The sequence below is a fragment of the Streptomyces sp. NPDC102467 genome (assembly GCF_044765445.1).
Classification (GTDB): domain Bacteria; phylum Actinomycetota; class Actinomycetes; order Streptomycetales; family Streptomycetaceae; genus Streptomyces.
The window spans coordinates 264,895-310,127 of sequence record NZ_JBIWKA010000007.1 but is presented as its reverse complement, the minus strand read 5'-3'; the positions used below and the strand labels follow the sequence as shown (position 1 = coordinate 310,127).

46 protein-coding genes (1 of these 46 running past the window's edge) are annotated in these 45,233 nt (G+C 71.3%); 20 read left to right on the top strand and 26 right to left on the bottom strand.

The window, feature by feature from the left end; genetic code table 11:
* Positions 1-197: 197 nt before the first annotated feature.
* The 5 genes from ACIREE_RS16760 to ACIREE_RS16740 form a co-directional block, all read right to left on the bottom strand.
* Positions 198-1,187, bottom strand: coding sequence for a TerC family protein (locus tag ACIREE_RS16760; protein ID WP_404151860.1), 990 nt, complete (start codon positions 1,185-1,187; stop codon positions 198-200).
* Between the two features lie 260 nt (positions 1,188-1,447).
* The gene (locus ACIREE_RS16755; protein ID WP_404151857.1) at positions 1,448-3,343 is read right to left on the bottom strand and encodes a TerD family protein; all 1,896 of its coding nucleotides are present in this window, start codon (positions 3,341-3,343) and stop codon (positions 1,448-1,450) included.
* 10 nt (positions 3,344-3,353) lie between these two features.
* Positions 3,354-3,920 (bottom strand): TerD family protein, encoded by a 567-nt coding sequence (locus ACIREE_RS16750; RefSeq protein ID WP_363194063.1) that lies wholly within the window; start codon positions 3,918-3,920, stop codon positions 3,354-3,356.
* A 217-nt stretch (positions 3,921-4,137) separates the two neighbouring features.
* The gene (gene uvrB, locus ACIREE_RS16745; protein ID WP_404151854.1) at positions 4,138-6,273 is read right to left on the bottom strand and encodes an excinuclease ABC subunit UvrB; all 2,136 of its coding nucleotides are present in this window, start codon (positions 6,271-6,273) and stop codon (positions 4,138-4,140) included.
* 62 nt (positions 6,274-6,335) lie between these two features.
* Positions 6,336-7,181, bottom strand: coding sequence for an MHYT domain-containing protein (locus ACIREE_RS16740; RefSeq protein WP_404151852.1), 846 nt, complete (start codon positions 7,179-7,181; stop codon positions 6,336-6,338).
* Between the two features lie 272 nt (positions 7,182-7,453).
* Between ACIREE_RS16740 and ACIREE_RS16735 the strand changes: the two genes are divergently transcribed.
* Together ACIREE_RS16735 and ACIREE_RS16730 are read left to right on the top strand one after the other, a co-directional pair.
* Entirely contained in the window at positions 7,454-8,329 is an 876-nt protein-coding gene (locus ACIREE_RS16735) for a glycerophosphodiester phosphodiesterase (RefSeq protein ID WP_404151849.1), read from the top strand.
* Positions 8,330-8,446: 117 nt separating this feature from the next.
* Positions 8,447-8,968, top strand: a complete 522-nt coding sequence (locus tag ACIREE_RS16730; protein ID WP_404151846.1) for a methylated-DNA--[protein]-cysteine S-methyltransferase — start codon at positions 8,447-8,449, stop codon at positions 8,966-8,968.
* An 86-nt stretch (positions 8,969-9,054) separates the two neighbouring features.
* Here ACIREE_RS16730 and ACIREE_RS16725 read toward each other — a convergent pair whose 3' ends face one another.
* Positions 9,055-9,441, bottom strand: coding sequence for a cupin domain-containing protein (locus ACIREE_RS16725; protein WP_404151843.1), 387 nt, complete (start codon positions 9,439-9,441; stop codon positions 9,055-9,057).
* Between the two features lie 133 nt (positions 9,442-9,574).
* Here ACIREE_RS16725 and ACIREE_RS16720 point away from each other — a divergent pair, with 133 nt between their 5' ends.
* On the top strand, positions 9,575-9,838 hold the full coding sequence (locus ACIREE_RS16720; protein WP_404151840.1) for a GlsB/YeaQ/YmgE family stress response membrane protein: 264 nt from the start codon (positions 9,575-9,577) through the stop codon (positions 9,836-9,838).
* A 206-nt stretch (positions 9,839-10,044) separates the two neighbouring features.
* Positions 10,045-11,271 (top strand): formaldehyde dehydrogenase, glutathione-independent, encoded by a 1,227-nt coding sequence (gene fdhA / locus ACIREE_RS16715; RefSeq protein WP_404151837.1) that lies wholly within the window; start codon positions 10,045-10,047, stop codon positions 11,269-11,271.
* A gap of 123 nt (positions 11,272-11,394) precedes the next feature.
* Here the strand turns inward: fdhA and ACIREE_RS16710 are convergent, their stop codons facing one another.
* On the bottom strand, positions 11,395-12,195 hold the full coding sequence (locus ACIREE_RS16710) for a methyltransferase domain-containing protein (RefSeq protein ID WP_404151835.1): 801 nt from the start codon (positions 12,193-12,195) through the stop codon (positions 11,395-11,397).
* A gap of 173 nt (positions 12,196-12,368) precedes the next feature.
* Between ACIREE_RS16710 and ACIREE_RS16705 the strand changes: the two genes are divergently transcribed.
* Entirely contained in the window at positions 12,369-13,496 is a 1,128-nt protein-coding gene (locus ACIREE_RS16705; protein WP_404151833.1) for a magnesium and cobalt transport protein CorA, read from the top strand.
* 16 nt (positions 13,497-13,512) lie between these two features.
* Here ACIREE_RS16705 and ACIREE_RS16700 read toward each other — a convergent pair whose 3' ends face one another.
* Positions 13,513-14,157 carry a uridine kinase gene (locus ACIREE_RS16700; RefSeq protein ID WP_404151831.1) on the bottom strand — a complete coding sequence of 215 codons (645 nt, stop codon included), beginning with the start codon at positions 14,155-14,157 and terminating at the stop codon, positions 13,513-13,515.
* Between the two features lie 45 nt (positions 14,158-14,202).
* On the opposite strand from ACIREE_RS16700, the gene ACIREE_RS16695 reads away from it, so the two are divergent.
* From ACIREE_RS16695 to ACIREE_RS16685, 3 genes are all read left to right on the top strand, one after another.
* Positions 14,203-14,895 carry a DUF2293 domain-containing protein gene (locus ACIREE_RS16695; RefSeq protein WP_404151828.1) on the top strand — a complete coding sequence of 231 codons (693 nt, stop codon included), beginning with the start codon at positions 14,203-14,205 and terminating at the stop codon, positions 14,893-14,895.
* A 114-nt stretch (positions 14,896-15,009) separates the two neighbouring features.
* Complete coding sequence (locus ACIREE_RS16690) at positions 15,010-15,495, top strand: DUF1772 domain-containing protein (RefSeq protein WP_404151825.1); 486 nt, start codon at positions 15,010-15,012, stop codon at positions 15,493-15,495.
* 152 nt (positions 15,496-15,647) lie between these two features.
* Entirely contained in the window at positions 15,648-17,138 is a 1,491-nt protein-coding gene (locus ACIREE_RS16685) for a glutamate synthase subunit beta (RefSeq protein WP_404151822.1), read from the top strand.
* An 18-nt stretch (positions 17,139-17,156) separates the two neighbouring features.
* Here the strand turns inward: ACIREE_RS16685 and ACIREE_RS16680 are convergent, their stop codons facing one another.
* Complete coding sequence (locus tag ACIREE_RS16680; RefSeq protein WP_404151819.1) at positions 17,157-17,660, bottom strand: carboxymuconolactone decarboxylase family protein; 504 nt, start codon at positions 17,658-17,660, stop codon at positions 17,157-17,159.
* On the opposite strand from ACIREE_RS16680, the gene ACIREE_RS16675 reads away from it, so the two are divergent.
* Together ACIREE_RS16675 and ACIREE_RS16670 are read left to right on the top strand one after the other, a co-directional pair.
* Complete coding sequence (locus ACIREE_RS16675; protein ID WP_404151816.1) at positions 17,638-17,811, top strand: hypothetical protein; 174 nt, start codon at positions 17,638-17,640, stop codon at positions 17,809-17,811. The two genes, ACIREE_RS16680 and ACIREE_RS16675, sit on opposite strands and share 23 nt — an antisense overlap.
* A 22-nt stretch (positions 17,812-17,833) precedes the next feature.
* Positions 17,834-19,246 carry a PLP-dependent aminotransferase family protein gene (locus ACIREE_RS16670; protein ID WP_404151813.1) on the top strand — a complete coding sequence of 471 codons (1,413 nt, stop codon included), beginning with the start codon at positions 17,834-17,836 and terminating at the stop codon, positions 19,244-19,246.
* A 111-nt stretch (positions 19,247-19,357) separates the two neighbouring features.
* On the opposite strand, the gene ACIREE_RS16665 is transcribed toward ACIREE_RS16670, so the two are convergent.
* Entirely contained in the window at positions 19,358-19,630 is a 273-nt protein-coding gene (locus tag ACIREE_RS16665) for a DUF397 domain-containing protein (RefSeq protein WP_404151811.1), read from the bottom strand.
* Positions 19,631-20,500, bottom strand: coding sequence for a helix-turn-helix domain-containing protein (locus ACIREE_RS16660; RefSeq protein WP_404151808.1), 870 nt, complete (start codon positions 20,498-20,500; stop codon positions 19,631-19,633).
* Positions 20,501-20,873: 373 nt separating this feature from the next.
* Here ACIREE_RS16660 and ACIREE_RS16655 point away from each other — a divergent pair, with 373 nt between their 5' ends.
* From ACIREE_RS16655 to ACIREE_RS16645, 3 genes are all read left to right on the top strand, one after another.
* A complete protein-coding gene (locus ACIREE_RS16655; protein ID WP_404151806.1) occupies positions 20,874-21,275 on the top strand; it encodes an ATP-binding protein in 402 nt (133 codons plus the stop codon).
* A 60-nt stretch (positions 21,276-21,335) separates the two neighbouring features.
* The gene (locus ACIREE_RS16650) at positions 21,336-21,776 is read left to right on the top strand and encodes a hypothetical protein (RefSeq protein ID WP_404151803.1); all 441 of its coding nucleotides are present in this window, start codon (positions 21,336-21,338) and stop codon (positions 21,774-21,776) included.
* A 97-nt stretch (positions 21,777-21,873) separates the two neighbouring features.
* On the top strand, positions 21,874-23,865 hold the full coding sequence (locus ACIREE_RS16645; RefSeq protein WP_404151800.1) for an ABC transporter ATP-binding protein: 1,992 nt from the start codon (positions 21,874-21,876) through the stop codon (positions 23,863-23,865).
* Here ACIREE_RS16645 and ACIREE_RS16640 read toward each other — a convergent pair.
* The gene (locus ACIREE_RS16640; protein WP_404151797.1) at positions 23,798-23,980 is read right to left on the bottom strand and encodes a hypothetical protein; all 183 of its coding nucleotides are present in this window, start codon (positions 23,978-23,980) and stop codon (positions 23,798-23,800) included. The genes ACIREE_RS16645 and ACIREE_RS16640 overlap by 68 nt on opposite strands.
* A gap of 181 nt (positions 23,981-24,161) precedes the next feature.
* On the bottom strand, positions 24,162-24,851 hold the full coding sequence (locus ACIREE_RS16635) for a DUF899 domain-containing protein (protein WP_404151795.1): 690 nt from the start codon (positions 24,849-24,851) through the stop codon (positions 24,162-24,164).
* A 237-nt stretch (positions 24,852-25,088) separates the two neighbouring features.
* On the opposite strand from ACIREE_RS16635, the gene ACIREE_RS16630 reads away from it, so the two are divergent.
* Positions 25,089-25,931 carry a serine protease gene (locus tag ACIREE_RS16630; RefSeq protein ID WP_404151792.1) on the top strand — a complete coding sequence of 281 codons (843 nt, stop codon included), beginning with the start codon at positions 25,089-25,091 and terminating at the stop codon, positions 25,929-25,931.
* A gap of 133 nt (positions 25,932-26,064) precedes the next feature.
* On the opposite strand, the gene ACIREE_RS16625 is transcribed toward ACIREE_RS16630, so the two are convergent.
* A complete protein-coding gene (locus ACIREE_RS16625; RefSeq protein ID WP_404151789.1) occupies positions 26,065-27,828 on the bottom strand; it encodes an FUSC family protein in 1,764 nt (587 codons plus the stop codon).
* A gap of 153 nt (positions 27,829-27,981) precedes the next feature.
* On the opposite strand from ACIREE_RS16625, the gene ACIREE_RS16620 reads away from it, so the two are divergent.
* On the top strand, positions 27,982-28,548 hold the full coding sequence (locus tag ACIREE_RS16620) for a 2'-5' RNA ligase family protein (RefSeq protein ID WP_404151786.1): 567 nt from the start codon (positions 27,982-27,984) through the stop codon (positions 28,546-28,548).
* 23 nt (positions 28,549-28,571) lie between these two features.
* Here ACIREE_RS16620 and ACIREE_RS16615 read toward each other — a convergent pair whose 3' ends face one another.
* Positions 28,572-29,522: a glycoside hydrolase family 6 protein gene (locus ACIREE_RS16615; RefSeq protein ID WP_404151783.1), complete on the bottom strand. Its 951-nt coding sequence runs from the start codon at positions 29,520-29,522 to the stop codon at positions 28,572-28,574.
* 139 nt (positions 29,523-29,661) lie between these two features.
* On the opposite strand from ACIREE_RS16615, the gene ACIREE_RS16610 reads away from it, so the two are divergent.
* Positions 29,662-30,330 (top strand): GntR family transcriptional regulator, encoded by a 669-nt coding sequence (locus ACIREE_RS16610; RefSeq protein WP_404151780.1) that lies wholly within the window; start codon positions 29,662-29,664, stop codon positions 30,328-30,330.
* 37 nt (positions 30,331-30,367) lie between these two features.
* On the opposite strand, the gene ACIREE_RS16605 is transcribed toward ACIREE_RS16610, so the two are convergent.
* Genes ACIREE_RS16605 through ACIREE_RS16590 form a run of 4 tightly spaced genes read right to left on the bottom strand, consistent with a single transcriptional unit; the run spans position 30,368 to position 35,290 of the window.
* A complete protein-coding gene (locus tag ACIREE_RS16605) occupies positions 30,368-31,594 on the bottom strand; it encodes a nitrate/nitrite transporter (RefSeq protein WP_404151777.1) in 1,227 nt (408 codons plus the stop codon).
* A 9-nt stretch (positions 31,595-31,603) separates the two neighbouring features.
* Positions 31,604-32,395, bottom strand: coding sequence for a uracil-DNA glycosylase (locus ACIREE_RS16600; RefSeq protein WP_404151775.1), 792 nt, complete (start codon positions 32,393-32,395; stop codon positions 31,604-31,606).
* A 16-nt stretch (positions 32,396-32,411) separates the two neighbouring features.
* Positions 32,412-33,950, bottom strand: coding sequence for a YfcC family protein (locus tag ACIREE_RS16595; protein ID WP_404151772.1), 1,539 nt, complete (start codon positions 33,948-33,950; stop codon positions 32,412-32,414).
* Entirely contained in the window at positions 33,947-35,290 is a 1,344-nt protein-coding gene (locus ACIREE_RS16590; RefSeq protein WP_404152321.1) for a M20/M25/M40 family metallo-hydrolase, read from the bottom strand. Before ACIREE_RS16590 ends, ACIREE_RS16595 begins: the two co-directional genes overlap by 4 nt.
* Before the next feature lie 283 nt (positions 35,291-35,573).
* Between ACIREE_RS16590 and ACIREE_RS16585 the strand changes: the two genes are divergently transcribed.
* On the top strand, positions 35,574-36,062 hold the full coding sequence (locus tag ACIREE_RS16585; protein ID WP_404151769.1) for an RNA-binding S4 domain-containing protein: 489 nt from the start codon (positions 35,574-35,576) through the stop codon (positions 36,060-36,062).
* A gap of 304 nt (positions 36,063-36,366) precedes the next feature.
* On the opposite strand, the gene ACIREE_RS16580 is transcribed toward ACIREE_RS16585, so the two are convergent.
* The 3 genes from ACIREE_RS16580 to ACIREE_RS16570 form a co-directional block, all read right to left on the bottom strand.
* The gene (locus ACIREE_RS16580) at positions 36,367-36,810 is read right to left on the bottom strand and encodes a DoxX family protein (RefSeq protein ID WP_404151767.1); all 444 of its coding nucleotides are present in this window, start codon (positions 36,808-36,810) and stop codon (positions 36,367-36,369) included.
* Between the two features lie 96 nt (positions 36,811-36,906).
* Positions 36,907-37,599, bottom strand: a complete 693-nt coding sequence (locus ACIREE_RS16575) for a class I SAM-dependent methyltransferase (RefSeq protein WP_404151765.1) — start codon at positions 37,597-37,599, stop codon at positions 36,907-36,909.
* A gap of 95 nt (positions 37,600-37,694) precedes the next feature.
* Entirely contained in the window at positions 37,695-38,684 is a 990-nt protein-coding gene (locus tag ACIREE_RS16570; protein ID WP_404151763.1) for an acyltransferase domain-containing protein, read from the bottom strand.
* A gap of 62 nt (positions 38,685-38,746) precedes the next feature.
* Here ACIREE_RS16570 and ACIREE_RS16565 point away from each other — a divergent pair, with 62 nt between their 5' ends.
* Positions 38,747-39,019, top strand: a complete 273-nt coding sequence (locus tag ACIREE_RS16565) for a DUF6343 family protein (protein ID WP_404151761.1) — start codon at positions 38,747-38,749, stop codon at positions 39,017-39,019.
* A 112-nt stretch (positions 39,020-39,131) separates the two neighbouring features.
* On the opposite strand, the gene ACIREE_RS16560 is transcribed toward ACIREE_RS16565, so the two are convergent.
* From ACIREE_RS16560 to rpsA, 4 genes are all read right to left on the bottom strand, one after another.
* Positions 39,132-39,494, bottom strand: coding sequence for a tetratricopeptide repeat protein (locus tag ACIREE_RS16560; RefSeq protein ID WP_404151760.1), 363 nt, complete (start codon positions 39,492-39,494; stop codon positions 39,132-39,134).
* A 169-nt stretch (positions 39,495-39,663) separates the two neighbouring features.
* Entirely contained in the window at positions 39,664-40,272 is a 609-nt protein-coding gene (gene coaE, locus ACIREE_RS16555) for a dephospho-CoA kinase (RefSeq protein WP_404151757.1), read from the bottom strand.
* Between the two features lie 39 nt (positions 40,273-40,311).
* Positions 40,312-41,250 (bottom strand): PAC2 family protein, encoded by a 939-nt coding sequence (locus tag ACIREE_RS16550; RefSeq protein WP_404151754.1) that lies wholly within the window; start codon positions 41,248-41,250, stop codon positions 40,312-40,314.
* A gap of 232 nt (positions 41,251-41,482) precedes the next feature.
* The gene (gene rpsA / locus ACIREE_RS16545; protein WP_404151752.1) at positions 41,483-43,009 is read right to left on the bottom strand and encodes a 30S ribosomal protein S1; all 1,527 of its coding nucleotides are present in this window, start codon (positions 43,007-43,009) and stop codon (positions 41,483-41,485) included.
* A gap of 395 nt (positions 43,010-43,404) precedes the next feature.
* On the opposite strand from rpsA, the gene ACIREE_RS16540 reads away from it, so the two are divergent.
* On the top strand, positions 43,405-44,259 hold the full coding sequence (locus ACIREE_RS16540; RefSeq protein ID WP_404151749.1) for a class I SAM-dependent methyltransferase: 855 nt from the start codon (positions 43,405-43,407) through the stop codon (positions 44,257-44,259).
* A gap of 34 nt (positions 44,260-44,293) precedes the next feature.
* A protein-coding gene (gene hrpB / locus ACIREE_RS16535; RefSeq protein WP_404151746.1) for an ATP-dependent helicase HrpB crosses the window boundary here: on the top strand, positions 44,294-45,233 show its 5' portion. The gene runs 1,643 nt beyond the window's last position; only the first 940 of its 2,583 coding nucleotides appear in the window; the start codon lies at positions 44,294-44,296; the stop codon falls past the right edge of the window.

Genomic DNA, 45,233 nt, shown 5'->3' with positions numbered 1-45,233 from the left:
TTTGACGGTTTTGGTGGGTTTCGGGGTCGGCCACCAGCGGTGGGGGGGGGCGTCATGTGTGTTTTTCGTACCCAACACCCCCCCCCCCCCCCCCCCCCCCCCCCCCCCCGCCGGGGCCCCCCCCCCCCCCCCCCCCCCCCCCCCCCCCCCGGTGGTGGTATTTCCTACGCCGATGCCGTCAGGCCTCGATGCTGTCCTTAGGCCTCGATGCTGTCCTTGCGAGCCGCTTCGGCCGCTTCCCGCTCGGCCTGCTTCTTGGAGGCGATGAGGCTGGTGATCGTCGTGATGATCAGGACGCCGCAGATCACGGCGAGCGAGACCGGGATGGAGATCTCCGGCACGTGCACACCGTTCTCGTGCAGCGCGTGCAGGACCAGCTTCACGCCGATGAATCCGAGGATCACCGACAGGCCGTAGCTGAGGTGGACCAGCTTCTTGAGCAGGCCACCGATGAGGAAGTACAGCTGGCGCAGGCCCATCAGGGCGAACGCGTTGGCCGTGAAGACGATGTACGGGTCCTGGGTCAGGCCGAAGATCGCGGGGATCGAGTCCATCGCGAACAGCACATCGGTCATGCCGATGGCGAGCATGACGACCAGGAGCGGCGTCATGATCTTCTTGCCGTGCTCCCGGATGAAGAGCTTCGTGCCGTGGTACCGGTCGGCGACGCCGAACTTCTTCTCGATGGACTTCAGGACACGGTTCTCCTCGAAGTCCTCCTCCTCGTCGTCCGCCATCGCCTCCTTGACGAGCTTCCAGGCGGTGTAGATGAGGAACGCGCCGAAGATGTAGAAGACCCAGGAGAAGTTGGCGATCACCGCGGCGCCCGCCGCGATGAAGATCGCCCGCAGCACCAGGGCGATGAGTACGCCGAACAGCAGCACGCGCTGCTGGAGCTGGGTGGGCACCGAGAACTTCGCCATGATCAGGATGAAGACGAAGAGGTTGTCGACACTGAGCGACTTCTCGGTGATGAAGCCCGCGAAGAACTCGCCGCCGGCCTGGCTGCTGCCCCAGATCGTCACGCCGACGCCGAAGAGCGCGGCGAGCGCGATCCAGACGACGGTCCAGATCCCGGCTTCCTTGATGGATACGTCGTGGGGCTTTCGCCCGATGAAGAAGTCGACCGCGATCAGGGCACACAGACCAAGAATGGTCAGTGCCCACAGGGTCATCGATACGTCCACTGCGCCTCCGGCGTCGTACGGCTACTGATCAGCGTCGTCGCTGCCGGAGGTCTCTTCCACCCGGGCGCCTGCCGCGCCCCGGGCCGGCGCCCCGGGATCGACGGCCATCGGGCCGGTCGTCCGTATTGACGGGAACGCCGCGTATGGGAGTACTCCCCTCCGCGTCAAGAAGAGTACCCGAATGACCCATGAAAGGTAAAGGGTTAGGTAAAGGTTGCCTCAAGTGCGCAGTTCAGGGGCGTGTATGGGGTCCGGGTAGGTCAGAGGCCTCTCTCCCGCCTGGCCCTTGACACTTCCGCCAGCACCTGATGCAGGACCGCGCTGCCGGGCGGGATCATCGGCGGGTCGTACGTCCACGCGTGGCCCACCCACGGGTCGGCCAGGTGGTCGTCGGGCATCGGCGTCAGACGCAGCAACGCCCGCCACAGGGGGTCGAGGAGCGGCCCGAACCCGGCGGCGTCCTCCCGGTCGGCCACCAGCATCAGGTGCACTCCGACCGGCGGGCCCTCGTCGGCGAGATAGCGCAGCCGGGTGATGGCGCGGTCGTCGAACCCGTGCGGGAAGTCGTGCACGATCAGCAGCTGCTCGGCGACGTCCAGATCATCCGGCAGAGAGTCGGCCACACCGTTCCTGACCGCCATCTGGACGAGGTCGACCCGCTCGGTGAGCCGGGTCAGCGTGTCGGTGACGCCCGCCGCGCCCCGGGCCACGGGACCGGCGAGCACCCCGGCGTCGACGAGCGGGGCGAGCGCGCCCGCCGCCGTGCCCCCCGGGTCGACGACATGCACGCTGAACTCGCCCGCCGGATAGGCCGCGAGCAGCCGCGCCGCGAGCACGACCGCGGTGTGCGCCGCCCGCGCCCGCAGTTCGTCGGCGTCCGGGAGCGCGTCGACGTCACCGGCCCCCGCGTCGATCCACAGGCCGCGCTCCAGCGGCAGCCGTACGAGCATCGGGATGTCCAGGCCGGCGCTCTCGCTCTCGGGCAGCCGCAGGTCGCCCAGCCGGACGGCCATGGGGAGCTCCATGGGGCTGCGGTAGGCGTGCCAGCACGGGTTGTCCCAGCCCGCGTACGCCGCCGGGAGCGCCGGTTCGACGACCTCGGACTCGGCGACGAGCTGGGCCAGGTCCCGGTCCAGTGCCTCTCGTGCCCGGTCGACCAGGGCACTGCGCTTGGCTCCGGCGGCCTCGCGCGCGGCGTCCGCCTGGCCGCTGATGCGGCTGCGCGGGTCGGAGAGCACCTGATCGAGCTCCTGCTCCATGCGGGAGTCGGCGAAGTCGACGGCACTGCGGTACGCGGCCGCCGTGCGGGCCAGGTCCTCGAACATGCCCCACACCTGGTTGTACAGCCGCTCGTCCATGCTCCAGCCGGTCGCGTCACCCGCTACCGGGGCCGCGGGCCGGGCCGGCTCGGCGGGACGCGCCGTGCCGGGAGGCGGGGACGCCTGGCGGCCCGGGTGCGTGTAGTCGATCGGGTCGTCGGAGCCGCCGCCGGGTGCGGTCGACACGGCAGGCGGCGGCAGGGCGCCCGAGGCGTGCACGGTCGTGGCCGCCGCGCGGACCTGGGCCTCGTCGGCCGGTCGCGGCGGGGGCGCCACCGTGCGAGCGAGGCCCTGGGCGACGGCGTCGTGGATGGCGCCGGCCAGCGCGGGCGCGTCGGACAGGCCCTGGTCGGCGAAGAGTGCGGCGAGCCCGTCGGCGTACCCCTGGCCGATGGCACGGACCTTCCAGGCGTCTCCTCTGCGGTACAGCTCGAGGGCGGTGACGGCCGACTCCGTGTCGAGGTCGGTGATGGTGTAGCTGGCCTCTTCGGTGCCGTCGAGGCCGGTGACCGCGAGGAACGGGGCCGCCACCGCGCCGAACCGGGTGGGCCCGCCGCCGCCGACGGGCAGGGCGAGCAGCACGGTGACGCGGTGCACGTCCTGCGGCATCGCGTCCAGATCGACGGCGAGGCGGTGGTCGGCCGCGGCCTGGCGCGGGACTTCGAGGCCGGGCAGCGCGGGCGCGCCGGGGTGTGCGACGCGCTCGGGGCCGCGGACGGTGCCCCGGTCGTCGGCGAGCGTGGCGCCCGCGACGACCGGCCGGCCGGCCGACACCCGGATCTCCAGACGGGTCCGGGCGAGGGGGTGATTCTGGCCCCTCACCAGTTCGGGGGCCATCACGGCCCCGCTACAGGCCGGGCAGGATCGCGGGCATCAGGTCCTGGAAGGTCCGGCCGTTGGCCGCAGCGCCCAGGGCCGTCATCTTCCAGCCCGCGCCGTCCCGGTGCACCTTCGCCATGATCTGCGCCGTGTACTGGCCGCCGCCGTCGAGCGTGTAGCGCGCGAGCTCCTGGCCGGTCGTCTCGTCGACCAGGCGACAGAACGCGTTCTGCACTTCCTGGAAGGTCTGTCCCGTGAAGGAGTTGACCGTGAAGACGATCTGGTCGATGTGCACCGGGACGCGCGCGAGGTCGACGAGGATCGCCTCGTCGTCTCCGCCCTGGCCGACACCGCCGACCAGGTTGTCACCGGTGTGCCGCACCGAGCCGTCGTCGCTGACGAGGTGGCGGAAGAAGACCACGTCCACGGGCTGCTTGTCGGCGAAGAGGACCGCGGACGCGTCGAGGTCGATCTCGCGCGTACGGGTACCGAACAGGCCGCGCCGTGGGGCGGCCTGCCAGCCGAGGCCCATACGCACGGCGGTGAGGGTGCCTCCGCCCTGCTTCTCCAGACTGATGGCCTGACCCTTGGTCAAGCTGATGCCGGGGCCCTTCGAAAAATTGGCGGAACCGGCGGAATCGGCCGTCACGTGCTGTCCCCTCTCGAACTGTCCCCTGTTACCGCGGCTTGCGCGCGGCTGGTCCAAACCCTAGAGGGCGGCACCGACAACGCTGCCACCGCGGGCGGGGTTTTGTGGCGGTCTTGCAACACACCGCTCGCACCCCGCCCGTCACGGCAGGTCAGGTGGCAGGTCAGGCGATGCCTGCCTCCTTCATCTGGCGCAGCTCCTTCTTCATTTCGGACACCTCGTCGCGCAGCCGGGCCGCGATCTCGAACTGCAGGCCCGCCGCGGCGGTCCGCATCCGCTCGGTCAACTCCTCGATCTGCGCGGAGAGTTCGGCCGCGGGGCGGTCGGTGGGGACGGTCTGCTCCGCCTTGCCGCGCTTCTTCGCGCCGGTGTCCGCCTTGCCGAGCGAGGGGACGGGGGCCTTGGCACCCTTTCCGTCCTTGCCGCCCTTGCGGTAGCCGCTGCCGAGCAGTTCCTCCGTGTCGACGTCCTCGCGCGCGATGGACGCCACGATGTCGTTGATCTTCTTACGGAGGGGCTGCGGGTCGATGCCGTTCGCCTCGTTGTACGCGACCTGCTTCTCGCGGCGGCGATTGGTCTCGTCGATGGCCTTCTCCATCGACGGGGTGATCCTGTCGGCGTACATGTGGACCTGCCCCGACACGTTACGAGCCGCACGGCCGATGGTCTGGATCAGCGACGTGCCGGAGCGCAGGAAGCCCTCCTTGTCGGCGTCGAGGATCGCCACCAGGGAGACCTCGGGCAGGTCGAGTCCCTCACGCAGCAGGTTGATGCCGACCAGGACGTCGTACTCGCCCGCGCGCAGCTCGCGCAGCAGCTCGACGCGGCGCAGGGTGTCGACGTCGCTGTGCAGATAGCGCACGTGGATGCCGAGCTCCAGGAAGTAGTCCGTGAGGTCCTCGGCCATCTTCTTGGTGAGCGTGGTGACCAGGACGCGCTCGTCCTTCTCGGTGCGCGTACGGATCTCGTGCACCAGGTCGTCGATCTGCCCCTCGGTGGGCTTGACGACGACCTCCGGGTCGATGAGGCCGGTGGGGCGGATGATCTGCTCGACGAAGCCGTCCCCGCGCGAGAGCTCGTAGTTCCCGGGTGTCGCCGACAGGTAGACGGTCTGGCCGATGCGCTCCTGGAACTCTTCCCACTTCAGGGGGCGGTTGTCGAGCGCGGACGGCAGCCGGAAGCCGTGGTCGACGAGTGTGCGCTTACGGGAGGCGTCGCCCTCGTACATGGCGCCGATCTGCGGCACGGTGACGTGCGACTCGTCGATGACCAGGAGGAAGTCGTCCGGGAAGTAGTCGAGCAGCGTGTTCGGCGGGGAGCCGGGCTCGCGGCCGTCGAAGTGCATCGAGTAGTTCTCCACGCCGGAGCAGGAGCCGATCTGGCGGAGCATCTCGATGTCGTACGTGGTGCGCATGCGCAGGCGCTGGGCCTCCAGCATCTTGCCCTGCTTCTCCAGGGTGGTCAGGCGCTCGGCCAGCTCCTTCTCGATGTCGTTCACCGCGCGCTCCAGGCGCTCGGGGCCCGCCACGTAGTGCGAGGCGGGGAAGATGTACAGCGACTCGTCGTCGCTGATGACCTCGCCGGTGAGCGGGTGCAGCGTGGAGAGCCGCTCGATCTCGTCGCCGAACATCTCGATGCGGACCGCGAGCTCTTCGTAGACGGGGAAGATCTCGATGGTGTCGCCGCGCACCCGGAAGGTGCCGCGCTGGAAGGCCACGTCGTTGCGCGTGTACTGGATGTCGACGAAGCGGCGCAGGAGCTCGTCCCGGTCGAACTCGGCGCCGACCTTCAGGGGGACCATGCGGTCGACGTACTCCTGCGGCGTACCCAGGCCGTAGATGCAGGAGACGGAGGCGACCACGACGACGTCGCGGCGGGTCAGCAGTGAGTTCGTCGCGGAGTGGCGCAGGCGCTCCACCTCCTCGTTGATCGAGGAGTCCTTCTCGATGTATGTGTCCGACTGCGGGACGTACGCCTCGGGCTGGTAGTAGTCGTAGTACGAGACGAAGTACTCGACCGCGTTGTTCGGCAGCAGCTCGCGGAACTCATTGGCCAGCTGGGCGGCCAGCGTCTTGTTCGGTGCCATCACCAGCGTGGGGCGCTGGAGCTTCTCGATCATCCACGCCGTGGTGGCGGACTTGCCGGTGCCGGTCGCGCCGAGCAGGACGACGTCCTTCTCACCTGCGCGTACGCGCTTCTCCAGCTCGGCGATGGCCGCGGGCTGGTCACCGCTGGGCTGGTACGGACTGACGACCTCGAAGGGCGCCACCGTGCGTTCGATCTTGGATACGGGCCGCATGGAATCAACCGTACGACCCCCCACTGACAACCGGGTGCGATCGACCGCTCAGGGCCGCCCGGTCACCAGCGCTGCGGCGTGCGTGGCGCCTGCCGGTCGGGGGCCCGGTGGGGCCGTGCCACAGGGTGGCCGCCGTCCAGGGCCGCCGCCTCCTGGGCGTCCCGCCGATCGGGGCGGCCCATGACCATCAGCGGGTCGAACATGACGACCACGCCGGCCAGGAGCAGGAAGCACAGGGGGCCGATCATCATCGGGGCGAGTATCGCGGCAGCCGAGTCCCCTCCGGGGGAGCCGGTGGTGGCGCCGTGCGTCTCGACGCTGACGGCCGCCATCCCCATGTAGTGCATCCCGGAGACGGCGAGCCCCATGATCAGACTCGCACCGAGGCTCCACAGGATGCCGCGGACCTGGACGGCCGCCCACAGTGCGGCGGTGGCGGCCACCATGGCGACCACCACAGAGGCGCCTACAAGGAAGGTGTTGTACTCGATCGTCCCGTGAAGCCGCATTCCGGCCATTCCCAGGTAGTGCATCGACGCGACGCCCAGGCCGGTGATCGTGCCTCCCGTGAACAGGGCGGGACCGGTCGCCCCCTTGTAGCCGACGATGAAGACGCCCACGCCGACCATCACGATGGCGATGCCGAGGCTCGCGAACGTCAGCGCCTTGTCGTAGTGGATCGGCATGCCCTCGACGCTGAAGCCCATCATGGCGATGAAGTGCATCGTCCAGATGCCCGAGCCGATCGCCGCGGAGCCGAGCGCGAGCCAGCCCGCCCGCCACGTGTTGGCCACGAGCAGCGACCTTGTGGTGCACCGCAGGCCGAGAGCGCCTCCGAGGCAGGCCATGAAGTACGCCACCACTGGCGTAACCAGTCCATAACTGAAGCCGTCGACCGTCCCTTGCATGCGCCGCAGCCCTTCCGCCTGACTTGTTGCCCGGTATGTCCTGCTCGTTCCTCTGTCAACGGCCACGGGCTTGGCGGCGGTTGAGGCTGAGATTAAAGCGCACACAGGAACGTCCGAACGATTTTCCGGCAAAGAACTCCGCCGCCGAACGCGGGGTAGGTCGCAGTTGGACAACTCCGTTCAACCTCTGACCATCCTTCGCCTGTGTTCCGTTGACCATCGGCTGTCAGTCTCGTGCCTGTACGTGATCTCACGACGCACGAGGAGCAGACGTGTACGCACGCACCGCAGTCGCACTGGCCTCCGTGACCGGCTCCGCCATCATCGGCGTCCTGGTCCTGCCCACCGCCGCACAAGCCACCACCGGGCACCACAGAACCGTGGTCGTCGCTCACCGCGGAGCGTCCGCCTACGCCCCCGAGAACACCCTGGAAGCCGTCGACGAGGCCGACGACCTGGGCTTCACCTGGGTCGAGAACGACGTGCAGCGCACCAAGGACGGCGCGCTCGTCGTGATCCACGACACGACCCTGGCGCGCACCACGAACGCCGAAGAGGTCTTCCCCGGCCGCGCCCCGTGGAATGTGGGGGACTTCACCGCCGCGGAGATCGCCAGGCTCGACGCGGGCAGCTGGAAGGGCGCCGAGTTCACCGGCGCGCGGATCCCGACCCTGCACCAGTACCTGGAGCAGGTGGCGGACAACCATCAGAAGCTGCTCATGGAGATCAAGTCGCCCGAGCTGTACCCGGGGATCGAGGACCAGATCCTGCGCCAGCTCCGCAAGGACGGCTGGCTGAAGAACGGGCGCATCAAGCACCGGCTGGTCATCCAGAGCTTCAGTGCGGACAGCGTGCGGACCGTGCACGAGCGGCGCCCGGACATCAAGACCGGGTTCCTCGGCACGCCCGCCGTCGCCGAGCTGCCCGCGTACGCGAAGTTCGCCGACCAGATCAACCCGAGCAACTCGACGATCTCCGCGGACTACGTGAACGCGGTGCACGCGCTCAAGGGCCCGCACGGCAAACCGCTCGAGGTCTACACCTGGACGGTCAACGACGAGGCGGCCACGCGGCGGGTGGCCGGATTCGGCGTCGACGGGATCATCACCAACAACCCGGACGTGGTGCGTGAGGCCCTCGACGACTGACCGGTTCCGGGCGCCGGGGCGTTGTCAGTGCCCGCCCGTACCGTGGTCGGCATGAACGCCACTGGGCAGAGGGCCACTGGGTAGGACGAGAGCGCACCCGGCGCGTCGCGGCGGGTCGTGTGGGCCGTCGTGGGCAGCGGCATCGGGCCGCTGCTGCTCGCCGCGACGGACGAGGGGCTGGTGAGCGTGGCCTTCCACGCCACCGATGCGGTGCGGGACGCCATGCTCGGCCGGCTCGGCTCCCGGTTCGGGGCGGAGCCGGTCGAGGCGCCGGACGCGCCGCTGCTCGTCGAGGCGGCGCGTCAGCTGAGCGAGTACTTCGCCGGGCGGCGCCGCGACTTCGAGCTGCCGCTCGACTGGTCGCTGATCGCCGGGTTCAACCGGGAGGTGCTGCGCGAGCTTGCGGCCGGGGTGCCGTACGGGGCCGTCGTGGGGTACGGGGAGCTGGCCCGCCGCGTCGGACAGCCCGGGGCCGCGCAGGCCGTGGGTGCGGCGATGGGGGCCAATCCGTTGCCGGTCGTGGTGCCGTGCCATCGGGTGGTGGAGCGCGACGGGGGGATCGGGGGGTTCGGTGGCGGGCTCGAGACGAAGCGGAAGTTGCTCGCGCTGGAGGGGGTGCTGCCCGAGCCGCTGTTCTGAGCGCGGCCGGGCCGGGGGCCCATCGGTCGCCTTGAGGGCTCAGAGCCTGTCTGTGAACCCCCGTCGTCCGTGCGAAGCACAGGCTCTCAGGGCAGCGTGATGGCGTAGGCCTTGCGCAGCGTCTCGTGGATCGTCCACGTCGTGCGGTCGCCCTCGCGGAGCACGGCAGCCGTGCCGGGGCCGAGTTCCAGGACGGCGCCGCCCTCGACCTCGACGGTGGCGCGGCCGCTGACGACCACGAACATCTCGTTCGCCTCGGTGTCGGTGACGACGCCGGGCGTGATCTGCCAGATACCGCGCAGCTGCTTGCCGTCGGCCGACTCCCACAGCACCGCGCCGGTGACGACCGGGGTGCCGGAGACGATCTGGGCCGGGTCGAGCGGTTCCGGCTCCAGTTCCACGTCCGGGACACGGACGGCGAAGGAAGCGGTGGACGGGGTGGGCGTGGCGGTGAGCCGGTCGTTCGTGGTCATGGGCGGTCACGCTAGTTGACCTGCGCCTCTCCTCTCACTGGACGGCTCGTAGCGTGTGCGCGGCCGTGACTGGACGGGCCGTCGAGCGACTGGACTTGTAAAGCGACTTGGCGACATTTCCCGGGAGGCCGGCATGGAGATCTCCGGCATTCTCAGCGCCATCGTGATCGGCATCGTCATCGGTGTGCTCGGCCGTCTGGCGCTGCCCGGCCGGCAGCGCATCGGCATCCTGGCGACGGTCGCCGTCGGCATCGTGGCGGCCCTGCTCGGCTCCGCGATAGCCGCGGGCTTCGACGTCGCCGACACCAAGGGCGTGGACTGGGTCGAGTGGGTGATCCAGATCGGCCTGGCGGCGCTCGGTGTCGCCCTCCTCGACCGCGGTCGGCTCCGCCGCTGAGCCTCGCGCCGCGCCCGCTTCGGCGCGGTCTCCCCTCGCCGACCGCGGCGCTCCTTCTCCAGCAACCGGCCGCACCCCTCCCTTCTCCGGCAACTTGTCCGCCAGGGCTCCTCAGAGCGCCGTTTCGGTAGCAGACTCCGCCGTGCGCACAGCCGGAACATCCGCCGTACGACGAGTCACGGAGCCGAAGGGACGGCGATCAGGACATGAGCGGGAACAGGGCAGTCGCGTATCTCAAGCCGGGTGCGGTGGAGGTCAGGACCATCGACCACCCGACGCTCGAACTGAAGGACGGCCCGGGGGTGGCGTCCGCGAACGTCGGCCGGACGTGCCGGCACGGCGTCATCCTCAAGGTGCTGGCCACCAACATCTGCGGCAGCGACCAGCACATGGTGCGTGGCCGCACCACCGCGCCCGAGGGCCTGGTCCTCGGCCACGAGATCACCGGCGAGATCGTCGAGAAGGGTCCCGACGTCGAGTTCCTGGACGTCGGGGACATCGTCTCGGTGCCGTTCAACATCGCCTGCGGGCGGTGCCGCAACTGCAAGGAGCGCAAGACCGGCATCTGCCTCAACGTCAACCCCGGGCGCCCCGGGGCGGCGTACGGCTATGTCGACATGGGCGGCTGGGTCGGCGGGCAGGCCGAGTTCGTCATGATTCCGTATGCGGACTTCAACGCGCTGCGCTTCCCCGACCCGGAGCAGGCGCGCGAGAAGCTGCTCGATCTGACGATGCTGTCGGACATCTTCCCGACCGGCTTCCACGGCGCGGTGACCGCGGGCACCGAGGTCGGCTCGACGGTGTACGTCGCCGGGGCCGGGCCCGTCGGGCTCGCGGCGGCCGCCTCCGCGCAGCTCCTCGGCGCGGCCGTGGTGATCGTCGGCGACCTGAACTCCGAACGGCTCGCGCAGGCACGCAGCTTCGGCTGCGAGACGGTCGACCTGACGCGGGGCGCCGTCGAGGACCAGGTCGCCGAGATCCTCGGTGTGCCCGAGGTGGACGCGGCTGTCGACGCGGTCGGCTTCGAGGCGCGGGCGCACGGCCCGGACTCCACCGAGGCGCCCGCGACCGTCCTCAACTCGCTGATGGGCCTCACCGCGGCCGGCGGCGCGCTCGGCATCCCCGGCCTGTACGTCACCGACGACCCGGGCGGTGTGGACCAGGACGCGCGCACCGGGACGCTGAAGGTGCGGCTCGGGCTCGGCTGGGCGAAGAGTCACCGGCTCACGACCGGGCAGTGCCCCGTCATGAAGTACCACCGGGGTCTGATGATGGCGATCCTGCACGAGCGCGTGCACATCGCCAAGGCCGTCAACGCGACGGTCATCGGACTGGACGAAGCGCCGCGCGGCTACGCCGAGTTCGACCAGGGTGCGAGCAGGAAGTACGTCATCGATCCGCACGGGTCCCTCAGCGGGGTGCGACCCGTGTAAGGCCGTAGGGGCCGTAGGGGCCGTAGGAGGCGACCGGGGAAGTGGGTGCCACGCGCGCGTGGCACCCACTTCTCGCAGGAGCCAGGCGCGTTGCACCCACTTTTCGCGGGAGCGGCGGGGCCCCTACCCCTTCCTCCCCCACGCCGAGATCAGCGGGGCCGTCGCCAGGTCCATCGTGCCCGTCGCCACGTTGGCCAGGTGCCGGTCGATTTCTTCGTCCGTGGCCAGGTCCGCCTCGATCAGGGAGGCGCGGATCTGCTCGACCGTCGCGGTCTCCAGGGCCGTGCAGGCGGGGGACGTCAGGGGGAAGTACGCGTCCGCCTCGACCTGACGCAGGCCTGCCTCGCGAAGCAGGCGGGGGAGTTTGCGGCCGTACGACAGGTCGGCGCCGCGCTCCGCGAGCAGGGCGCGGAAGCCGTGGCGCAGGCGGTTGGCAAGTTGTTGCTCGGGGCCGTGCTCGTCGGGGCAGAGCAGCGGCTGCAGGGCGGGGTCGGCGTCCTCCAGGAGGAGGCGGCCGCCGGGGCGCAGGGAGCGGATCATGGACTCCAACGCCCGCTCCCGGTCCGGGACATGGACCAGGACGAGCCGGGCGTGCACGAGGTCGAAGCCCTCGGCGGGCGGCTCGTCGGCGCCGACGTCGTGCCGGCGCACCTCGACGGGGCTGCGCGGCGCCGTGGTCTGCCAGGACGTGTCGATGTCGGTGGCGAGGACCCGGCCGGTCGGGCCGACCTTCCGCGCCAGCCAGGACACCACCGAGGTGCCGCCGGCGCCGACTTCCCAGCAACGCCAGCCGGAGCCGATGCCGAACCGCTCGATGTGCCGGAACGTCGTGGGATCGAAAAGGGTCGAGAAGGCGTCGAAACGCCGCCCCGCCTCGGGCTGCTGATTGTCGAGAAGGTAGGCGTGGCCACCGGATCGCATCATGGGCCGATCATCCCAGCCCCCTTGCCCGATACCGCTCATTTGCCCTGCTTGGCGCCTGCACCGGGCCTGCCGCGTTGTCGGTGGTCGCTGGCAGACTGGCTGGCCGAGTCACCCTCGTGGCAGGGCGGCGGCCAGGTACGACCACGTACGGGAACGGGCACGAGGAGCCGAGCATGTCGATGGCGGGCAACCTGCGGAAGGTCGGCGGCCTGCGCGGGGTGGGCGGGCTGCGGAAGGTCGCGCGGCTTGCGCGGCGGCGGCCGCGGGTCGATCTGAGTCACCCGGCGCGCTCCCCGCTCGGCTCCGCGGTGGTGAACTGCGTGACGTATCGCGAGGGCGTGCGCGAGACGGGCGGCCGCGATCTCGTCGAGGCGGTGCGCGCGGTGCGCAAGTCGGACGACGGGTTCGTCTGGCTCGGTCTGCACGAGCCCTCCGCGCTGGAGATCGCGGACGTCGCCGAGCTCTTCGACCTGCATCCGCTGGCGGTGGAGGACGCGGTCCACGCGCATCAGCGGCCGAAGATCGAGCGGTACGGGCAGACGCTGTTCGCGGTCCTGAAGACGGTCTGTTACGTCGAGCACACGGAGCTCACCGCGACCAGCGAGGTCGTCGACACCGGCGAGATCATGGTGTTCGTCGGACGGGACTTCGTGATCACGGTGCGGCACGGGTCGCACGGCTCGCTCGGCCCGCTGCGGGAGACCCTGGAGGCCGATCCGGAGCAGCTCGCCAAGGGTCCTGCCGCGGTGCTGCACGCGATCGCGGACGGTGTGGTCGACGACTATCTGACGGTGATCGACGAGGTTCAGTCGGACATCGACGATGTCGAGGCGGCCGTGTTCGCGCAGAACGGCGCGCGGGCGGACCCGGGCCGGATCTACCAGCTCAAGCGGGAACTCCTGGAGCTGAAGCGGGCGGTGGCACCGCTGGCCCGTCCGGTACTGGAGCTCGGCAGGCGTTCGTTCCCCGCCGTGCCGCCCGAGATACAGGCGTACTTCCGTGACGTCTCGGACCACTTGATGCGGGCGGTCGAGCAGATAGCGGCCTTCGACGAGCTGCTGAACTCGATCCTGCAGGCCCATCTCGCGCAGGTGACGGTCGCGCAGAACGAGGACATGCGCAAGATCACGGCGTGGGCCGCGATCGTCGCCGTGCCGACGATGGGCTGCGGGATCTACGGCATGAACTTCGACCACATGCCCGAACTGCACTGGCGTTTCGGGTATCCGATCATGCTGTCCGTCATCGCCGTGATCTGTGTCGGCGTCTACCGGGGGTTCAAGCGGAACGGCTGGCTCTGACCGGCCCGCGGCCCTGTCACCGTCGTGACCAGGCGGGATGCCGCGGATCGTCCGCGCGGACGAGCACGTCGGCCTGGGCCCCCGGGCCCGTCTCGGCGTCGTAGCGGGCGAAGGCGGGCAGCGTCCACCGGTCGGCTTCGGGCGTACGCCGCCGCAGCGCTCCCGGGGTCAGTCCCACGTGGACGGTCAGGTCGAACGGGAACCAGTGGTTCAGCAGAAAGGGTCCGTGCAGCAACAAGGCTCCGCCGGGCGGGAGTCGGACGTAGGGCGTGCGGGTGGCGCGGTCGGTCGCGGGGTCCCACAGATCGGGCAGGACCCGGCCCGTGCCGTCCGGTTCGAGGGGGCCGAACACCTCACGCCACATCGCTCCCGTGTCGAACCAGCCGCTGTAGTACGACTCCTCGTCCTCGTGCCCGAACTCGTAGCGCAGGGAGGCCGGGCGCAGGAAGCCTTCCGTGCCGATGACCACGGAGGTGCGGCCGCGCACGCGCAGGGCTTCGGCGACGCGGGCCGCGAGGTCTCCGGGGCGGGCAGCCGGGGCGCCGTCGAACGCGACCTTCGGCCAGGCTCCGCCGTCGGCCGGCTTCAGGTCGAGCAGGCGCTCGGCGAGGGCGTCGCCGAGCCGTTCCCAGGTGATCGCTTCGAGTCGCACGCGATCCATGATGCCGGGCGGTGGCGCGGGCGCCGCGGCGGGCATGACGTTCGTATGAGCAGCGCGATGTCGCCGTCCCCCTCCCCCCTCGCGGTGCGTGGCCCCCTCGTCTTCCAGCCGGTGAAGCGCAGGCGGTGCGCGGCCTGTCGTACGGGGCCGCTCACCCTGCTGGTCATGTCGGACGGGCAGCCGCACTGCCTGGACTGCGTCGGCCTGGGGCATCTGGTGTATCTGCCGCGCGGCGACACGGCGCTGACCCGGCGGTCCCGGGAGGAGAGCGCGCTGTCGGCGGTCGTGGTGCGCTTCCACCGGCGGCGCGGGCGGTACGAGCGGCAGGGCGTGCTCGTCGAGGAGGCGGCGCTCGCGCGGGCCGAGGCACGCTGTCTCGCGGACGCCGAGGCGCGGGCCGGGCGGCGGGAGCGGGACGCGGCGCGGCGTGCGGCGCAGGACGTGCGGTTCCTGGTGGCGTTCGCGGCGGAGATCCGGCGGCTGTTCCCCGGGTGCCCGCCGCACCGGGCGGCGGCCATCGCCGGGCACGCCGGGCTGCGGGGCAGTGGTCGGGTGGGGCGCAGCGCGGCGGGGCGGGCGCTGTCACAGGGCGCGGTGAGCGCCGCGGTCCGGGCCGCGGTACGCCACGTCGACACTCCGTACGACCGCTTGCTGATGGAGGGGGTGGCCTGGAAGGAGGCGCGGCTGCGGGTGGCCGGGACCGTCGCGGCCGTGCTGGACGACTGGCGGGCGGGCTGAACCCCGGAGGCGGATGCGCGGAGGACGGATGCGGAGCGTGCAGAAAGCGCTGCCATGGCCGGAGTTCTACGGCATGATCCCCGTACGCAGCGGACTGGCCCTGGGGGGATCGGGATGATCGAGGGACCGTATTTCGTGCTCGTCGTGCTCGGGGCACTGTGGTGCGGGGTCACCGCGGGCGTGTTCGTCGCGTTCTCCACGTTCGTGATGCGCGGGCTCGGGGCGCTGCCCGCCGCGCGCGGGATCGCGGCGATGAACTCCCTCAACGTCGCCGCGGTGAACCCGGCTTTCATGGTGGTCTTTCTCGGCGCGGCCGTACTGTGCGCGGTGATCGCCGTCGTCACGTTCGTGCTGTGGCCCGACGAGGGCACCGTGGAGCTGCTGGTCGGCTGCGTCCTGCATCTCGCGGGTTCGTTCGGCGTGACGATCGTGGCGAACATTCCACGCAACGAGGCCCTCGCCGCGCTGGCCGGTGACGAGGAGTCCGAGAGCAGCGCCGCGTACTGGCGTACGTACCTGGACGAGTGGGTGAGGTGGAACCACGTCCGGGGCGCTGCCGCGCTCGCCGCGTCGGCCTCGTTCGTGCTGGCTCTGACCTGAGGCGCTGCCCGGGGCCCCCGACTGCGCGGCGCACCGACTGGGCGCGGACCGACTGGGCAGGCCCGACTGGGCGCGCAATATGGTGCAATCCCGACGTATCGTGGCGAAAAGAGCCATCGCGGCACAAGGAGCCACTGCGTAGGGAGACGGCCATGGCCGACCCCAAGGGCTTTCTCACCACGCCTCGGCAGGAGGCGCCGCGTCGGCCCGTGGAGGAGCGGGTCCGCGACTGGGACGAGGTGTACGTCCCCGGCGGGCTGCTGCCGATCGTCCATGCGCAGGCCGACCGGTGCATGGACTGCGGGATCCCGTTCTGCCACGAGGCGTGCCCGCTGGGGAATCTGATCCCCGAGTGGAACGAGCTGGTGGCGCGGGACGACTGGCGGGCCGCGAGCGAGCGGCTGCACGCCACGAACAACTTCCCGGAGTTCACCGGCCGGCTCTGTCCCGCCCCGTGCGAGGCGGGCTGCGTCCTCGCGATCAACCAGCCGGCGGTCACCATCAAGAACGTCGAGGTGGCCATCGCCGACCGGGCCTGGCAGGACGGGCTCGTGACCGCCCGGCCGCCCGACCGGCTGAGCGGGCGGACCGTCGCCGTCGTCGGTTCGGGGCCCGCAGGGCTCGCCGCGGCGCAGCAGCTGGCGCGGGCCGGGCACACCGTGGCCGTGTACGAGCGGGACGACCGTCCGGGCGGACTGCTGCGCTACGGGATTCCGGCCTTCAAGATGGAGAAGCGTCAACTCGACCGCAGGCTGGCGCAGTTGACGGATGAAGGCGTGCGCTTTCGTACGTCGACGGAGGTCGGCCGGGACATCACCGCGGCCGAGCTGCGGGCCCGGTACGACGCCGTGGTGCTCGCCACGGGAGCGACCGCGTGGCGCGAACTGGAGGTCCCTGGGCGGGGGTTGGCCGGGGTTCATCAGGCGATGGAGTATCTGCCGTTGGCCGGCCGGGTGTGCGAGGGCACCCTCGACGCGTCACCGCTGAGCGCGGCCGGCCGGCACGTCATCGTCGTCGGCGGCGGCGACACCGGCGCCGACTGCCTGGGTACGGCGGTACGTGAAGGAGCGCTGTCCGTAACGCAGTTGGACATCTACGACATGCCCGCGGACGTGCGCGACGAAGAGGCCGAGCCCTGGCCCACGTACCCGAAGCTGTACCGGCTCTCCGCCGCGCACGAGGAGGCGGGCGAGCTGCGGACGGCACCGGCCGCCGACGCGGACGCGCGGCTCTTCGCGGCGTCGACCCTGCGGTTCACCGGGGACGCGTACGGGCACGTGCGGGCGTTGCACCTGGTCGGCGTGGACGCGGCGCGGCAGCCGCGTGCGGGCACCGAACGGGAGCTGCCCGCCGACCTGGTACTGCTGGCGCTGGGCTTCACCGGCCCTGAGCGTCAAGTGGGCGGAATCGTCGACCAGTTGGGGCTCGCCGTCACCGAGCGGGGCGGGCTCGCGCGGGATGTCGCCTTCGGCACCGAGGTGCCGGGGGTGTTCGTCGCCGGGGATGCCGGGCGGGGGCAGTCGCTCGTGGTGTGGGCGATCGCGGAGGGGCGGGCCGCCGCCGCGGCCGTGGACCGGTGGCTGACCGGCGCCACGCAGCTCCCGGCGCCGATCGGGGCGCACGACCGGCCCATGACCGCGTGAGCGCCGCCCCTCGGGGCGTTACCGCTGGTCCGTACCGGCCCGCTTCGCCGTCGCCAGGGCGACCCTGTTCCAGGTGTTGATCGTGCAGATCAGGGCGATGACCTGGGCCAGTTCCGCCTCGTCGAAGTGCGCGGCGGCCTCCGCGTAGACGGCGTCGGGGACCCCGGCGTCGGCGATCCGGGTCACGGCCTCGGTGAGTGCGAGCGCCGCCTGCTCCTTCGGCGTGAAGAAGTGCCGCGCCTCGCGCCACACCGCGACCAGGTGCAGCCGGTCCTCGCTCTCGCCGGCCTTACGGGCGTCGTTCGTGTGCATGTGGAGGCAGTACGCGCAGTTGTTGATGAGCGAGGAGCGGATCTGGATCAGCTCCACCAGGGCCGGGTCGAGCCCCGCGCGAGCGGCCGCGTCGAAGCCGACGAGGGCACGGAACGCCTTGGGGGCGGCCTTCGCGAAGTCGGTGCGGGTGGCCTCCGCGGCCTGCGTGTTCGTCGCGGAGTTGAAGTTGAAAGAGTTCGTCGCGTTCATCGTGCTCTCCGTACCCGTCGCGTTCATCGTGCTCTCCGTACCCGCCGCGTTCGTCGCGTTCGCCGTATCCGCCGTGTTCATCGCGTTCATCGTGCTCTCCGTCGTCATCGTGCTCGCCGTCGTCATGACAGTGAATCTACGGGGGCAATAGACCCGCTGTAGGGTGCATTTCCATGGCGGAATCATGGGTCAATTCGGCGGAGCGGATCGGGGTCGATCTGCATCTGGCACTGTCGGGATCCGGCAGTCGGCGGGGCGCGCTCGCCGTCGCCCTGCGCGAAGCCGTCCGCGCCGGGCGGCTCTCCCCCGGCACCCGGCTGCCGCCCTATCGCGCGCTCGCCGCGGACCTGGGAGTCGCCCGCAACACGGTGGCCGACGCATACGCCGAGCTCGTCGCCGAAGGTTGGCTCACCGCCCGGCAGGGGTCGGGGACCCGGGTCGCGGAGCGCGCCAAGCCGCCGGGCGGCCCGGAGCGAGTACCGAAAGAGGTTCCGACGCGGCCCCGGGGGACACTGCACGATCTGCGGCAGGGCGCACCGGACGCCTCGGCGTTCCCGCGCGCGGCGTGGGCGGCGGCGTACCGGCGCGCGCTGACCGACGCGCCGGCCGCCGCGTTCGGGCCCGGTGATCCGCGGGGCCGCATCGAGCTGCGGACCGCGCTCACGGAGTACCTGGCACGCGTACGCGGGGTGCGCGCCGAGCCCGAACGCATCGTGATCTGCTCGGGGTTCGCGCACGCGCTGCGCCTGCTGTACGGGGAACGCGTGCTCCGGGGGCCGCTGGCCGTGGAGTCGTACGGGCTCGGGTTCCATCGCTCTCTCCTCGACCGGGCCGGGGTGCGGACGATTCCGCTGACGATCGATCAGGACGGGGCGCGGGTCGAGGAGTTGAGCGGACTGGGAAAGGTGCGCGGGGTACTGCTCACGCCCGCGCATCAGTTCCCTACGGGCGGGCCGCTGCATCCCGGGCGCCGGGCGGCCGTCGTGGACTGGGCGCGGGCGCGCGGCGGCGTGGTCGTGGAGGACGACTATGACGGGGAGTTCCGTTACGACCGCAAGCCGGTGGGGGCGGTGCAGGGTCTGGATCCGGAGCGGGTCGTGTACGTGGGCTCGGTGAGCAAGAGCCTCTCCCCCGCGCTGCGGCTGGGGTGGATGGTGCTGCCGCGGCACCTGGTGGCCGGCGTACTGGAGGCCAAGGGGGAACGGGAGGCGTGGGTGAGTGTCCCCGAGCAGTTGGCGCTCGCCGAGTTCCTGCGCTCGGGGGCGTACGACCGGCACGTACGGCGTATGCGTCAGCGCTACCGGCTCCGCCGTGACCGGCTGGTGCGGGCGCTGGCCGAGCGGGCGCCGCACATCGAGGTGACCGGGATCGCGGCGGGTCTGCACGCGGTGCTGCGGCTGCCTGCCGGCAGCGAGCGGGCGGTGACGAAGGCGGCGGCCTGGCGGGGGATCGCGATGGACGGCCTGGCGGAGTTCCGGCATCCGCTGGCGGCCGGGCCCGCGGCGGACGGGCTGGTCGTGGGGTACGCCGCGGCGGCCGAGCGGGCTTACGGGGCGGCGGTCGACGCGTTGTGCGCGGTGCTGTGAACGGGAGCGCTCCCGCGGCCCCTCCGGAGCCCCCCCACTCAGCAGCCGGTCAGTCGCCGGTCGTCATGAGAGTCGTTACGAGAATCGTCGTGCGAGTCGATACGAGAATCGTCATGAGAGGAGGAAGTCCGCCGCTCCGGACTTCGCTCCTTCGATGAACGCGTTGATCTCGCCCGGGGTGTAGATCAGAGCAGGGCCGTCCGGGTCTGATGACTGGCGCACCGCGACCCGGCCGTCGGCCAGCTTCATGGCTTCGAGACAGTTGCCCCCGTTGCCGCCGCTCCATGGCTTGTGCCAGCCCTCGGTGCCGAGCTCGCGCGCGGGCATGCCGTTGTAGATCGGCTCCCCGTCGACGCCTCGTATCCGGTCCTTGATCCGGTCCATTCACAGCTCCTTGCGGAGATCGCGGAGGATCTCCTTTGTGCGTTGTGCCGTCGCGGCGTGCGCCGCCATGCGGTCCATGACCTCCAGGTGCGTGGCCACCTCGGGTCGCGCGTCCAGGTAGACGGCGCCGGTCAAGTACTCGCTGTAGACCATGTCCGGCAGTTCTGACATGGCAAATCGGAACAGGACGAAGGGTCCGTACGTGCCCGGGTGGGGGCCCGTCGCGAACTCCGCGACCTGGAGCGTCACGTTCGGCCGCTCCATCACTTCGAGCAGCCGGTCGATCTGGCCGCGCATCACGGCCGCGTCGCCGACGGGACGGCGCAGCGCGGTCTCGTCCATGACGACCCACAGCCGGGGCGCGTTCTCGCGGGTGAGCAGGGCCTGGCGCTGCATGCGCAGCGCGACGTGCCGGTCGACGACCTCGGGGTCTTCGGCGAGCGCACGGCCTATGGCGCCGGATCTGAGCACACCGCGCGCGTACTCCTCGGTCTGCATCAGACCCGGCACGAAGTGCGGTTCGTAGGACCGGATGAGGGCCGCGGCGCCTTCCAGGCTCACGTACATCGAGAACCAGCCGGGCAGGATGTCGTGGAACCGCTGCCACCAGCCCGGCTTGTTCGCGTCCTCCGCGAGCTGCACGAAAGCGTCGGCCTCGCCCTCGGAGACGCCGTAGGACTTCAGGAGGAGCTGGAGGTAGGGGATCTTGAGCGAGACCTCCGCGGTCTCCATGCGGCGCACGGTCGCGGCGGTTACACGGAGTACTTTCGCGGCGTCCTCGCGCTTGAGCCCGGCGCTCTCGCGCAGGTCCTGGAGACGACGGCCGAGCACGACCTGGCCGACCGTCGGCGCGGACCGCGGTTCGCTCACGCCCCTTACCTCCCAGTAGTCAATCCAGTGATCACGCGTTCGGAACCAGCCGCCGATGAAGGTCCGGAGAGGGTCGTTCACCGGCCGTTTTCCCTGCGATCGGCCCCCAAAGGGCGCCGCGCGACGAGCTGTTGCGAGCAGTGTGCCATGTCTGCTCCGTGGGGCACACTGCACTCTGTACTTTTCAGAGTGGCTCTTGCCAAGTGTTCACGACGGGGAGATAGTGGCCAACGTGACTCCGTCCGCGCCCTTAGGAACAGAAGCAGACGAAGCTACGCTCAGTGACCGTTCGGCAACCCCATTGGGGACCGCGGCACGGCGCAGCAGCTTCGAGCTGGCTCCCCACCCGGGCTCCGCCGCACAGGCCCGGCGCATGACCCGTGACCATCTCAGTGGCTGGGGAGCGTGCGACGACACCTGTGACGCGGCGGCCCTCGTCGTCTCCGAGCTGGTCACGAACGCGATCGTGCACACCGCCAGCAGACGCATCCATTGCGAACTGCACGAGCTGTGCGACGACGCCGGTGAGCGCGTGCGGATAGCTGTTCGCGACGAAGGATCCCTGCCCGGGGAGACCCGGGCCGCGGGCCGGATCGCGCCCGAGGAGGAGCACGGCAGGGGCCTCCTCCTCGTGGCGGCCGTCTCCACGGCGTGGGGCGCCCAGGAGACCGGCCCCGGCCTGCTCGTCTGGGCGGAGCTGCCCCGTGACGCCCAGGCGGTGACGGGTCCGGGATCCGTGCCCGACCCGTCCGACGGCACCGGCTGGGCCTGGTGAGCGAAGCCCGCCCCGGCCGGGCGGGCGAGGAACGACGACGAGCGTACTGAGCGGGAACGGATGGGCGTGGTGACGACGCGGACGATGCAGCTGGACTCGCTGGTCGGGCTCGCCCGGCACCGACGTACCTCGCGTCCGCCGGAGCCCGTGCGCCTGAGCGTGCCGGACGGCATGACCGTGCCGCTGGGCTGCGACGCGGTGGCGGTCCCCGAGGCCTTCGCCCGCGCGATGACACAGCGGCTGCCGCGGATGGGGTGCGTGTACGCGGACGGGGCGCACTGGTGGTGGCTCGTGCCGTCGGACTCGGATGTGGCCCTCGAGTGGCCGGCGCCCGCGCGCTACACGGCCGGCGCCCTGGTGCCGGACGCCGGACGCGCCCCCGACCTGATCCACTGCCCCGACAGCTCGGTGCCGTACACCCCGCCGATCCCCCTCTATCTGGCGCTGTGCCGGGTCACGGGGACGACGCCTGTCTGGTCCCGGTCCATCGGCGCTTCCTGAACCCTCCTCACCCGCCGACGCCAGGCGTCGAGTCCGACGTGCGCGGGCAGGCGCCCGGCGAGGGTCGCCGGCACGGCGACGGGGACGGGGTGGTCCGATGGCCAGGAACAAGCCGGACGCCGGGGCGGAGCCGCACGAACGGGCGACGTCGGAATCGGAGGAGCTGCTGTTCGGTGGTCCGCTGCGCTACGACATCGGCTGGTCGGCGCATGAGGACGCCTTCCTCCAGCTGAGCTTCCGGGCGATGCTGACACGGCTTCCCTCGCTGCTCGCGTCCAGCTTCCGGCTCGCGCGCGACGCGGACCGGCGCGCGGCCCGCATCGTGCTGAGCGCCGAGTCGGGCCGGGGTATCGCCCAGGCGGTGAGCCTGCTCGCCGTCAACAGCGTGCTGGCCCGGCTCTTCGCGGGCGGCACGATGGCAAGCCGGCTGCGCGGCGCGGCGCCCGCACTGATCGCCATGGCGGCCGTGCTCCTCATAGCGGCGCTGCTGCGCGCGGCATCGACGTACGGGACGGGGCGCCTGGAGCCGAAGGTCGAACGCCTCGCCACGGAGCGGTACTTGGAGCGCGCGGCGAACGTGGAACTGGCGGCGATCGAGGACGACGCGTTCCACAAACTGCTCGACACCGCGCAGTACGGGGCGCAGTCGGCGCGCCGGATGATCACCCTCTCGACCCGCGTGGTGAACGCGATGATCTCGCTGATCGCGGCGGCGAGCGTACTGACGGTGCTGCATCCGGTACTGCTGCCACTCCTGGTGACGATGACGCTGCCGAGCGCGTGGAGCGCCCTGACGATCGCGCGCCGCCGCTACCGCTCCTTCCACGTGTGGGTGCAGCACGCGCGGGCGGGCCGGCTGATCAGCAACCTGCTCATCGACGCGGAGGCGGCCCCGGAGATCCGGGTGCACGGCGTGGGCCCGTTCCTGCTGCGCCATTTCCGGTCGATGTCGCAGACGCAGGAGGCGGAACAGGAACGGCTCGCCGGACTCGCGGCGCGTACCGGTCTGGTCGCGGCGGCCTGGACGGGCCTTGCGACGACAGCGACGTACGCGACGCTGGGTCTGCTCCTGCTGACCGGTGCGATGGCGCTGTCCGTGGCGGGTACGGCGGTGATCGCGATCCGCACGGGTTCACAGAGCCTGGACACCCTCGTCCTGGAGGTCAACTCCCTGCACGAGGACGCCCTGTTCGTGGGCGACCTGGAGCGGTTGTACGTGGAGGCGGCGCGGCGCGCGATCCCGACGGGCGGTACGCAACTCCCGTACGAACCGCGGGAGATCAGGTTCGAGCACGTCACCTTCACCTATCCGGGGAGCGCGGGCCGCCCCGCTCTCGACGACGTGACGCTCTCCGTGCCGATCGGCCGCATCGTCGCCCTCGTCGGTGAGAACGGCTCGGGCAAGACGACGCTGGTGAAGCTGCTCGCCGGGCTCTACGCCCCGCAGAGCGGCCGGATCCTGTGGGACGGGGTCGACGCGGCGGGCGCCGACCGGGTCCGGCTCGCGGAGCGGGTCGCGATGGTGGCGCAGGACTTCAAGCGCTGGCCGTTCACGGCGCGCGTCAACGTCGGCATCGGCCGTGCCACGTTCGAGCCGACCGAGGAGCGGATCGGCGAGGCCGTGTCGCAGGCGGGCGCGGATGACGTCGTACGGGACCTGCCGCGCGGCATCGACACGCTGCTCGCGCGCGCGTTCAGCGGCGGGCACGAACTGTCGGGCGGCCAGTGGCAGCGGCTCGGCATCGCGCGCGCCGCGTACCGCAGGGGCAGCATCCTGATCGTCGACGAGCCGACGGCGGCCCTGGACGCGCGCGCCGAGCTCGAGGTCTTCGAGAAGATCCGGGCGCTGGCGGGCACCGGCCAGACGGTCATCCTGATCACGCACCGGCTCGCGTCCGTGCGCCACGCCGATCTCGTGCACGTCCTGGAGCAGGGCCGTCTGGTCGAATCGGGCTCGCCGGACGATCTGCTGGCCAAGGGCGGGGTCTACGCCGAGCTGTACGGACTCCAGGCGGACCAGTTCACGCGACCGGCTGCACAGCCACCTCCCGCACGATCACCAGAAACGCGTCGGTCGCCAAGTCCATGACCACCTCGGCCGCCTGCCCCTCCAGGCGGCGCAGGCGCGCGAACTCCTCTGCGGGCCAGGAGCCGCGGGGCCCGCCTGCGGGGAAACGTTGCAGCACCACTCGTCCGTTGATCATCGCTCGTCCCTGCCCCCGTGATCGTGCCGGTGTGCCGACGCCGGTATGGTCCGGCGTCTTATGAGGGAGAACGCTGACAGGGTGGGTGCGGACTCGCAACGTGACAAGAATGACACCGAGTTGAGACGCGTCCGGGCCGGAAGGCACATACTTCCGGCCGGTCTCGGTCGACGCAGTGGTCTCAGTCGACGTATTCGTCGTGATAGCGGACCCGGGCGCTGCCCGCGGGCGCGCCCAGGGACGAGGCACGGCCCGTCGGCTTCTCCCACTCCTCCTGCCGGCCGAGGGCGGTGAGGTCGAGGAGGTTCGTGGTGAACCCGATGTTGTCGAGGCCGCGGTCGAACGCCGAGTACGTGTGGAAGATCCGCTCCCCCTCCCGTACGAAGCAGCTGAGCGCGGGGCGCTCCTGCGGGCCGTCGTCGGTCTCGACGGTGGCGCCGAAGTCCTGGTTGAAACCGCTGAGGTTCGAGGAGTACCAGGGCACCGTCCATCCCATCCTGGCCTTGAACGGCAGGATCTTGGTGAAGGGTGCGCGGGAGACCGCCGCGAACGCCGTACCGCGAGCCCGCAGGTGTGCCAGGTGCCCGATCTGGTCGAGGAACCCCGAGCAGCTGGTGCAGCCCGCGTCCCAGTCGGGCGCGAACATGAAGTGGTAGACGACGAGTTGGGGCCGCCCTTCGAACAGGTCGAGCAACTCGGCCTTCCCGTCCGCGCCTTCGAAGACGTACGACTTGTCGATCTCGACCATGGGCAGCTCGCGGCGCCGGGTGTTCAGCGCGTCCCGTGCCCGGGTCGCCGCCTTCTCCAGGGCGAGCAGTTCTTCGCGGGCGGCGCGCCACTCAGCGCGCGTGACCGCCTTGGGCAGCCCCATGGTTCCTCCTCGGGTCGGGTCTCTCGGAGGGGTGACCGGGGTCCGCCGCGGAACTCATCGCTTCCCCGCGAAGTTCTTTGCGACGTTCTTTGCGACGTTCTTTGCGGCGTTCTTTTGCGACGTTCGCTGAGAAGGCACTGTTGTCCGGTGAGCCGTACGCCATCACAATGCTCATGCCAAACATGGCGTATGCCCCACCCGGTGCACCACTCTCAGCACGGGAGAGGAACCCCCCACATGAAGAAGTCTCTCGTCGGCGCGCTCTTCGGCGTCCTGCTCTTCGGCGCGACAGCGGTCCCCGCCGCGGCACTCGACGGCGCGGAGCCGGCGGCGGCGCCGAGAGCCCAGGCCGTCGACTTCGCCGGCACGGTCGCGCTCAGCAACTGTTCCGGCTCCGTCGTCCGCGTACCGAACTCCCAGCCGACGGACCCGGCGCTGGTCATGTCCAACGGCCACTGCATGGAATCCGGCTTCCCCGGTCCGGGCGAGGTCGTCGTCGACCAGCCGTCCACCCGGACCTTCAGTCTGCTCAACGGCGCGGGCGGCAAGGTCGCGACACTGCGGGCGAGCAAGATCGCGTACGGGACGATGACCGACACGGACGTCTCCCTGTACGAACTCACCAGCACCTACCAGAAGATCGAGAGCTCGTACGGCATCAAGGCCCTGGAACTGTCGGCGGCCCACCCGACCAAGGGCACGGCGATCAGCGTGGTCTCCGGCTACTGGAAGAGGACGTACAGCTGCGCGGTCGACGGATTCGCGTACCGCCTGAAGGAGGGCGAGTGGACCTGGAAGGACTCGGTCCGCTACACCTCCGCCTGCCAGACCATCGGCGGCACGTCCGGCTCCCCGGTACTCGACCGGACGACCGGGAAGGTCGTCGCGGTCAACAACACCGGTAACGAGGACGGGCAGCGCTGCACGGACAACAATCCGTGCGAGGTGGACGAGAACGGCGCGGTGACGGTGCGCAAGGGCATCAACTACGCGCAGGAGACGTACGGGATCGTGCCGTGCGTCGGGATCGGCAACAAGATCGACCTGTCGGCTTCGGGCTGCACGCTGCCCAAGCCGTAGTCCTCACCAGATTCTGGCGGGGCGCAGGACACCCTGCGCCCCGCCCAGGGGCGCGGGGAACTGCGCGAGCAACCACGACGGCGCGGCAGTCGCCACGCGACGGTCCGACCGACGGCGAAGACGCAGGCGCCCGCTAAGCCGCCAGGTCCGCCAGCAGCACCCGTATCCGCTCCGCATCCCGCACAGGGACCCGCCCGGTGTCATCGACCTGCACCGCACACGCGGTGGTCGCGTCGACCAGGCGCTCAAGAACGACCGTGACCTGCCGCGACCCGTCGGAATGCCGTGCCAGGACGGGCAGTTCAGCAGCGGCCAGCTCCACCGCGGCCCGCGCCTCCGCCAGCGTCCGGTACGCCTCCCGCCGCAGCGCCCACCTTCCTGCCCTGTCCGTGTCCTCGCTCAGCACATGCCGTACGTAGACGTGGGCGGCCTCGCGCGCGACGGCGAGCCGCACCCGCACCCCGCCGCCCCGGTGCGTGCCGGGCCACGGCAGGTGCCCGGCGATGAGCACGATGGCGCAGGCGAGCAGCGTCTCGGTGATCCGGTTCCACGAGGCGCCCGGTTCCCCGCCGACCATGACCAGGGACAGGACGAGCACGGTGATGACGGTGGTCTGCGCGGCGAAGTGCCGCGTGGCGACGGGTATCAGCGCCCCGCACACGGCCACCAGGGCGATCAGCCCGAGGGGCCGGGGCAGGGCGGCGGCGAGCCCGGCGAACAGCAGCGCCCCGGCGACCGTCCCGGCGGCCCGGCACAGCACGCGCGAGACCAGCGGTCCGAGATCGGGCTTGACGAGGAAGACGGCGGTGGCGGGCAGCCAGTACCAGTGGACGGGCTGCAGCGCCTGCGCGACAGCGGCGCCGGCCCCGAAGGAGAGCCCGACGCGCACCCCGTACTCACGCCCCGCAGGACCGGCCATCCTGCGCAGGACGCCCGTCGCCGAACCCCGGCGACGGACCGCTCCGGCCCCTCCGCTCCCCCGGTCGAACACCTCGGCGGCCCGCAGCAGCGATTCGTCCAGCGCCCGCAGCCCCGCGCCGGAACGGGCCGGCGCGGGCAGCACCCCGACCGGTGCTCCGGACCGCACGGCGGCGGCGAGCCGCAGCGGCCCCTCGGCGGCGCGTCCCGGCACGGGATCCCCGGCCCAGGCCAGCGCGGTGGCGGCCTCGGCCAACGGCAGCGCGGCACCGTACTGCGCCCGCAGCCGCCGCATCCCCGCCGGGCGCCCGCGCAGGGCGTCCTGCGCCTGGTCGAGAGCGGCGGTGAGGGCGACGCGGCGCGGCCGTGCGTCCGGCCCGCCGACGGCATCGAGCAGCGCGGCGACGGCGTCGTACACCCCGGCGACGGCGGCGCGCTCCCCGTCGTACAGATAGCCGAGCCCGCTCCCGCGTACCGGTGACGGCAGCGCGACGCGCAGCACGATCAGCCACGCGGCACCGCCGGCGAACAGCAGGGCCCGCGCTCCCCCGCTCTCCGGCAGGGGCATCCCGGCCCCGATGGCAACCGTCACGAGCAGCTGGGTTCCGGCGGCGGACGCGACGGGCCCGACGGCGCTCAGCGCCCCGCCGATCAGCCCGAGGACGGCGAAGACTCCGACGATCACGAACCCGCTCCCGGCAAGGGCACTGCCGAGGAACATTCCGAGGGCCCCCGCGAGGGCGGGCCCACCGAGCCGGGACACGGCGGCCCGCCGGGTGCCTGGCCGGTCGTTGACCCCGGCGAGCATGGCGCCGAGGGCGAGCAGAACGCCGCTTGACGGCCGCCCGGCGAGGACGGCGAGCAGGAGCAACGGCCCGCCGGCGAGTGCCCCGCGCACGACGGCAGGCCACGGCACGGGGGCACGCTGAGCGCGCAGGGCGTGGGCGAGCCAGGGCGGAAGCGAGTGCGGGCGGATCATGAGAGTGCGCAGGCTCCTGCCGTACGAGGACGCGGTGGCGCCGGACGACATCGGCCAGCTGGTGACTGGTGCCTCCAGCGTAAGGGAGGTTTCTGGAGGTGAGGGAACGGGCGCGTTTCCGCAATGTGACACTTGGCCGTGCCCACATCCCCCGTGCCCACTACGCCTGCGACCGATGGCTGGCCGGACGTGCCGGGCGACACTGCCCTCACGATCCACATCCCCGAGGCGGACGCGCTGGCCCGCACCGGGGCGCGTGCCCACGTGACGGTGCTCTATCCGTTCCTGCCGTGGTCGAGTGTCACCGGGGAGACGGAAGCGGCGCTGCGGTCGGTCCTCGCGGCGACACCGCCCTTCACCCTCACGTTCCAGGAGATCCGTCGCTGGCCGGGGGTCATCTACCTGCACCCGTCCCCCGCGGACCCGCTCCGCGCCCTGACGAAATCACTGCGCGAGCGCTGGCCGGAGGCGGTTCCGTACCGGGGCATCTTCGGCGACGAGGGTCTGGACCCGCACCTGACGCTGGCGAGCGGAGACGGCACGGACGACATCCCGTCGAGCGCCTTCGACCACCACCTCCCTCTCCGCTCGGAGGTCCGCTCGATCCGCCTGATCGTCACGGACGGACCGGGCACGGGCTGGCGCGACGCCATGGACTATCCGCTGCTGGGTCCCGTCCGACGGGCGGCACGTTCCCCGCGCAGGCGTTGTGCAGAGTGATGTCGGCCGCCCCCACGAGGCGCCTACCCTTTCGCGTTGCGCGCCAGCTCCAACGCCTTCGCCGCCCACCACTTCCCTGCCCCGGGACCGCCCCGGCACGTGCCGTCCGACTCGCCGGGCCGCTTCACCCACAGGTACGCGTCCAGCGCCGCGTCCCCCGTCCGTGTCGTCGGCGGGACGCCCAGCGCGCGGCCCGGCGGGTTGCACCACGCGTCGGCGCCGCCGTAGGGGCCGTTGCCGTTGCGGCTGGTGTCGATCACGAAGTGCTTGCCGCCGCCCAGCGCGCCGACCAGCCGGTGCCCGTAAGCCGAAGTCTCCTTGTTTGTACGGTAGTTGGAGACGTTCAGCGCGAGGCCGTCCGCGTGCGCCGCGCCCGCCGCCCGCAGCGGAGCGACCAGGCCGTGGACGTCCGGGATCCAGCTCGCGTTGCCCGCGTCCAGGTAGACGCGGGTGTGCGGTTGGCGCTTCAGACGGTTCACCGCGTACGAGAGCAGGGCGTACCGCTCCCGCGCGTTCACTCCCGCGCAGCCCGCCACCGTCGACGCCACCGCGTCCGGCTCCACCACCACGTACGCCTCGCGTGAACCCAGGCCCGTGGCGACGGAGTTGACGTACGCCCGATAAGCCGCGGCATCGCGCGCGCCGCCCGATGAGTACGCCCCGCAGTCCCGGTGCGGGATGTGGTACGTGACCAGGACCGCGGTGCGGTGGGCGCGGGCCGCCGCCGTGGTGACCGCGCGGACGGTCGGGCCGGGGTTCGGCTCGTTGAGCCAGGTCGCCTGGGGGCGGCCGGCGATGCGGTCGACGAGTCGGGCGTCCGCCGCGCGGTGCTGCGCGCGGAACAGCGCCGACTGGCGGGCCGCCGCCGTGTTCGGGTCGACCCAGAAGGACGTGGTGGGCGCGGACCCCGACGGGGCGAGCGTCAGGAATGCCGCCAGCAGGACGCCCGCTACGGGGCGGGGGGACAAGGACATGCCCCGGATGATGCGCGGCGGCCCCGCGCGCGCGAGCCGTGACCGGTCGGGTTGCCCCGGGGTGCACTCGTTCGGCCCCGCCCGGCGGGGTGCGGGGCCCCCGCCCATGACAGCCCCGCCCATCGGCGAAGATGGGCCCATGACGACGGTGGAACCCCTGGGCGCGGTGCGCGAACGCGTGCTCGCCACGCTGCGGCAGGAGATCATCGGCGGCCGCCTGCGCCCGGGCGACCGCCTGGTCGAGCGGGAGCTCGCCGAGCGCTTCGGGGTCTCGCGGGTCCCGGTGCGCGAGGCGATCCGGGCGCTGCTCGCCGAGGGCTTCGTGACGTTCGAGACCCCGCGCCGGGCCGTGGTGCGCACCCTCACGCGCACCGATGTCACCGAACTCTACGAACTGCGCGAGGCGTTGGAGGTCTACGCGGCCGGTCTCGCCGCCGAACGCGCGGAACCGGGCGACCTGGCGGAGCTTGCGGAGTTGCTCGACCGGGCCGCGCTGGCCACGGACGGGGGCGACGACGAGACGATCGCCGACATCAACAGCCGCTTCCACGACCGGCTCCTCGCCATGGCGGGCAACGGGCTGCTGATCGGCGTGATGCAGCCGGTCGACGGCCGCCTCCGCTGGCTGACCCGGCGCAACGAGGCGTGGCCCCAACAGCTGGACGAGCACCGGCAGTTGTACGACGCCGTGGCCGCCGGCGACCCGGAGCGGGCGCGGGCCGTGGCGCTTGGACACGTACGCACCAACTATCGGTCCACCGTTCGGCACCTCTTCGGCGACGAGGACACCGAACGCCCGTCCGCGTAGGCGAAGCCCCGGTCGCGGGCCGCGTCGATGCGACGGCTCACTCCGCCCTGGCGTTGCGCATCCGGCCGTACGCGTACACGCAGCCTGCGAGTGCCAGGTCGGACAGGAGCATGAAGCCGATGGAGTACGAGTCCTTGGCGCTGTAGATCGCGCCCATGACCAGGGGCGGGACGAAGCCGCCGAGGCCGCCCATCGCGCCGACGATGCCGGTCACCGAGCCGACCTGGGGTTGCGGGGTGACCTGCGAGACGAGGGCGAAGACGCTGCCGCTCGCGGTGCCGAGGCCCGCCGCCATGAGCAGGAAGCAGATCGTGCCCATCGGGTTCAGGGTCGGGTCGAAGGCCTGGAGGATCGCGAAGAGGGCGACGACGGCGAGTGCGCAGGCGGTTACGGTCGCCGGGTGGATCCGGTCGGAGAGCCAGCCGCCGACCGGCCGGAAGATGACGGTGACGAGTGCGAAGCCGGCCGCCTTGGTGCCCGCCTCCGTGGGGCTCAGTTCGTACCAGGTCTTCAGGTAGGTGGGCAGGTAGACGCCGAAGGCGACGATGCCGCCGAAACCGATCGCGTACAGCGCCGACAGTTCCCAGGTGACGCGCAGTTTACCGGCCGCGCCGAGCCGCTTGCCCAGGGACGTCGTGGGGATCTTGCGGTCGGGGTGATCGGTGATCAGTACGGCCGCGACGACCGCGTACACGGCGAGCGCGATGGCGACGACGAGGAACGGGAGGTTCTCGCCGTGCTTGGCCATCCGCGGTGTCAGGTAGCCGGACAGGGCGACGCCACCCATGCCCATGCCGAAGATGCCGAGCGCGAGGCCGCGGTGCGCGGGCGGGAACCAGGAGTTCACCAGCGGGATGCCGATGGCGAAGGTGGTGCCGCCGAGGCCGAGCAGGAAGCCCACGGCGAGCATCGCGCCGAAGTTGTGCCGGGCCGGGATCACCAGCAGTACGGGGATGATGGTGAGCGCCGAGATCAGCGGGAACAGCAGCCGCGCGCCGTAGCGGTCGGTGAGCGCGCCGACCGGGATGCGGCCGAGCGAACCCACGAGCACGGGCACCGCGACGAGGAACGACTGGGCGAACGAGCTGAGCTTCAGGTCCGAGCCGAAGACGCCGGCGAGCGGCGCGATCAGGTTCCAGGCCCAGAACGTGAGGGCGAAACCGATCGTGGCCACGACGAGGTTGCGGTAGGCCGCGGCCGGGGGGTGGCTGCTCGTCTGCGGGACCGGCGTGGAGGGCGTCGTCGGCGTGGAAGGTGTCGTCACCCTTTCACGCTAGGAAGCCGGAGGCGGCGGTTCCTGATCTGTTGCTCCGTTCGGTGCAGCTCCGTTCCCGGTGGCTCCGTTCGGTGTCGCTCCGTCGTTCCATGTCACCGCCAGACCCGCCTCCGTGGCGGCGGTGCGCAGCACATCGCGCAGCATCTCCGGGGTGAGCCGGCCGGTGAAGGTGTTGCGCTGGCTGACATGGAAGCAGCCGAAGAGCGCGAGACCGTCGAGATCGACCCGGGTGCCGTGGCCGAAACGCGGGCGCGGGCGCGGCACCGGCCAGCCGGCCGCGGCGAACGCGGGCAGCGCGGCCTGCCAGCCGAAACCGCCGAGCACGACGACCGCGCGCAAGGTGGGCCGCAGCAGTTCCAGCTCGCTCACCAGCCAGGGGCGACAGGTGTCGCGCTCGCCGGTGGTCGGCTTGTTGGCGGGCGGCGCGCAGTGCACGGGTGAGGTGATGCGGACTCCGCGCAGGGTGAGCCCGTCGTCGGCGGACAGCGCGTCGGGGCGGGAGGCGAGCCCGACGTCGTACAGCGCCCGGTAGAGCACGTCGCCCGAGCGGTCGCCGGTGAACATCCGCCCGGTGCGGTTGCCGCCGTGCGCGGCGGGCGCGAGGCCGACGATCAGCAGGGACGCGTCGGGCGGCCCGAAGCCGGGCACGGGCCTGCCCCAGTAGGTCTCGTCGGCGAAGGCCGCGCGCTTGGTGCGCGCGACCTCCTCACGCCAGTCGACGAGCCTTGGGCAGGCCCGGCACCGAGTGATCCGCTCATCGAGCTTGCCGAGTCCGTCACCGTCGTCCATTCCCCCGACCCTAGGGCTACGTGAACGCGGCGCCCAGCGCGACGAAGGCGCAGATGAGGAGGAACAGCAGGGCGAGCAGCGGCCAGACGAACCGCAGGTACTTGTCGTAGCCGACCTTGGCGAGGGCCACGCCGCCGATGGTGACGGCGGTCGTCGGCACCCACAGGTTCATCCAGCCGCTCGCCGCCTGCCACGCGGTGACGACGACGGCCCGCGAGACGCCCGCGAAGTCGGCGAGGGGCGCGAGGATCGGCATGGCGAGCGTCGCGTGCCCGGACGTGGAGGGGATGAGAAAGGCCAGCGGCAGGTTCACGACGAAGACGATGATCGCGAAGATCCCGGACGAGGTGCCTTTGACCACGCCCTCGATGGCGTGCAGCACCGTGTCCGTGATCTTCGAGTTGTTCATGATCACGGTGACGCCGCGGGCCAGCAGGATGACGAGCGCAGGAGAGACGAAGTCCGCGGCGCCCTGGATGATCGTCGAGCTGAGCTTCTGCTCCCCCATCCGCCCGACGAGCCCGACGAGTACGGCGGCGCACAGGAAGAGCGCCGCCAACTGCGGGAAGGACCAGCCGAGTTCAAAGCCGTAGGGGGCCGCGTCGGCCTTGCCCGTCAGCGCGCTCGCCCACGGCACCACCGAGAAGATCATGAAGGCGAAGACGAGCGCCGTGACGACGAGGACGGCCTTGTGGAGCGTGGTCAGCTCGGGGACCTCGGCCGCGTCCGACGCCGCCTTGTCGCGGTCCTTGTCACCCGGCAGGAACCCGGAGAGCGAGCGTTCCGGGTTCTTCTGCACGCGCTTGGCGTAGCGGATGACGTACGCGACCGTGACCGCGGTCAGCACGATCCACATCACGAACCGCAGGGCGATGCCGTCGCCCAGCGAGATGTCGGCGGCGGACGAGGCAACACCGGTGGCGAACGGGTTGACCGTCGAGCACAGCACGCCGACGCCCGCGCCCAGGATGATCGCCCCGACGGCCGTCATCCGGTCGTAGCCGAGCGCGAGCATGAGCGGCACGATCAGACCGTAGAACCCGAGGGTCTCCTCCGCGAAGCCCTCGACCGTGCCGAGTACGGAGAAGACGAGCATGACGCCCGCGATGAGCAGGGCCCCGCGGTCGCGCAGCCGGTGGGCGAGGCGGCCGATGCCGCGGTCGAGAGCGCCGGTCGCGAAAACGACAGTGATGAAGGCGCCGATGGCGAGCACGAAGAGGAAGACGCCCGCGCTGCCGTACAGATCACCGGAGTTGTCCGGGCCGACCAGGGACGTCTTGAGGTCCTGGATGCCGTAGAGACCGTTGACCGGCGCCAGGAACAGGTCATTGAGGCGGTCCACGAACGACTGGCCCGAGCCGACGCGGTGGTAGGTGCCTTCGAGCGGGGCGCCGTCGCCGTTGCGGTCGTACTGTCCTGAGGGGATGAGGAAGGCCAGCAGCCAGACCGCGATCGTGACGACGGCGAGGACGGTCAGGGCACTGGGGAAGGTGAACTTCTTTTTCCCCGGGGGCTGTTCGGGCTGCCGTTCCGGGGCCTGCGTGTCCGTACTCATGCCGTCTCCCCGCCTTGGAAGTCGGCGGCGTACTCGCGGACGAACGCGCACATCGCGACGACGGTGGCGCGCAGTTCGGAGAAGAGGACGCGTTCGTTCGGGGCGTGCAGGTTGCACATGCTGTCCTGGGCGCCGAAGAGCAGGACCTCGGCATCAGGCGCGGCCTGGGAGAGGCCGTTGACCAGGGGGATGGAACCGCCGGTCGCGACGTACGAGGCGTCGGTGCCCCACGCCTCCTTGAGCGCGGTGCGGGCGGCGCGGTAGGCGGGGCCGTCGGTCGCCGCTTCGTAGCCGGGTCCCGTGTCGCCGGGCGTGACGGTCAGCGGGATGCCGAACGGCTTGAGGGAGGTCAGGTGGTCGACGAGCCTGCCCCGGGCCTCGCGCGGGTCCTGCAGCGGGTGGAAGCGCAGATTCAGCTTGGCGCGGGCGTAGGGGACGACGGCCGACGCGGCGTGCTCGACGCTCGGGGCATCCAGGCCGATGACGGTGATGGCGGGGCCGCTCCACAGACGCTCACCGAGGGTGCCGCTGCCGATGAGCGGGAGGCCGTCCTCGACGCCTGCGAGGTCGCGGAACTCGTCCTCGGTGTAGCTGGTGCCGGTCCACTCGTCGCGGCGCAGCCCTTCCACCGCGACATCGCCGTGCACATCGTGCAGGGTGGACAGGGCCTTGAGGAGGACGAGCAGCGCGTCCGGGGCCGCGCCGCCGAACTCGCCACTGTGGCGCGGCTCTTGAAGCGTACGGACCTCGACGACGACCTCGGCCGCACCGCGCAGGCCGGTGGTGAGAGTCGGGGTCCCGGGTCGCAGATTCCCCAGATCGGCGATGACCATGGCATCGCAGGCGAACCGCTCGGGGTCGCTGGGCGGATAGTCGTCGAAGGGGCTGCCGTACTCCTCCTGCCCCTCGAAGACGATCTTGACGCCGACGGGCGGACGCCCCCCGAAGACGCGGAGCATGCCCAGGTGCGCGATGACGTTCGACTTGTCGTCGGCGATACCGCGCGCCCGCAGCCCACCCTCGCCTCCCTCCTCCCCCTCCTCGATGGGTGTCGGCTCGAACGGCGGCGACCGCCACAGGCTCTCGTCCCCCGCGGGCTGCACGTCGTAATGGGAGTAGAGGAGGACCGTCGGGGCGTCCGGGGTCGGCGGCGGGATCTCGGCGAAGATCACGGGCGCCGTGTCGGGCAGGTCGATGCGCTCGACGCGCTCCACGCCCGCCTCGTGCAGCAGGTCTACGAGCAGGTCGTGAGCCTGGTGCACCGGCTCGGCCGGGAAGCCGGGGAAGGCGACCGACGGGATGGCGGCGAGCCGCTCCAGATCGGAGCGCAGCCCGTCCATCAGCCGGTCGACCGCGGCGTGCAGGTCGGCTCCGCCCTGTGGAACGTCACGGTCGTGAAGGTCCTTCCGCTCCTTCCGCTCCTTCGGCTCCTTCCGGTCGTTCCGGTCGGTCCGGTCGCTGTCCGGGTCCATCGCGGCCATGGCGTGGGCGCCTCTCGCTGTCGACTACATACGCTTTGCCCGGATTATCCGGTCTGGGCGGAAGCGGGCGGCCCAGGGCTCGCCGACGGAGCCGGTGACGGCGTCAGGTGGGCACCCACCACGGGGGTACTAAGGTCGACGCATGGCATCGGAGACATCAGGGACGTCGAGCACCCCGGACCCGGTGGGCGCCGCGCGGGCGGCGGCGCCGGCCGGCGGCGCGACCGTGCGGGTCGACAGCTGGATCTGGGCCGTACGCCTGGTCAAGACGCGCTCGGCGGGCGCCGCGGCCTGCAAGGGCGGCCACGTCAAGGTCAACGGGACGAGCGCGAAGCCCGCGCACGCGCTGCGGATCGGTGACGAGGTGCGGCTCCGCCAGCCCGGCGGGCACGAGCGCCTGGTCGTGGTCAAGCGCCTGATCCGCAAGCGGGTCGGCGCGCCGGTGGCGGCCGAGACGTACATCGACAACTCCCCGCCGCCCCCGCCCCGCGCGGTGGTCGCCCCGGTAGGCGTCCGCGACCGCGGCACGGGCCGCCCGACGAAGCGGGACCGCCGGGAACTGGAGCGACTGCGCGGCGTCTTCGGCCAGGGCCCGGACCAGTCCCCCGAGCCGGACCCCGAGCAGCACTGAACCGCGGCCCCTTGTCGGCGAACCCCGGGCAGCACTGAACCGAGGCCACCTGTTGGCGGACCTCGGTCAGCAACGAACCGCGGCCCCTTGTCGGCGAACCCCGGGCAGCACTGAACCGAGGCCCCTTGTCGGCGAACCCCGGTCAACACTGAACCGCGGCCCCTTGTCGGCGAACCCCGGGCAGCACTGAACCGAGGCCACCTGTTGGCGGACCTCGGTCAGCAACGAACTCGGGGCCGTGCAGAAGCTCAGCGGTCGTCGCGCCGACTCAGGGGCCGCGCAACGGCTCAAAGACCGCGCACCTTCAGGCTCCGCGCCGCACCAGCAGCGCGGCCAGCTCCCGGTTGCGGCCCCGGTGCGCCCAGGCGAGGGCGGCGAGCGGGACGATCAGGATCAGCGGCGTCGCCGCGTTCTCCCCGTCGAAGACGACGATCTGCATGACACAGGCGCCGACCATGAGCGCGCTGAGTCCGATCGGCGCCAGACCTTGGAGCACCGGCACCAACAGGCCGATGGCCCCCGCGAGTTCGAGCGCCCCGATCGCGTACATCCCCACCGCGCCCCACCCGATCGAGTCGAACGCCTCCACCGCGGTGGGGTGCGCGATGAGCTTGGGCAGGCCGCTCGCAAGACCGAAGAACGCCGCGAGCACGATCGCGGCCGTGCGCAGCGCGATCCGGGCGCGCCGGGAGCGGACGGGGGCGACGGCAGGGGCAGCAGCGGAGGCAGCGGCGGCGAGGTTCGTCATGACGGGTCTCCTGGGCGGTGAGAGCGGGCGGTCGGTCACTGTCACCGGATAAGACCGGCCCCGCCGCCCGAACTCATCGCACCCGCGAAAAGCCCCTTACGCGGGCACCACCCGCACCCAACTCGCGTCCTCCGTCAGGTACTTGTCAGCCTTCAACCCGGCCTCCGCCAGCGCCTGTTCGAACTCCGCGACCACCATCGGACGGATCCGGTACGTCTGGGTCCACACCGCGTCCGGGAACTCGTACTCCACCTTCACCGAGCGCACCCCGTCGCCACCGACCGGCTCCGAGGACACCTTGCGGATGACGGCCCCGTCCGGGAGGACGTGCTCGCGCGGCAGGTTCGCGTGCACGCCGTCGCGCTCGCGCTGGATCAACACACAGCCGCCGTCGGCGACATGGCGCCGCACCGTGTCGAGCATGCCGCGCCGGACCGCCGCGTCCCCGGTGTTGACCAGGATCGAGCCGAGCATCACCACGTCGAACTTCTCGCCGAGGTCGAGCCCTTCGATGGTGCCGCGCACGGTGCGCGCGCCCCGCACCCGCTCCAGCATCTCCGCCGACTCGTCCACCGCCGTCACCGTGAACCCGCGCTCCACCAGCGCATGTGTCACCCGGCCCACCCCGCACCCGAGTTCGAGCAGGGTCGCGCCCGCGGGCACGGCTCCCGCGACGATCTCCGGCTCGCCCTCGACGGGCAGTCTCGAGTACAGCTCCACCGCGCAGCCGTCGGGCGTGATCGCGCCCGGCCCCGTCCCCTCGTATCCCGCACGCATCTCAAGGCTCATGCACAGGGAACGAACACCCCGCCTGTGCCGTTCCCGCTCCATCCGGCGCCTCCACGCGGCTCCCTGCACCGGGGCGGCCACATCAGCCGCATCAGCTACATCCGGCACCAGCCGTGCCCCGTGTACCAGTGCCCACCCGCGTCGAGGTGGTCGAGGACGGCGCGCTGCACGCTCGTGCGGCGCGGCAGCAGTTCGCGCGGCGTCTCGCTTCCGCCGAAGACGAACACGATCGGGGTGTCGTCCTCCTCCTCCGGTTCCTCGGCCCGCCGCAGGACGTCGAACCGGTCCTGGAAACGGATGATGTTGGACTCGGCCAGCAGGTACTTCCTCAACTGCCGGTCCAGGAGCCAGGACTGGCACACCGCGAGCCCGGCCGGCTCCTCGGGAAAGTGCCGCGCGAAGAACTCCCTGGCCCGCGCGAACGCGTCGTCGCACGCCTCGGGCGACATGGGCCCGCGGAAGTCCGGGATGTGCACGCTGATCGCCGGGTCCCCTGGCCCGACCGGCACGCCCGCCGCCGCGAGCCCCTCTCCCGTACGCCGCCCCAGGCGGACCCGCTCGAACTGCAGCCGCCCCAGCTGGTAGAGCTCGCCACGGAAGTGCCGGGTCGGCCACCACGGCACGAGCAGCCCCGTCGTACCGAACCGCCTGCGGTGCACGGCGAGGTTGCGGCCGAGGTCGGCGAGGGTGCGCCGGGACACGTCGTCGGGGATGCCCCGCTCGCGATGGTGGGCCCGCGTGTACGGCAGCGCGGCGACGAACACGAACACGGCGAAGCTGCGTCCCAGCGCTCCGGCGGCCGCGGGGAACTCCGGCAGGCCGACGCCCCGGCCCGGCTCCCCCGAGTGCCACAGCAGCCCGCTGACCGCCCGCGCCAGCAGCGCCCGCAGCTCGGGCGATGCCAGCAACTCGGCGCGCAGGCGCAGCAGTTCGTTGATGTCCTCGTGGGGGACGGCCAGGTCGAGCAGCACGTCGGGCAGGTCGAGCGCACCGGGCAGCGCGGCCGGCAGCGCGGGTATCGCCGGGTCGTCAAGGGCCGCCAGCCAGTCGGCGCACGCCTCGTCGCCCTTCAGTACGTCCAGCACGCCCGCTCCTTCGATCGTGGCACCCTGGAGAGGGGCCTCTTCGTCATGAGGGGATGGTGCCCATGAATCCGGTACATCCGGTGCGTACGGGTGACGAGCCGGTCACCGCACGCAGTCCCCTGCGGCTGCGGCTCGGCCTGGCCCTGTTCGGCCTGGTCTGGACGGTCTTCGGCACCGTCGCCTTCCTGCTGGCACACCGCCCGTGGTGGGCGCTGGCCTGTGGAGTGGCTTGGCTGGTCACGACGGTCGACGTCTTCGTGATCCTCCGCCACATCCACCAGGGACCGCACTACCAGCCCGGCCGCGACGTCCCACCGTACCGAAAGGCGCCCTGACCGGAGCTGTCCGGTCCGAAGGGCGCCTTGATCGGAAGTGCGTGCGCTCAGTCGCGAAGGTCTGCCGTGAGAGTCAGTCGCGAAAGTCTGTCGTCGAGGTCAGTCGTCGAGGTCAGTCGTCGAAGCGCGCCGCGGCCAGATACTCGGGCTGCGGGTCGAGCGCCGCCGCGAGACGGAAGTGCCGCCGGGCCTGCTGCGGCCGCGACCACCGCTCGTACGTCCTGGCCAGGGCGAAATGCGCGAACGCGTTGTCCGGCTCACGCTCGAGGACGATGGAGAACTCCAGCTCGGCGGCGCGCAGTTGCGCTGCGGCGAAGAACGCGCGGGCCCTGAGCAGCCGGGCCGCCGTGTTCTCCGGGTAGGCCGCGATCACGTCGTCCAGGAGCTGCACCGCGCCGCGCGGGTCTCGCGCGGCCAGCAGCTGCTCGGCCGCGCGGTAGTCGATGACGTGCGTCTCGGGCGTAACTTCGGGCACGGTGAACTCCCTTCTGGTGCCGACCTGTAGATCTTGGCCATCCGTCGATCCGGCCATTCGACCATTCGGCGATCTGGTCAACACCGTGGACCATAAGGGCTATTCCTGCCCGCGGGCCGCGCCCGGGACACGCACACCGTCCTCCCCGGTGCCGTCGCCGCGCGGACGATCACTGCGTGCCGGCACCCGCCCGGCGTACGAGGTCGGCCCAGACCGCGTCGACCTGCTCCGTCAGCCTCTCCCGGGGCACGTCGTTGTCGATCACCACGTCGGCGATCTCGCGGCGCTTCTCCCGGGTGGCCTGCGCGGCCATCCGGGCCCGCGCGTCCTCCTCGGTCATGCCGCGCAGCCGGGTCAGCCGGTCGAGCTGGGTCTCGGGGCTCGTGTCGACGACGATCACCAGGTCGTAGAGCGGGGCCAGACCGTTCTCCGCGAGCAGCGGCACGTCGTGGACGACGACGGAGTCGGGCCCCGCCGTGGCCTCCAGCTCGGCGGACCGGGTGCCGACCAGCGGGTGCACGATCTTGTTGAGGACGGCAAGTCTGTCGGCGTCGGCGAAGACGATCGAGCCGAGCTTCGGCCGGTCGAGCGTGCCGTCCGGCGCGAGCACCTCGTCACCGAACGCCTCGACGACGGCCGCGAGACCCGGTGTACCGGGCTCGACCACCTCGCGCGCGATCCGGTCCGCGTCGATCAGGACCGCCCCACGCTCCACGAGCAGCCGGGACACCTCGCTCTTGCCGGCGCCGATACCGCCGGTCAACCCCACCTTCAACATAAGCGGAAGCTTAGGGCCTGACCGGCGGAGCCTGCGCGGTCAGGAGTCGCCTTCCCGTTCGGCCAGGAACTTCTCGAATTCCTGCCCGATCTCGTCCGCCGACGGAATCTCCACCGGCTCGGCCAGCATGTTCCCCCGGGCCTCGGCTCCGGCGGCCGCGTCGTACTGGTGCTCAAGGCCCTGCACGAGCGAGACCAGTTCCTCGTCGCCCTCCTGGATCTGCCGGTCGATCTCCGTCTGCGTACGGTGCGCCTCTGTGCGCAGGCCGTGCGCGATGCCCGGCAGTACGAGCCCGGTCGCGCCGGTGATCGCCTCCAGGACGGTGAGCGCCGCGTCCGGATAGCCGGAGCGCGCGATGTAGTGCGGGACGTGCGCGGCGACACCGAGGACGTCGAAACCGGCCTCCATCAGCCGGTACTCGACCAGTGCCTCGGCGCTGCCGGGCACCTGCGCCTCCTCGAAGGGGCTGCGGTGGCCGGGGACCAGGTCCGTGCGGTTGCCGTGCGGGGTGAGGCCTACGGGGCGGGTGTGCGGGACGCCCATCGGGATCCCGTGGAAGTTCACCGCGAGGCGCACTCCGAGGCGCTCCACGATCTGCTGCACGGCCGCCGCGAACCGCTCCCACTCGACATCCGGCTCCGGCCCCGCGAGGAGCAGGAACGGCGCACCCGTGGCGTCCTGGACGAGCCGCACCTCCAGCGAGGGCACCTCGTACTCGGTCCAGCGGTCGCGCTTGAAGGTGAGCAGCGGGCGGCGGGCCCGGTAGTCCACCAGACGATCGTGGTCGAAGCGCGCCACGACCTGGTGGGGCAGCGAGTCGAGGAGCCGGTCGACGATCTGGTCGCCGGTCTCACCCGCGTCGATGTAACCGTCGAAGTGGTAGAGCATGACAAGGCCGGCGGACTCCTGGGCGAGCGCCATGTCCACCACGGCGAGGCCCTTCGGCTCCCATGTGTACAAATCCTGCGCATCAAGCACTGTGACCGCTCCTCCTCGTGTTCATAGAGAGAACGTCCGAGAAGCAGGCAAGCATTCCCGCAAGCGGAAAGAGACCAGCGCCCCAAAGGGGCGCGGGGAACGGCGCGAGCAACCACACACGACCGGCACCCGCCCCACAGCCCAAAGCCCTACGGCGCACCGGCGAAACAACAGTGGGCCCGCACCAAAAGGTGCGGGCCCACTGCTCAACTACCTGCTAGCGCAGAGCGATTCAGCTCTGGCCGCCGGCCAGCTTCTCGCGAAGCGCGGCAAGCGCCTCGTCCGAGGCGAGCGCGCCGGAGTTGTCGTCCGACTCCGAGGAGTACGAACCGCCGCCGCCACCGCTGCCGCTGCCGCTGCCACCGGAGGCAGCCGGAGCCGCGCTCGTGGTGGAAGCGCCCTCGGCCTCGGCCTGGGCGTCCGCCTCGCGGGACTTGATGACCTGGGCCTGGTGCTGCTCGAAGCGCGTCTGCGCCTCGGCGTACTGACCCTCCCAAGCCTCGCGCTGGGTCTCGAAGCCCTCGAGCCAGTCGTTCGTCTCGGGGTCGAAGCCCTCGGGGTAGATGTAGTTGCCCTGGTCGTCGTAGGAGGCGGCCATGCCGTACAGGGTCGGGTCGAACTCGACGACCGACGGGTCGGCGCCGAAGGCCTCGTTGGCCTGCTTCAGTGAGAGGCTGATGCGACGACGCTCGAGGTCGATGTCGATGACCTTGACGAAGATCTCGTCGTTGACCTGGACGACCTGCTCCGGGATCTCCACGTGGCGCTCGGCCAGCTCGGAGATGTGGACCAGACCCTCGATGCCCTCGTCCACGCGGACGAACGCACCGAACGGAACCAGCTTCGTGACCTTGCCGGGCACGACCTGGCCGATCTGGTGGGTCCGGGCGAACTGCTGCCACGGGTCTTCCTGCGTCGCCTTCAGCGACAGGGAGACACGCTCGCGGTCCATGTCCACGTCGAGAACCTCGACGGTGACTTCCTGGCCGACCTCGACAACCTCGGACGGGTGGTCGATGTGCTTCCAGGACAGCTCGGAGACGTGCACCAGACCGTCGACGCCGCCCAGGTCCACGAAGGCACCGAAGTTGACGATCGAGGACACGACGCCGGAGCGGACCTGACCCTTCTGGAGGGTCGTGAGGAACGTCTGGCGGACCTCGGACTGGGTCTGCTCGAGCCAGGCACGGCGGGACAGGACCACGTTGTTGCGGTTCTTGTCCAGCTCGATGATCTTCGCCTCGAGCTCCTTGCCCACGTAGGGCTGGAGGTCGCGGACGCGGCGCATCTCGACAAGGGAAGCCGGCAGGAAGCCACGGAGGCCGATGTCGAGGATGAGACCACCCTTGACGACCTCGATGACGGTACCGGTGACGATGCCGTCCTCTTCCTTGATCTTCTCGATGGTGCCCCAAGCACGCTCGTACTGCGCGCGCTTCTTCGAGAGGATCAGGCGGCCTTCCTTGTCCTCCTTCTGGAGAACCAGGGCCTCGATCTCGTCGCCGACCTTGACGACCTCATTGGGGTCGACGTCGTGCTTGATCGAGAGCTCGCGGCTCGGGATGACACCTTCGGTCTTGTAACCGATGTCGAGGAGAACCTCGTCCCGGTCAACCTTGACGATGACGCCGTCGACGATGTCGCCATCGTTGAAGTACTTGATCGTCTCGTCGATAGCGGCGAGGAATGCTTCCTCGTTGCCGATGTCGTTGACCGCAACCTGCGGGGTGGTGGCGGTGGTCTCGGTGCTGCTCGTCATGTGGGAAAGGGCTCCGGCGGACATTGAAAGTCGGGGGGTACTGCTACGCCGGGAGCCTGTTTCGCACCGAAGAAGCCGGACAGCCTAGGAAGCGCCTGATCCGGATTTCCCGAAGGAACCGGTGGCGCCTCGACAACCGAGGGGACATGCAACAGATGCGAGCACAGCCTGCTATGTCTGAGGTGCGCAGGCCCGCAGCGCAACTTGTAGCATACGGGGGCTGCCGGGCAGGGTCAATGTCGCGAAGGCGCACACCCGGGGCGAACGCCGCATACCCGGCACAAAACCTGTCGCACGAGGCTACGAGGGGCGCAGAGCCCGCTGTTGACGCCCTCCTGCCGCGGGTTGGACGGAAGAGTACGACGAGGGAGCCGATCATCCAAGAGTCCGGACCAATGGAAGAGCGAGCGCGTCAAGAGGACGCGTCGGTCGACGACGAGTCGACGGCGACCCGTCGTGACGCGGACACCACGGAGAGTTCGCGGGCCAACCGCGGCTGGTGGGACCGGAACGCGGACGACTACCAGGTCGAGCACGGCACGTTCCTCGGGGACGACCGCTTCGTCTGGGGTCCCGAGGGCCTCGACGAGGTGGAGGCGGAACTTCTCGGCCCGGTCGAGGAGCTGGCCGGCAAGGACGTCCTGGAGATCGGCGCGGGCGCCGCGCAGTGCTCGCGCTGGCTGGCCGCCCAGGGCGCACGGCCCGTCGCCCTCGACCTGTCGCACCGCCAGCTGCAGCACGCGATGCGCATCGACGGCGGGAAGGTGCCGCTGGTGGAGGCGGACGCGTGTGCCCTCCCCTTCAAGGACGCCTCCTTCGACCTCGCCTGCTCCGCCTACGGAGCGCTCCCCTTCATCGCCGACTCCGTAGGCGTGCTGCGCGAGGTGCACCGGGTGCTGCGGCCGGGCGGCCGCTTCGTCTTCTCCGTCACGCACCCGATCCGCTGGGCGTTCCCCGACGAACCGGGCCCGGAAGGGCTGAGCGTCTCCGCGTCCTACTTCGACCGCACTCCTTATGTGGAGCAGGACGAGGAGGGGCGTGCCGTGTACGTCGAGCACCACCGGACGGTCGGGGACCGGGTGCGCGACGTCGTGGCGGGCGGCTTCCGCCTCGTGGACCTCGTGGAGCCCCAGTGGCCGGCGTGGAACACCCAGGAGTGGGGCGGCTGGTCACCGCTGCGCGGGAACCTGATCCCCGGAACGGCGATCTTCGTGTGCGAGCGGGACGCCTCTCCGGCCGGGGGCGCGTAGCTCCGACCCGGCCGGGGTGCCGGAGACTGAGAGGGTGATCCGCGACGACCTTCTCGATCAGCTGCCCGTGCGTTCCGCGCTGCCCGCACTGCGGACCGCGCTCGACACGAACGGGGCGGCGGTGCTCGTCGCCCCGCCGGGCACCGGCAAGACGACGCTCGTCCCCCTGATGCTCGCCGGGCTGCTGGACGCGGACGCGCCCGTGCGCCGGGTCGTCGTCGCCGAGCCGCGGCGGATCGCGGCGCGGGCGGCCGCGCGCCGGATGGCGTGGCTGCTCGGCGAGAAGGCCGGCGAGCGGGTCGGCTACACGGTGCGCGGCGAGCGCGTGGTCGGGCCGCGCACCTGCGTGGAGGTCGTCACGACGGGTGTGCTGTTGCAACGGTTGCAGCGGGACCAGGAGCTGGCGGGCGGCGGGCGCGTCGATGCGGTCATGCTCGACGAGGTGCATGAGCGGCACCTGGACGCGGACACCGTCGCGGCGTTCCTGTGCGACGTACGGGAAGCGCTGCGGCCGGAGCTGCAGCTGGTCGCGGCGTCGGCGACGACGGACGCCCAGGGGTGGTCGGAGCTGCTCGCAGGTGCGCCGGTCGTCGAGGCGGCGGGCGCCTCCCACCCCGTGGACGTGGTCTGGGCGCCGCCCGCGCGTCCGGTGCGGCCGCCGCACGGGATGCGGGTGGACCCGGCGTTGCTGTCGCACGTGGCGGCAACGGTGCGGCGCGCGCTCGCCGAACGCACCGGGGACGTGCTGTGCTTCCTGCCGGGCGTGGGGGAGATCGCCCGCGTCGCGGGGCAGTTGGGGGCGATCGGCGATGTCGAGGTTCTGCAGGTGCACGGACGGGCGCCGGCCGCCGTGCAGGACGCGGTGCTGACGGCGGGGGCGCGGCGCCGGGTGGTCCTGGCCACGGCCGTCGCGGAGTCGTCGCTCACGGTGCCCGGCGTACGGGTCGTGGTCGACTCGGGGCTCGCTCGGGAGC

Coding starts and splice junctions, on each gene's coding strand:
- ACIREE_RS16650 (WP_404151803.1), top strand. CDS start 21,336: ATGGGCGTGGTGACGACGCGGACGATGCAGCTGGACTCGCTGGTCGGG.
- ACIREE_RS16630 (WP_404151792.1), top strand. CDS start 25,089: ATGAAGAAGTCTCTCGTCGGCGCGCTCTTCGGCGTCCTGCTCTTCGGC.
- ACIREE_RS16690 (WP_404151825.1), top strand. CDS start 15,010: ATGATCGAGGGACCGTATTTCGTGCTCGTCGTGCTCGGGGCACTGTGG.
- ACIREE_RS16755 (WP_404151857.1), bottom strand. CDS start 3,343: ATGGCCCCCGAACTGGTGAGGGGCCAGAATCACCCCCTCGCCCGGACC.
- rpsA (WP_404151752.1), bottom strand. CDS start 43,009: ATGACGAGCAGCACCGAGACCACCGCCACCACCCCGCAGGTTGCGGTC.
- ACIREE_RS16680 (WP_404151819.1), bottom strand. CDS start 17,660: ATGAACGCGACGAACTCTTTCAACTTCAACTCCGCGACGAACACGCAG.
- ACIREE_RS16645 (WP_404151800.1), top strand. CDS start 21,874: ATGGCCAGGAACAAGCCGGACGCCGGGGCGGAGCCGCACGAACGGGCG.
- ACIREE_RS16670 (WP_404151813.1), top strand. CDS start 17,834: ATGGCGGAATCATGGGTCAATTCGGCGGAGCGGATCGGGGTCGATCTG.
- ACIREE_RS16725 (WP_404151843.1), bottom strand. CDS start 9,441: ATGACCACGAACGACCGGCTCACCGCCACGCCCACCCCGTCCACCGCT.
- ACIREE_RS16700 (WP_404151831.1), bottom strand. CDS start 14,157: ATGGATCGCGTGCGACTCGAAGCGATCACCTGGGAACGGCTCGGCGAC.
- ACIREE_RS16575 (WP_404151765.1), bottom strand. CDS start 37,599: ATGAGCCTTGAGATGCGTGCGGGATACGAGGGGACGGGGCCGGGCGCG.
- ACIREE_RS16710 (WP_404151835.1), bottom strand. CDS start 12,195: ATGATGCGATCCGGTGGCCACGCCTACCTTCTCGACAATCAGCAGCCC.
- ACIREE_RS16720 (WP_404151840.1), top strand. CDS start 9,575: ATGGAGATCTCCGGCATTCTCAGCGCCATCGTGATCGGCATCGTCATC.
- coaE (WP_404151757.1), bottom strand. CDS start 40,272: ATGTTGAAGGTGGGGTTGACCGGCGGTATCGGCGCCGGCAAGAGCGAG.
- fdhA (WP_404151837.1), top strand. CDS start 10,045: ATGAGCGGGAACAGGGCAGTCGCGTATCTCAAGCCGGGTGCGGTGGAG.
- ACIREE_RS16635 (WP_404151795.1), bottom strand. CDS start 24,851: ATGGGGCTGCCCAAGGCGGTCACGCGCGCTGAGTGGCGCGCCGCCCGC.
- ACIREE_RS16610 (WP_404151780.1), top strand. CDS start 29,662: ATGACGACGGTGGAACCCCTGGGCGCGGTGCGCGAACGCGTGCTCGCC.
- ACIREE_RS16625 (WP_404151789.1), bottom strand. CDS start 27,828: ATGATCCGCCCGCACTCGCTTCCGCCCTGGCTCGCCCACGCCCTGCGC.
- ACIREE_RS16665 (WP_404151811.1), bottom strand. CDS start 19,630: ATGGACCGGATCAAGGACCGGATACGAGGCGTCGACGGGGAGCCGATC.
- ACIREE_RS16615 (WP_404151783.1), bottom strand. CDS start 29,522: ATGTCCTTGTCCCCCCGCCCCGTAGCGGGCGTCCTGCTGGCGGCATTC.
- ACIREE_RS16540 (WP_404151749.1), top strand. CDS start 43,405: ATGGAAGAGCGAGCGCGTCAAGAGGACGCGTCGGTCGACGACGAGTCG.
- ACIREE_RS16695 (WP_404151828.1), top strand. CDS start 14,203: ATGAGCAGCGCGATGTCGCCGTCCCCCTCCCCCCTCGCGGTGCGTGGC.
- ACIREE_RS16565 (WP_404151761.1), top strand. CDS start 38,747: ATGAATCCGGTACATCCGGTGCGTACGGGTGACGAGCCGGTCACCGCA.
- ACIREE_RS16600 (WP_404151775.1), bottom strand. CDS start 32,395: ATGGACGACGGTGACGGACTCGGCAAGCTCGATGAGCGGATCACTCGG.
- ACIREE_RS16585 (WP_404151769.1), top strand. CDS start 35,574: ATGGCATCGGAGACATCAGGGACGTCGAGCACCCCGGACCCGGTGGGC.
- uvrB (WP_404151854.1), bottom strand. CDS start 6,273: ATGCGGCCCGTATCCAAGATCGAACGCACGGTGGCGCCCTTCGAGGTC.
- ACIREE_RS16580 (WP_404151767.1), bottom strand. CDS start 36,810: ATGACGAACCTCGCCGCCGCTGCCTCCGCTGCTGCCCCTGCCGTCGCC.
- ACIREE_RS16640 (WP_404151797.1), bottom strand. CDS start 23,980: ATGATCAACGGACGAGTGGTGCTGCAACGTTTCCCCGCAGGCGGGCCC.
- ACIREE_RS16590 (WP_404152321.1), bottom strand. CDS start 35,290: ATGGACGGGCTGCGCTCCGATCTGGAGCGGCTCGCCGCCATCCCGTCG.
- ACIREE_RS16685 (WP_404151822.1), top strand. CDS start 15,648: ATGGCCGACCCCAAGGGCTTTCTCACCACGCCTCGGCAGGAGGCGCCG.
- ACIREE_RS16655 (WP_404151806.1), top strand. CDS start 20,874: ATGACCCGTGACCATCTCAGTGGCTGGGGAGCGTGCGACGACACCTGT.
- ACIREE_RS16740 (WP_404151852.1), bottom strand. CDS start 7,181: ATGCAAGGGACGGTCGACGGCTTCAGTTATGGACTGGTTACGCCAGTG.
- ACIREE_RS16595 (WP_404151772.1), bottom strand. CDS start 33,950: ATGAGTACGGACACGCAGGCCCCGGAACGGCAGCCCGAACAGCCCCCG.
- ACIREE_RS16705 (WP_404151833.1), top strand. CDS start 12,369: ATGTCGATGGCGGGCAACCTGCGGAAGGTCGGCGGCCTGCGCGGGGTG.